Annotated in this window: 62 protein-coding genes and 1 pseudogene (1 of these 63 cut by a window edge); 10 read left to right on the top strand and 53 right to left on the bottom strand. The window is 47.7% G+C overall.

Annotated elements, in window-relative coordinates:
* Positions 1–226: 226 nt before the first annotated feature.
* The 8 genes from ABMB67_RS11435 to ABMB67_RS11470 all read right to left on the bottom strand — a co-directional run bounded on the left by ABMB67_RS11435 (position 227) and on the right by ABMB67_RS11470 (position 5,017).
* Positions 227–466 (bottom strand): hypothetical protein, encoded by a 240-nt coding sequence (locus ABMB67_RS11435; protein ID WP_354572143.1) that lies wholly within the window; start codon positions 464–466, stop codon positions 227–229.
* A gap of 20 nt (positions 467–486) precedes the next feature.
* Positions 487–702 carry a helix-turn-helix transcriptional regulator gene (locus ABMB67_RS11440; protein WP_354572144.1) on the bottom strand — a complete coding sequence of 72 codons (216 nt, stop codon included), beginning with the start codon at positions 700–702 and terminating at the stop codon, positions 487–489.
* Between the two features lie 75 nt (positions 703–777).
* Positions 778–1,284, bottom strand: coding sequence for a hypothetical protein (locus ABMB67_RS11445; RefSeq protein WP_354572145.1), 507 nt, complete (start codon positions 1,282–1,284; stop codon positions 778–780).
* Between the two features lie 362 nt (positions 1,285–1,646).
* The gene (locus ABMB67_RS11450; RefSeq protein WP_354572146.1) at positions 1,647–2,156 is read right to left on the bottom strand and encodes a hypothetical protein; all 510 of its coding nucleotides are present in this window, start codon (positions 2,154–2,156) and stop codon (positions 1,647–1,649) included.
* 74 nt (positions 2,157–2,230) lie between these two features.
* A complete protein-coding gene (locus ABMB67_RS11455) occupies positions 2,231–2,725 on the bottom strand; it encodes a hypothetical protein (protein WP_354572147.1) in 495 nt (164 codons plus the stop codon).
* Positions 2,726–2,755: 30 nt separating this feature from the next.
* Entirely contained in the window at positions 2,756–3,223 is a 468-nt protein-coding gene (locus ABMB67_RS11460; RefSeq protein ID WP_354572148.1) for a hypothetical protein, read from the bottom strand.
* Positions 3,224–3,801: 578 nt separating this feature from the next.
* Positions 3,802–3,996 carry a holin gene (locus ABMB67_RS11465; protein WP_354572149.1) on the bottom strand — a complete coding sequence of 65 codons (195 nt, stop codon included), beginning with the start codon at positions 3,994–3,996 and terminating at the stop codon, positions 3,802–3,804.
* 421 nt (positions 3,997–4,417) lie between these two features.
* On the bottom strand, positions 4,418–5,017 hold the full coding sequence (locus tag ABMB67_RS11470) for a hypothetical protein (RefSeq protein WP_354572150.1): 600 nt from the start codon (positions 5,015–5,017) through the stop codon (positions 4,418–4,420).
* Between the two features lie 187 nt (positions 5,018–5,204).
* On the opposite strand from ABMB67_RS11470, the gene ABMB67_RS11475 reads away from it, so the two are divergent.
* Positions 5,205–5,426 (top strand): helix-turn-helix domain-containing protein, encoded by a 222-nt coding sequence (locus tag ABMB67_RS11475; protein ID WP_354572151.1) that lies wholly within the window; start codon positions 5,205–5,207, stop codon positions 5,424–5,426.
* A gap of 19 nt (positions 5,427–5,445) precedes the next feature.
* Here the strand turns inward: ABMB67_RS11475 and ABMB67_RS11480 are convergent, their stop codons facing one another.
* The 5 genes from ABMB67_RS11480 to ABMB67_RS11500 all read right to left on the bottom strand — a co-directional run bounded on the left by ABMB67_RS11480 (position 5,446) and on the right by ABMB67_RS11500 (position 8,797).
* A complete protein-coding gene (locus tag ABMB67_RS11480) occupies positions 5,446–6,420 on the bottom strand; it encodes a tyrosine-type recombinase/integrase (RefSeq protein ID WP_354572152.1) in 975 nt (324 codons plus the stop codon).
* Positions 6,421–6,601: 181 nt separating this feature from the next.
* A complete protein-coding gene (locus ABMB67_RS11485; protein WP_354572153.1) occupies positions 6,602–6,901 on the bottom strand; it encodes a TM2 domain-containing protein in 300 nt (99 codons plus the stop codon).
* A gap of 20 nt (positions 6,902–6,921) precedes the next feature.
* Entirely contained in the window at positions 6,922–7,911 is a 990-nt protein-coding gene (locus tag ABMB67_RS11490; RefSeq protein WP_354572244.1) for a tyrosine-type recombinase/integrase, read from the bottom strand.
* 242 nt (positions 7,912–8,153) lie between these two features.
* Entirely contained in the window at positions 8,154–8,507 is a 354-nt protein-coding gene (locus tag ABMB67_RS11495) for a HesB/IscA family protein (protein ID WP_251222862.1), read from the bottom strand.
* 83 nt (positions 8,508–8,590) lie between these two features.
* Positions 8,591–8,797 (bottom strand): aspartyl-phosphate phosphatase Spo0E family protein, encoded by a 207-nt coding sequence (locus ABMB67_RS11500; protein WP_285890324.1) that lies wholly within the window; start codon positions 8,795–8,797, stop codon positions 8,591–8,593.
* 321 nt (positions 8,798–9,118) lie between these two features.
* On the opposite strand from ABMB67_RS11500, the gene mqnE reads away from it, so the two are divergent.
* Positions 9,119–10,216: an aminofutalosine synthase MqnE gene (mqnE, locus tag ABMB67_RS11505; RefSeq protein ID WP_354572154.1), complete on the top strand. Its 1,098-nt coding sequence runs from the start codon at positions 9,119–9,121 to the stop codon at positions 10,214–10,216.
* Positions 10,217–10,356: 140 nt separating this feature from the next.
* Here mqnE and dapF read toward each other — a convergent pair whose 3' ends face one another.
* The 3 genes from dapF to ABMB67_RS11520 are packed head-to-tail and all read right to left on the bottom strand — an operon-like array spanning position 10,357 to position 11,711.
* On the bottom strand, positions 10,357–11,187 hold the full coding sequence (gene dapF, locus ABMB67_RS11510; protein ID WP_354572245.1) for a diaminopimelate epimerase: 831 nt from the start codon (positions 11,185–11,187) through the stop codon (positions 10,357–10,359).
* A gap of 15 nt (positions 11,188–11,202) precedes the next feature.
* Positions 11,203–11,451, bottom strand: coding sequence for a hypothetical protein (locus ABMB67_RS11515; protein ID WP_251222860.1), 249 nt, complete (start codon positions 11,449–11,451; stop codon positions 11,203–11,205).
* Between the two features lie 23 nt (positions 11,452–11,474).
* Positions 11,475–11,711: a YuzB family protein gene (locus tag ABMB67_RS11520; protein WP_251193167.1), complete on the bottom strand. Its 237-nt coding sequence runs from the start codon at positions 11,709–11,711 to the stop codon at positions 11,475–11,477.
* A gap of 161 nt (positions 11,712–11,872) precedes the next feature.
* Between ABMB67_RS11520 and ABMB67_RS11525 the strand changes: the two are divergent.
* Both ABMB67_RS11525 and ABMB67_RS11530 read left to right on the top strand, forming a co-directional pair.
* Positions 11,873–12,034 (top strand): annotated as a pseudogene (locus ABMB67_RS11525) (TetR/AcrR family transcriptional regulator); the annotation flags it as partial.
* A 411-nt stretch (positions 12,035–12,445) separates the two neighbouring features.
* Positions 12,446–13,516, top strand: coding sequence for an NAD(P)/FAD-dependent oxidoreductase (locus ABMB67_RS11530; RefSeq protein ID WP_349775611.1), 1,071 nt, complete (start codon positions 12,446–12,448; stop codon positions 13,514–13,516).
* 42 nt (positions 13,517–13,558) lie between these two features.
* Here the strand turns inward: ABMB67_RS11530 and ABMB67_RS11535 are convergent, their stop codons facing one another.
* Positions 13,559–13,879, bottom strand: a complete 321-nt coding sequence (locus tag ABMB67_RS11535) for a YuzD family protein (RefSeq protein ID WP_251222858.1) — start codon at positions 13,877–13,879, stop codon at positions 13,559–13,561.
* A 356-nt stretch (positions 13,880–14,235) separates the two neighbouring features.
* Between ABMB67_RS11535 and ABMB67_RS11540 the strand changes: the two genes are divergently transcribed.
* Positions 14,236–14,478, top strand: coding sequence for a NifU family protein (locus ABMB67_RS11540; RefSeq protein ID WP_251222857.1), 243 nt, complete (start codon positions 14,236–14,238; stop codon positions 14,476–14,478).
* A gap of 173 nt (positions 14,479–14,651) precedes the next feature.
* Here the strand turns inward: ABMB67_RS11540 and ABMB67_RS11545 are convergent, their stop codons facing one another.
* From ABMB67_RS11545 to ABMB67_RS11625, 17 genes are all read right to left on the bottom strand, one after another.
* Positions 14,652–14,882 carry a transcriptional regulator SplA domain-containing protein gene (locus ABMB67_RS11545; RefSeq protein WP_354572155.1) on the bottom strand — a complete coding sequence of 77 codons (231 nt, stop codon included), beginning with the start codon at positions 14,880–14,882 and terminating at the stop codon, positions 14,652–14,654.
* A gap of 48 nt (positions 14,883–14,930) precedes the next feature.
* A complete protein-coding gene (thrB, locus tag ABMB67_RS11550) occupies positions 14,931–15,863 on the bottom strand; it encodes a homoserine kinase (protein ID WP_251222855.1) in 933 nt (310 codons plus the stop codon).
* Positions 15,860–16,924 (bottom strand): threonine synthase, encoded by a 1,065-nt coding sequence (thrC, locus tag ABMB67_RS11555; protein WP_251222854.1) that lies wholly within the window; start codon positions 16,922–16,924, stop codon positions 15,860–15,862. The genes thrB and thrC overlap by 4 nt, the downstream gene beginning before the upstream one ends.
* A 1-nt stretch (position 16,925) precedes the next feature.
* Entirely contained in the window at positions 16,926–18,221 is a 1,296-nt protein-coding gene (locus ABMB67_RS11560; protein WP_354572156.1) for a homoserine dehydrogenase, read from the bottom strand.
* A 315-nt stretch (positions 18,222–18,536) separates the two neighbouring features.
* Positions 18,537–19,571 (bottom strand): spore coat putative kinase YutH, encoded by a 1,035-nt coding sequence (gene yutH / locus ABMB67_RS11565; protein WP_251193175.1) that lies wholly within the window; start codon positions 19,569–19,571, stop codon positions 18,537–18,539.
* Positions 19,572–19,671: 100 nt separating this feature from the next.
* Positions 19,672–20,430, bottom strand: a complete 759-nt coding sequence (srtB, locus tag ABMB67_RS11570) for a class B sortase (protein WP_354572157.1) — start codon at positions 20,428–20,430, stop codon at positions 19,672–19,674.
* 9 nt (positions 20,431–20,439) lie between these two features.
* Positions 20,440–21,210, bottom strand: a complete 771-nt coding sequence (locus ABMB67_RS11575; protein WP_354572158.1) for an ABC transporter ATP-binding protein — start codon at positions 21,208–21,210, stop codon at positions 20,440–20,442.
* Positions 21,200–22,183 (bottom strand): FecCD family ABC transporter permease, encoded by a 984-nt coding sequence (locus ABMB67_RS11580; RefSeq protein ID WP_251222850.1) that lies wholly within the window; start codon positions 22,181–22,183, stop codon positions 21,200–21,202. The genes ABMB67_RS11575 and ABMB67_RS11580 overlap by 11 nt, the downstream gene beginning before the upstream one ends.
* Positions 22,184–22,210: 27 nt before the next feature.
* Positions 22,211–23,119, bottom strand: coding sequence for a heme ABC transporter substrate-binding protein IsdE (isdE, locus tag ABMB67_RS11585; protein ID WP_354572159.1), 909 nt, complete (start codon positions 23,117–23,119; stop codon positions 22,211–22,213).
* Positions 23,120–23,149: 30 nt separating this feature from the next.
* On the bottom strand, positions 23,150–24,016 hold the full coding sequence (locus ABMB67_RS11590; protein WP_354572160.1) for a stalk domain-containing protein: 867 nt from the start codon (positions 24,014–24,016) through the stop codon (positions 23,150–23,152).
* A gap of 72 nt (positions 24,017–24,088) precedes the next feature.
* Positions 24,089–28,552, bottom strand: a complete 4,464-nt coding sequence (locus ABMB67_RS11595) for an NEAT domain-containing protein (RefSeq protein WP_354572161.1) — start codon at positions 28,550–28,552, stop codon at positions 24,089–24,091.
* A 14-nt stretch (positions 28,553–28,566) separates the two neighbouring features.
* Positions 28,567–29,292 (bottom strand): heme uptake protein IsdC, encoded by a 726-nt coding sequence (isdC, locus tag ABMB67_RS11600; protein WP_354572162.1) that lies wholly within the window; start codon positions 29,290–29,292, stop codon positions 28,567–28,569.
* A 77-nt stretch (positions 29,293–29,369) separates the two neighbouring features.
* On the bottom strand, positions 29,370–30,293 hold the full coding sequence (hemH, locus tag ABMB67_RS11605; protein ID WP_354572163.1) for a ferrochelatase: 924 nt from the start codon (positions 30,291–30,293) through the stop codon (positions 29,370–29,372).
* 18 nt (positions 30,294–30,311) lie between these two features.
* Entirely contained in the window at positions 30,312–30,644 is a 333-nt protein-coding gene (locus ABMB67_RS11610) for an antibiotic biosynthesis monooxygenase (RefSeq protein ID WP_251222844.1), read from the bottom strand.
* Positions 30,645–30,666: 22 nt separating this feature from the next.
* On the bottom strand, positions 30,667–31,461 hold the full coding sequence (locus ABMB67_RS11615; RefSeq protein WP_354572164.1) for an ABC transporter ATP-binding protein: 795 nt from the start codon (positions 31,459–31,461) through the stop codon (positions 30,667–30,669).
* Positions 31,446–32,504: a FecCD family ABC transporter permease gene (locus tag ABMB67_RS11620; RefSeq protein ID WP_354572165.1), complete on the bottom strand. Its 1,059-nt coding sequence runs from the start codon at positions 32,502–32,504 to the stop codon at positions 31,446–31,448. Before ABMB67_RS11620 ends, ABMB67_RS11615 begins: the two co-directional genes overlap by 16 nt.
* A gap of 36 nt (positions 32,505–32,540) precedes the next feature.
* Positions 32,541–33,512, bottom strand: a complete 972-nt coding sequence (locus ABMB67_RS11625; RefSeq protein ID WP_354572166.1) for an ABC transporter substrate-binding protein — start codon at positions 33,510–33,512, stop codon at positions 32,541–32,543.
* A gap of 274 nt (positions 33,513–33,786) precedes the next feature.
* On the opposite strand from ABMB67_RS11625, the gene ABMB67_RS11630 reads away from it, so the two are divergent.
* Positions 33,787–34,284 carry a phosphatidylglycerophosphatase A family protein gene (locus ABMB67_RS11630; protein WP_251222840.1) on the top strand — a complete coding sequence of 166 codons (498 nt, stop codon included), beginning with the start codon at positions 33,787–33,789 and terminating at the stop codon, positions 34,282–34,284.
* Between the two features lie 119 nt (positions 34,285–34,403).
* Here ABMB67_RS11630 and ABMB67_RS11635 read toward each other — a convergent pair whose 3' ends face one another.
* From ABMB67_RS11635 to ABMB67_RS11645, 3 genes are all read right to left on the bottom strand, one after another.
* The gene (locus ABMB67_RS11635) at positions 34,404–35,171 is read right to left on the bottom strand and encodes a TIGR01457 family HAD-type hydrolase (RefSeq protein ID WP_251222839.1); all 768 of its coding nucleotides are present in this window, start codon (positions 35,169–35,171) and stop codon (positions 34,404–34,406) included.
* Between the two features lie 130 nt (positions 35,172–35,301).
* Entirely contained in the window at positions 35,302–35,940 is a 639-nt protein-coding gene (locus ABMB67_RS11640) for a helix-turn-helix transcriptional regulator (RefSeq protein ID WP_349775610.1), read from the bottom strand.
* Positions 35,941–36,040: 100 nt separating this feature from the next.
* Positions 36,041–36,487: a DUF86 domain-containing protein gene (locus tag ABMB67_RS11645; RefSeq protein ID WP_349775607.1), complete on the bottom strand. Its 447-nt coding sequence runs from the start codon at positions 36,485–36,487 to the stop codon at positions 36,041–36,043.
* A gap of 182 nt (positions 36,488–36,669) precedes the next feature.
* On the opposite strand from ABMB67_RS11645, the gene glpX reads away from it, so the two are divergent.
* Positions 36,670–37,641, top strand: coding sequence for a class II fructose-bisphosphatase (gene glpX, locus ABMB67_RS11650; protein WP_251222836.1), 972 nt, complete (start codon positions 36,670–36,672; stop codon positions 37,639–37,641).
* Positions 37,642–37,665: 24 nt separating this feature from the next.
* The gene (locus ABMB67_RS11655) at positions 37,666–37,932 is read left to right on the top strand and encodes a DUF3055 domain-containing protein (RefSeq protein ID WP_251222835.1); all 267 of its coding nucleotides are present in this window, start codon (positions 37,666–37,668) and stop codon (positions 37,930–37,932) included.
* 93 nt (positions 37,933–38,025) lie between these two features.
* On the opposite strand, the gene ABMB67_RS11660 is transcribed toward ABMB67_RS11655, so the two are convergent.
* Complete coding sequence (locus ABMB67_RS11660) at positions 38,026–38,304, bottom strand: YutD family protein (protein WP_251193186.1); 279 nt, start codon at positions 38,302–38,304, stop codon at positions 38,026–38,028.
* A gap of 134 nt (positions 38,305–38,438) precedes the next feature.
* Here ABMB67_RS11660 and ABMB67_RS11665 point away from each other — a divergent pair, with 134 nt between their 5' ends.
* The gene (locus ABMB67_RS11665; RefSeq protein ID WP_354572167.1) at positions 38,439–39,080 is read left to right on the top strand and encodes a YhcN/YlaJ family sporulation lipoprotein; all 642 of its coding nucleotides are present in this window, start codon (positions 38,439–38,441) and stop codon (positions 39,078–39,080) included.
* Positions 39,081–39,145: 65 nt separating this feature from the next.
* On the opposite strand, the gene lipA is transcribed toward ABMB67_RS11665, so the two are convergent.
* Positions 39,146–40,072: a lipoyl synthase gene (lipA, locus tag ABMB67_RS11670; RefSeq protein ID WP_251222833.1), complete on the bottom strand. Its 927-nt coding sequence runs from the start codon at positions 40,070–40,072 to the stop codon at positions 39,146–39,148.
* A 188-nt stretch (positions 40,073–40,260) separates the two neighbouring features.
* Here lipA and ABMB67_RS11675 point away from each other — a divergent pair, with 188 nt between their 5' ends.
* Entirely contained in the window at positions 40,261–41,262 is a 1,002-nt protein-coding gene (locus tag ABMB67_RS11675) for a M23 family metallopeptidase (protein WP_354572168.1), read from the top strand.
* 255 nt (positions 41,263–41,517) lie between these two features.
* Here the strand turns inward: ABMB67_RS11675 and ABMB67_RS11680 are convergent, their stop codons facing one another.
* The 14 genes from ABMB67_RS11680 to ABMB67_RS11745 all read right to left on the bottom strand — a co-directional run.
* Entirely contained in the window at positions 41,518–41,628 is a 111-nt protein-coding gene (locus tag ABMB67_RS11680) for a methionine/alanine import family NSS transporter small subunit (RefSeq protein ID WP_251222831.1), read from the bottom strand.
* Positions 41,628–43,163 (bottom strand): sodium-dependent transporter, encoded by a 1,536-nt coding sequence (locus tag ABMB67_RS11685; protein WP_354572169.1) that lies wholly within the window; start codon positions 43,161–43,163, stop codon positions 41,628–41,630. The genes ABMB67_RS11680 and ABMB67_RS11685 overlap by 1 nt, the downstream gene beginning before the upstream one ends.
* A 707-nt stretch (positions 43,164–43,870) precedes the next feature.
* Positions 43,871–45,478 carry a Na+/H+ antiporter NhaC family protein gene (locus ABMB67_RS11690; protein WP_354572170.1) on the bottom strand — a complete coding sequence of 536 codons (1,608 nt, stop codon included), beginning with the start codon at positions 45,476–45,478 and terminating at the stop codon, positions 43,871–43,873.
* Between the two features lie 290 nt (positions 45,479–45,768).
* A complete protein-coding gene (gene yunB, locus ABMB67_RS11695) occupies positions 45,769–46,542 on the bottom strand; it encodes a sporulation protein YunB (RefSeq protein WP_251193193.1) in 774 nt (257 codons plus the stop codon).
* 70 nt (positions 46,543–46,612) lie between these two features.
* Positions 46,613–47,104 (bottom strand): dihydrofolate reductase, encoded by a 492-nt coding sequence (locus ABMB67_RS11700; RefSeq protein ID WP_354572171.1) that lies wholly within the window; start codon positions 47,102–47,104, stop codon positions 46,613–46,615.
* A gap of 66 nt (positions 47,105–47,170) precedes the next feature.
* Positions 47,171–48,238 carry an ABC transporter ATP-binding protein gene (locus ABMB67_RS11705; protein ID WP_251222827.1) on the bottom strand — a complete coding sequence of 356 codons (1,068 nt, stop codon included), beginning with the start codon at positions 48,236–48,238 and terminating at the stop codon, positions 47,171–47,173.
* Entirely contained in the window at positions 48,235–49,965 is a 1,731-nt protein-coding gene (locus tag ABMB67_RS11710; protein ID WP_251222826.1) for an ABC transporter permease, read from the bottom strand. The genes ABMB67_RS11705 and ABMB67_RS11710 overlap by 4 nt, the downstream gene beginning before the upstream one ends.
* Before the next feature lie 17 nt (positions 49,966–49,982).
* Complete coding sequence (locus ABMB67_RS11715) at positions 49,983–51,035, bottom strand: ABC transporter substrate-binding protein (protein WP_251193197.1); 1,053 nt, start codon at positions 51,033–51,035, stop codon at positions 49,983–49,985.
* Positions 51,032–51,835 carry a 5'/3'-nucleotidase SurE gene (gene surE / locus ABMB67_RS11720; protein WP_251193198.1) on the bottom strand — a complete coding sequence of 268 codons (804 nt, stop codon included), beginning with the start codon at positions 51,833–51,835 and terminating at the stop codon, positions 51,032–51,034. The genes ABMB67_RS11715 and surE overlap by 4 nt, the downstream gene beginning before the upstream one ends.
* A complete protein-coding gene (locus tag ABMB67_RS11725) occupies positions 51,832–52,629 on the bottom strand; it encodes a sugar phosphate isomerase/epimerase family protein (protein ID WP_251193199.1) in 798 nt (265 codons plus the stop codon). Before ABMB67_RS11725 ends, surE begins: the two co-directional genes overlap by 4 nt.
* Entirely contained in the window at positions 52,626–53,456 is an 831-nt protein-coding gene (locus tag ABMB67_RS11730) for a PHP domain-containing protein (RefSeq protein WP_251222825.1), read from the bottom strand. The genes ABMB67_RS11725 and ABMB67_RS11730 overlap by 4 nt, the downstream gene beginning before the upstream one ends.
* A 343-nt stretch (positions 53,457–53,799) precedes the next feature.
* Entirely contained in the window at positions 53,800–54,744 is a 945-nt protein-coding gene (locus ABMB67_RS11735) for a thymidylate synthase (RefSeq protein ID WP_251222824.1), read from the bottom strand.
* Between the two features lie 244 nt (positions 54,745–54,988).
* Positions 54,989–55,282: a YunC family protein gene (locus tag ABMB67_RS11740; protein ID WP_390188846.1), complete on the bottom strand. Its 294-nt coding sequence runs from the start codon at positions 55,280–55,282 to the stop codon at positions 54,989–54,991.
* A gap of 82 nt (positions 55,283–55,364) precedes the next feature.
* A protein-coding gene (locus tag ABMB67_RS11745; RefSeq protein WP_354572173.1) for a bifunctional metallophosphatase/5'-nucleotidase crosses the window boundary here: on the bottom strand, positions 55,365–56,134 show its 3' portion. 601 nt of this gene lie beyond the right edge of the window; the window shows 770 of its 1,371 coding nt (coding positions 602–1,371); its start codon lies off the right edge, out of view; it ends in the stop codon at positions 55,365–55,367.

Raw genomic sequence — 56,134 nt, forward strand, 5'->3', positions numbered from 1 at the left:
CATCGGATACAATAACTCGAATCTTTTTGTTCTCCGACAACAGCGTTCCAATATCGTGTCTTTAAAGCCTCGTATCCCGGAAGTACGCAGTTTTCATAGTACGAACAGCGTGAGAAAGTATCGCCGGAACCGAAAAAAGGACACTGCCTATCGAGGAGGCACCGCCCGTTCCCTGCGTATGTGGCGCAGGAAGCCGCTACTTGCTTTTGTATGTCCGTTTTAAGACTCAATCGACCTCTCCTCTAGGCGCGCCCCAATACAAAGTATCGAGCGTATCGCTGACAAATTGACGGACTTCATCGCGGGAAACCCCGTAATTCTTCTTAGGCGCAAACTCTTTGCAGGCGAGGATAGTCATTCTCGTTTTCAATTTCTCGCGTTTGTCCTCCGTCATGGTGTGATACGTTTTTAAATTGACATTAGCCGCGACGTAATCGTGCAGCTTAGTGAAAAAACCATCGTACATATCCTTCTCATAGCCTCCTTTTAGGTGGTTTCGCGAAACTTCATATAAAATGGAGTGAAATCCGACGGCAATTCGATCTCAATGCGGACGAGCTTTGCGCGTAGGGCATCGGAAATACCTCGTTGCTTCTTCTCGATCATGCATATTGTGGACGCGGTAACTCCGATCCTCTTCGCAAATGCCGCCTGTGTCTCGCCGAGAAAATATCGAATCGCCTTTGCTTTATTTGCATCCATTATTATGACCTCCTCTTTATTCACTTTCAGCCCTAAAAATAAGGACCCTCTCACCTATACACTTTTTGTCGCCACTTAAAATTCACCTTGCCTGTTTGTCTTCTTCCTATTGCCGATACCGTATATTGCGCCGTTTGTTGTTATATGGTCAATAAACGCCTCCTCGGACAATACCTCAAACCTTTCCGTGACCCTTAGCATAGAATCCTCGTCTAACCAGTACGGGTACTCGAGCCACCAAACATAATCGTCGGCCCGTCGGCGTTTCTTTTTCTTCGGGGGAGGATTCAACAATGCTTTTCGTTCGCGTTGTTGACTTCTTTGTAACGTTTTAACCCCCGTCTTACATTCCTTTGAACACGTTTTTTTCGTATTCCTCACGCTTTCATCGCGCCACCAATAACCGCAATAATCACACCGTTTTACGCGCTTATCCGATGCGTCATGGATCTCGCCTTTCAATAACGATGTTATTACAGTCGTTGCTTCTTCCCGTGAAAGCCCCTCGACATATTGAGCGGCGAATTCAAGCGCCCCGGAGCCTACCTTATATTGATCGAATATTGTGGAGCTTTTTATCAATCGCGCACCTCCGTTCTGTTTTTCAGGCGTGTCCACGGCGGGCTGGCGCGGTGGTGGACTATGCTTTTATCTTCTTCTTCGAATTATCTTCTGCGCGAGAATGTACTTATCAATTACTACTTTTCCGCGTTATCTTTTACTCACGTATTCTATCGCGAAGATATATACTATAAGGCAAGTGAGTGTAAACGAACGCAGGCTAAGGGAACGAAGTGACTGCCATTGTACACTCGTCTAACCCCGCTATCTTTTGTTGGTATGTTTCCGATTGGTATGTTACGTTTGGTATGTTTACTAATACGTTAGATGTACCCACGCATTGATACGTTAGACGTAGTTACCGATACATACGTTAGACGTACTTACCGCCAATCTAACGAAGAATAATCCGGGACAACCGGCTCACCATCGACATTTACCACGTACCCTTCTTCGGTTATCCCCGGACAGAATGACGGGAAATACCACTTGTAACGTTTCGTTCCCTCCCAATGATCGCGCGCCTCAAGGAGTAAGCCGTTGAGAACGAGAATATCGACAAGAATCCGTATTCTGCGGTGGTCGATAAGAAGGTCCTCCGTTATCTTATCGTAGCTGGGAAAGGCCGCCCCAAAACGTTCATTTAACTCCCCGTCTCTTCGCTCATAGTTCCCGTCAATGTACGAGAGTAAGTAGAAGTACAACGCGATCAGATCACGATCCTGTGGGCGACGTTGCTGTCGGCCGTGTAACTCGGCCAATTCACGAATTATTCGCGGAAATACCTTTCGCATGAGATCGAGATTGTACATTTCGTAATTATGGCCGTCGAGTAGAGCACGCTTATCATTCGGATATGATTTCGTATACCGCGCATCAATAGTCTCGGTCATCGGTCCCCCCCCGTTCTGAATATTTCGAATAATAAGCCGACAAACATACGGTGCCTGCCGGCAGATTTTTCATTTTAGCAAATGCCGAAGATGTAGAAGCCCTCGCCAATGTGTTCCGGTTCTTTAATAGGCTTATCAATCTCTATAAAATAATTAATTCCATATTTTTCGAGAGCAGCTTCAGCAAATTTAACAAATCCGACGGTTTTTTCTACTATTTTTAATGTAGCTTTTTCGCCTACTCCGACAATATCCCGAAACAAGTCATCGCTTAATCCAGTAACTTCACTTATAAATTCCGGGCTCAACCCCATACTGAATATAGCCCCATCAGCTGTAATATCAGCCATATACTGTAAAAATTCAGACTCATGTAGCACCACATACTCCCAATTGAATAAATACTCACCATAATACTCTATCTCGTCAACGCTGACTCCCCAATGTTTTGCTACTACTTCCATTTTCGCTTTTAACATATTACCACTCTCCATTTTCGTTTTAGTTTGACTAACTTGTCCGGTTAAACTTGCGATTTCAATGTCGAAATTTCCTGGTTCAAATCCCATTTAATATCACTCTCACTTAACGCATATTTGTTAATGAACACTTGACTGATCTAGGAAGGGTTCTAAGGCTTCCATATGGTCGAGAACAGATAAACGCGTCATATCCGCTATATGTGCCATAGTCCCTAGATATTTTCGCGCCTCAACAAAATCATCTTCCTTCACTGCACTCATCGCGCCAAATATTACTTCATAGGAAGTTTGTGACCTTTCGTTAGGTGTTTTTGTGTGTAAATTATCGATTTCCTGGAAAACTTCGTATAGACTCGTTGAAGCACCTTCTTGGTTACCTTCAATTACATACATACAAATTCCACTAACCCCTCTAGTCATGCATGAATAGATGTGCGCTATTTCTAATGCTTGCGATGCAAGGAATAACGCTTGCTCATTACTTGGATAATGAGATTGAACTACCAACCAGTTATTTATCGACGAGGCCAGTACCTGATCCGCTGTTTTAACCGCATTACCAATTTGACTCGTTAACTGTTCCATATTAAATCGCTCCCTTTTCGTTATTTGTTATTTTCGTACAAACCTCCGGCGGGCCCTTGCCATCATCGGAATGATTTTTCTCTCCTACTTATATATAGGACTGTTACACTGAATTCTTGGTACACATTTCGCTAAAGTCAATTGAACTTTTTCCACTTACTCTATATGACGAATGAGAATCGCCAAGTGGGGAATTTTGCCCTTACTTTATTATTCAAATTCAAAGCTAACGTGGGGCACTTTTTAGATGATTTTTTTTTGCACGTGGCTTATCGACCTCCTTACTTAATTATCCGAATTAAATTTAGATGTGACACACTTTTCGGGGACTTTTTTTTGTTTTCATAATATCTTACGGACTCAAATAACAATTCGGACATTTTACCGAAAAAAAATCGTCTTACCTACCTCCTTACTTCACTATGCGTAATAAAACTTCATTTCGCACAAATTACTTCGGTTTATTTTCGTACCTACTAATATATGGGGTTTAATAAGTCTCGAGTTGGGACTACATTTCACCGATTTTTTTCTCTTACTATTAAGTTACGCTTGTAGTGAATAAGCATGGGACACTTTTATCTCCTCAAATTATCTTGTTTATTCCCGATTTCAAACAGACCTGTCGCGGCTAACCCCGCGAACCCACCGGCCCACAACCGCATCGCCACGTCTAAGTCCGTAAATGGCGCGGCCAGTATCCCGATGATTAATCCGATTAGCACCGCCACCGCCGGCACGTAATTTTTCGGATAGCTTACTTTATATGACAACCTAGAATGACCGAATGGGGATTTTTCGTTAAGTTTTTGCTCTTACTATTAAGTTAGATGCCGCACGTGCTTTATTGGGACACATTTTCCGAAAAATCTGCCGGTAGTCCAAAAAAATATATAAAAACTTTTGTTTCCTTATTGACGAACATACGTTCTTATTATATAATTCAAAGTGTAAAGAAGAACACGCTTAATAAACCGCGTTTATCCCGGTTTTAAAAAATGATATTGTGTGCGGGACAGACCGCCAAATCCGTCCCACAATTCCGGAATCAAGTTGCCGCTTGACTCCATCGCGTCGCAGCCAAATCCCGTATTCGACCGCCAAATCGTTTACGGTACGACGCTAGTCCACGTTTGCAGCCGCAGACGTACCTATATCCAACCTTGCCGGGGTCGTCTCCTCCCGCGATTGCCGTTAGGAACCTGTTGCAGCAAGTTCCCTCGCGATCATCGGAGCCATAGCGATGAGATTTTCACAGTGCAGGTTTTTATCGGAATCCTCTACATAATAGTCGCGGATATACTCGTACAAAGTGATGGCCTGCAAACGTTTATGATATGCGGAAAGCTCTTCGATGCCAAATGACTCCGTATCGTCAATCTCTGCGAGGTAGACGTGATCGTGATCTCCGACATCATAGACGTTACTCTCTGCGTCGTACGTGTACTGTGCGAGAAATAGTGTACGCCCGCTTAGATAGTAGACACGCTCGTTAACAGCGTCCAACCATCCGCGGAATATCCACGTCCCATCTGGATCTAGTACATAACGGACAGCCACCGTCTCAAGTGACGTATGAGGAACCGATAAACCTAGCTCGGATAAGATTTCCGCGTCAACGGAGCAGCCGCCCATGATTGCGTCAGGAGATATGAAGCCGGTATCTACGAAGAAGCATTCGAAGTCCTCCGCGAGAATGTGACGTTGCTCTCCGGTTTCAACGAGAGTGACGACGTAATAAGACGAGAATGTAGCGTTAACAAGACGATAGCCGACGAATACTTTACGATTCATATTAACGATCCCCTTTCGATTTAAGTTCGCAGAGCAGTAGTAGCTCGGCCTCCAAAATGATAAAATAATTTAGAAGTGTGTATTTGTTGACTTGTCAATATGTCAACATCCTGACCTGTTGGTTATAATACTACACCTTGATTATCAGTATGTCAACATCCTGACATAAATTTTTTGGAGGTTTTTTATGATTATTTGTGTACTGGATAAAATTATGGAGCAGAGAGGTTATTCTAACAAAGATGTTGTAGAGATTACCGGGGTTAGTCGAAACACTATAAAGGGATTTCAGTCAAATGCCTCTAAAAGAATCGACTATGAAACACTTGATAAATTATGTAATGGCCTCGGATTGACCCCAGGGGATTTATTAAAATTCTATCCTGACGAAGATTACCCCCGCCAATAACGACGGGGACTCTTTTTGTTTATAAATAATCACGGAGTCTATTCGATACTTCTTCAGTATTCATATGTAAATATCGCGTTGTAACATCTAGTCCACTATGACCGAGCGCTTTCGAAATTAGTACAACATCTGCTCCCTTATCTAATAACCGCCGAGCGAAACCTCTCCTTATCGCGTGAGGACTTATATTTTCTAGGTTGTAATCGCGAGAGTATTTATATAATCTCCTTTTAATTCCATTATTTTTCCCACTGGCAATCTTGTCCCCATATTGCGTTATAAACAAATAGTCATTGCTAACATTATATTCTTCTCTAACTAACTGATTTTGACGAATTAGAACGTCAAATAGCTTTTTCAATGTATCATCAAAGGGTAAAACAATTGGCTTATGATTTTTTATGATTTCTCCTTGTAGCTTTATCACCCCTTCCTTTAAATAGACGTCAGATTCCTTCATTTCTCCTAGTGTTCCAATTCTAATTCCTGTTTGAAACATCAACAGTATTGCCGCAGCATCCCGAAGTTGAATAAATCGACTTAAATCTAAGTACGACAATAATTCCATTATATCTTTCTCATTCGCTCCCTCTTTTAATGACGAATCAACTTTTATCTTGATGTGGGCCCAAAATCGGCTCTTCACCCATCCATTATCAAGACATCTACTTAAAAACGCTTTCAAGCATTTCAACCGAGTTAGCTTTGTCTGATTGTTTACGTTCATACTGGCTAACCATTCGTAAATATGCTCGGCCGTAACGTCTTGTAACATTTCAACACTAGTAACATCTGCAAAGTGGTTTACTTGAAGTTGATAGTCTTCAATCGTTCGCGTTCTCATTCCAACAGCCTTCATCTGATTCAAGACAATACCAAGCGCCTCCTCAATTGTGTGGCTTTCATCCTTTTTAAGATTCGAGTTACGCAAAAACTCTTTGATTAAATCGGACAAATCCTCGTCTACTTCTAATGCAACTTTCCTTCTAGTCATAAAATGGATACCTCCTCGGAAAATAACGAACAATAAAAATCTAACACACACCTTCTATCTTTAAAACACGAAAATATATTTATTTATCATCGTCAAACTTTCGTATTTAACCGTTAGTTTCCGTCTTTTAACCGCAAAAAAAGCGCCCTCACCGATTAGTTTCCGGCAAGGGCGCGTGTACTTACGCAGTCTTCGTCACCTTTGCGATCATTCTTCGTTCCAGATTCTCCGTTTTCTGCGCGAGACGACGGCCAATCAGAAAGACGTCAATCAACGCCCATACACCGAGGCCGCCGAGCGTCAACGTCATGCCGATTGCATAGCCGATGTCTCCGAGATAATAACGGTGGCCGCCGATCCCTCCGAGAAACAGCCACAATACGTACATGACGACTTTATCCTTTTTATGACGGTCAACCTCCGACTGAACCATTGCCAATTGTTCCGCGGTAAGATCCTTTTTTAACGTTAAGTTATTCATTTGCGCACGCTCCTCGATTATTAATTTTTATTTCCTCGCATTTTTGTAATAGGTGAAAAATCATCGTGGCTCCGTCTAATTTCCCTGACGTCCATTTGAATATATCTGCGCATTGTTCGAATATCTGACCACCCGCCCATTTTTTGTAATGTGAACGGGTCGCATCCATTAAGAATCATGTTTTTCGCCCACGTATGCCGATAGACGTGCGCTGTCACCTTCTTACCTTTCACACCGGCGTTTTCCGCGTAATATTTCAGCCGTTTGTTGAAGTGGTTCGCGCCTAAGGGCTCGCCGTAGCTCGATAAGAATACGCGGTTCGTTTTAAAGTGCGCCTTATTTTCCGCGGTGAGATGAAGCAGCAGTTTCATCACATGACTGGAAATCGGCACAAGACGTGGCCTCCGATTTTTGTTTCGTTCTCCTTCCAACGTGATAAATCGAGTTTTAAAATCGATGTCCTCTACGCGTAAGTTCAACAATTCGTTGATGCGCAACCCCGAATCGAGTAGTAGGTTCATCGCAACAAAGTCCCGGAATCCCACGTAGTCCCGTTGATTCGGCTGTCTTAGGATCGCTTTTACCTCATCCTCGTCGAGACAATTCGTCAGATCGACGTCTTGTCGGATGAGCTTTATACGATCCATCGGGTTCACTTCGATCAATTCCTCGCGTTCCAGATAGTTAAAGGCAGCGCGTAAGCAGCGAAGATTAATGTTTATCGTAGTATCGGACAGACCGATTTCCTGCTTGTCACTGTCGATAAACTTGTGTCCGTCATATTTCCGCTTGTCATACTTCATGTAGTTGACGTAGTTTCTAACAATGTCGGTGCTAACCTCGTCAACCGTCTCGACCTCGTAATTACTCGTTAACCAACTGACGAAGTATCTCCACATCTTCGCGTAATCCTTTAACGTTCGCGGACGCAGCCCTTCCGCTTTCTTTCCGGAAATAATTAAATCAATCGCCTGCTCAAACGTCAGTTTTGGAATCGACTGGCTTTCCATCGACGTCTTTCGTTTTCGTTTTTTGAGCAATACAAAAAGACCTCCTTAACGATAAATTTCGCTAAGAAGGCCGCGTGATTAGTAACCCTAATCCGCCTATTTCCGGGTTGTTTTTATTCAGCCGGAGGATTGCGGATTGCTCGTATTTTGTTGTAATCGTATGAACCAATCGGTCAGTTATCGGAATAGATACCCGCAAAATATCACGGAGCCGAAAACGTTGATATAACGGGCGTTTACGCCTAACATTCTTCCGGTGTTCCGGCGTGAGCCGCTGTGCGGAAAGATGAGCCGCAGCCGCATGAAGCAATCGCGTTAGGGTTATCAATCGTAAAGCCCCCGCCCATCATATTTTGTTTATAATCAATCACGATATCTTTAATAATCGGTGCGCTTTCCTTATCAATCAGCACAGTCAGACCGTTTATATCCAGCTTCGTATCATCATCGTTCTGTTCTGTGTCAAAGCCCATTCCATAGGAAAGGCCGGAACATCCGCCACCTTTGACACCGACGCGCAGCATCAAGCCTTGTTCTTCTTCCGCTTCCATCATATCCTTAATTTGGCTGACAGCCGCATCTGTTAACGTAATCATGACATCATCCCTCCTGTTATCATTCTTACGTCTAAGTATACTCCTTCGTGCATCCAAGCTCAAGGATGCTGCTTTTTTCCACCTTACAGCCTTTCATAAACCGGCTGAGACCATATATAGGGCTGGGGTTGATTTAATTTCAGCATTTTATTGTGAGCACGATCTAATTCCTGACTATATCGTAATACGAGAGGATGAGACATGCCATATTGCTTGGCTGCACTAACCATTTTACCTCGTAGTTCTTCGATTCTTTTCCTGCAAACTTCCTCGGTTAAAGCATGGTTCATCCAAATCACCTCTCCGTCCAATAGTCAAAATTATCAGAAAGATCAATCAACCACTGCAAATAATTTCAAATGATTTACTTAAGTTTACAAAATAACCATATAGAACGCAACTAACAAACGCAAAAAACAGCCGGTTTTAAAGGTTTTTTTATATTTTCACTTCTTTTTTTACAGTGACTGGCATTTCCAAGTATACTCCCTTTCTTTTTCTTGCTTTATTCTGATAGTATAATAGGAGGGTCACACGAAAGAAAAATCATTCAGTTTCAACAAATGGGGGAGAAACGACTCTCTGTAATGACGAAACGGAGGAGCAAACAGATGGAAACAATTTTAACCGATACGAGACTTGCTGCCATTGCTGCAAAAGTTGCCGATGGAGAACGTCTGACGATCGAGGATGGCTTATATCTTTACGAGACGCCTGACCTATTAGGAGTTGCCCAGCTGGCAAACAAGGTCAACCTTAAAAAAAATGGCAATCACGTTTATTTCATTCAGAATATGTATATTAACCCGACAAATGTCTGTGAAGCGAACTGCGGCTTCTGCGGCTTTAAACGCAAGCCGGGCGAAGAGGGCGCTTACACGATGGATGAGGCGGCCCTTCTCGACTATGTGGAGAAAAGATGGAATGACAATATTCGTGAATTTCACATTGTCGGCGGACATAACACAGAAGTCCCGTTTGATTATTATTTAGATACGATCCGCACGTTAAAAAAACACTACCCGCAAGTGACAGTGAAAGCGTACACCGGGGCGGAAATCGAGTTTTTCTCACGCCTTTCCGGTCTGTCGATGAAGGAAGTTCTGCAGGAGCTGATCAAAGCCGGACTTGATACACTGCCTGGCGGCGGGGCGGAAATTTTGACGGAGCGTTATCGCGCGAAAATGAGCCCGGACAAAGCGTCAACCGATCAATGGCTGGAAGCCCATGAAATCGCCCACGGTCTTGGATTGAAAACGCATGCGACGATGCTTTACGGGTCGATCGAATCGAAGGAAGAGCGCCTGATTCATATGGATCGTTTGCGTCAGCTGCAGGACCGGACGAACGGATTTATGGTCTTTATTCCGCTTGCCATGCAGCCAAGAAAAGTCGAGGCGGGAATTAAGCGGCGGACGTCAGCCTATGATGATATGAGAACACTTGCCATCAGCCGTCTGATGCTTGATAACTTTGATCATATTAAAGCCTATTGGATTAATATTGGCGTTCAGCTGACACAAATGGCCTTAGCTTTCGGCTCAAGCGACATTCACGGAACCTTGATTGAAGAACGGATTTCCCATTCAGTCGGCGCTCTCACCTCTCAGGGGATTACCCGGGATGAGCTGATTCACCTGATTAAAAGTGCCGGCAAAATCCCGGTCGAACGCGACACATTCTATAACGTCGTAAAAGTTTATCAATAAAACCATACTAAAATAGCCGCACAAACCAAGGCCATGGTTCGTGTGGCTATATTTTTTATCGTACTTTTTCAATCCGTAATAAGACGATTATGAAGCCTTCAATGACGGGAAAAAGGTAAAATAACCTTTCTGCCAGCCTTTTATCTGTAATAAACCCCTTCGCAAATCACTTCGGCTCCACCTGTCATCAGGACGTGACCGTCTTCGCGCCAGTGAATGATTAAATCACCGCCAAGCAGATGAACGGTCACATCTTCCCCTTTGTTGGAAAAGCCGTTTAATACGGAAGCGACAACTGCGGCGCATGCGCCTGTGCCGCATGCTTGTGTAATCCCCGAGCCCCTTTCCCAGACACGAAAGTGCAGCTCAGTCGGCGACACAACCTCAACAAATTCGACATTGACCCATTCCGGAAACCTGGGGTCCTTCTCCATTTTTGGCCCGACCGTCTCAACGGGCGCTTCGGTAATATCGGGAACAAACATTACAGCATGAGGATTTCCCATCGAAACAGCTGTTACGTCCAATGTCGCTCCATCCAAAGCAAAAGGCTCGGCGACGACTTGATCTGAAGCTGTTCCGAGCATTGGGATCGCTTCCCTCACTAAAATAGGCGCTCCCATATCGACAGTGACGCGCTCGACCTGTGCACCGTTCAGTTCCACAGTCGCTTCAACGAAGCCCGCTAACGTTTCAATTGGGAAGGTTTTCTCCTGCACATAGCCGTGCTCATAGGCAAATTTTGCGACACAGCGCAGGCCGTTGCCACAGTTTTTCGCTTCAGAGCCGTCATTATTGAAGATCCGCATTTTAACAGGAGCCTGCTCGGATGGGCACACTAAAATTAATCCGTCGGACCCGATCCCCTTGTGCTGATCGGCTACTTGAATGGCCAGATCTGCCAGGTCTTCTTCCTTTAATTGCTCTTTAAACATATCGACATAAATATAGCTGTTTCCCAAACCATGCATTTTCGTGAACTGCACTTACGCTTCATCCTTCCGTAACGGCTTATTTGTCCAGAAGTAATCCTGATCTGCTTCAAGGATTGTTAATCTGCCGCGGCAGCAAGGAAGGTTAACAGAGGTTTTAATTCCTTCCAGCGCCTGATTCAATTCGGATTTTTTCATATTGAGCAAGACATTCTCTTGTCCACAAAATGGACAGGACTGAAAATAAATATCGTCAAATTGTCGTTCATAAGGCCACGTGTGGCTAAATGGGATGACATCCATTTCGCTGGAACCTCCCTTCTTCCTTAAAACATCGGATTTTCTTCCAAAAATGTATATATATTTTCCAGCAATTCTTCGTTTGTTTCGCCAGATACATACTCTCCATTAACGAGAGCAAATGGTTCAAAGGCACAATTTCCGCAATTGCTTAAACAGCCGTACTCAATAATATCCAAATTAGGATCTTTTTCAAGTTCTTCCATTACTTTTTGTGTGCCGCTGGCTAAATTACTTAAACAAAATTCGATAATTGGTCTCATTGTTTCACCTCGTTACTCTCCTCCTTTATGCTACCCGCGTGTCCGGGAGAAGTCAATCTTCGCGTTCGCCCAAAAAAAATTCACAAAATTGTTGTGGTTTTAGACATTCCTCGTTATAATCGGAACTGACCAAGGTCATTTTTATGAAGGAGCTACTTTTTATGACCGAACGAGCGAAAAAAGAACAGACAAAAAAAAGGATTGAAACGGCTGCGTTGGCACTATTTCAGGAGAAGGGCTATTCTCGCACGACTGTGCAGGAGATTACCAATGCCGCCAAAGTAGCGAAAGGGACGTTCTTTAACTACTTTCCGACAAAGGATTCCATTATGCAGTCACTGGCTACCGAACGGCTTCAATCGGTAATCCCTTATGTGAGACAGCCTCACCTGAGGAACAGACCTTTATCTGTTCGCTTACGCTCCTATTTACAGTATATTTTGGATGATTACGATCAGTATCCTGCGTTAACAATTGAAATGTGGAATCATGTCCTTAAAGAAGAGTCCTTACTCTTTTCCCATTGGGAGGAACTTCTTCAATCGGCAAAAGCGCAAGGCGAAATTGCGCTATCTGTCCCCATCGACACGTGGAGCCATATCATTCACAGTTTGATTTCTCACGGCATTCATACCTTCGCAACAGAACCATCTAAGAAACGGCTGCTTGCAAATGTGATGACTTTGGTCGAAGCCAGTTTAGATGCAATCATTGAAAAAAGGAGTCATTCATTTATGAAAAAACTTTTGATTTTAGGCGGTGGTTATGGAGGAATGCGTATTTTGCAGCGCTTGCTCCCTAACGAGTTACCTGAGGATGTGGAAGTGACCCTTGTCGATCGCTTACCTTATCACTGTTTGAAAACGGAATACTATGCCCTGGCAGCAGGTACAGCCGCTGATCATCATTTGCGCGTTGAATTTCCTGAAGACCCGAGATTAAACGTTAAATACGGGACGATCACAAATATTGATCTCGCCGGCAAAACAGTCGAGCTGGATCATGAAGAGGAATTGTCTTATGATACGCTCGTTATTGGCTTAGGCTGTGAAGACAAATATCATAATGTCCCCGGCGCGAAGGAATACACACATAGTATCCAGACGATGGGAGCGACAAGAAAAACATATGAAACGCTCAATAATGTCCGTCCGAATGGAGTCGTCTCGATTGTCGGCGCAGGATTAAGCGGCGTCGAGCTGGCAAGTGAACTGCGCGAGAGCCGCCCTGACCTCACCATTAAGCTCTTTGACCGCGGCGAAATTATTTTATCGATGTTTCCGCGCAAGCTGAGCACCTATGTTCAAAATTGGTTCATTGACCACGGGGTTGATGTTATTAATAAATCAAATATTACGAAAGTTGAAGAAGGTGCTCTTTATAACCATGATGAGCGGATTGCCTGTGATGCGATTATTTGGACGGCGGGCGTTCAACCTGTAGAAGTGGTTCGCAACCTTGACGTGGAAAAGGACAGTCAGGGACGGATCAAGCTGACTCCGCAGCATTTTCTGCCTACTGATGAAAATGTGTTCGTTGTCGGGGATTGCGCCAGCCTTCCACATGCGCCAAGCGCCCAGCTTGCTGAGGGTCAGGCGGAGCAAATCGTAACAATCCTTAAAAAGCAGTGGAAAGGTGAGCCACTGCCGGAAGAGCTGCCTAAAATCAAACTAAAAGGCGTGCTCGGATCACTCGGAAAGAAGCACGGCTTCGGCTTAATGGGGGAACGCACCCTGCTCGGCCGCGTCCCGCGCGTATTAAAAAGCGGCGTCCTCTGGATGTACAAATATCACTCCGGCTCGTAAAGAGATGAAAGAAGGAAAGAGTTAATCCCAAAAGGCCTTGGATTAACTCTTTTTCCATTTCTCAATTTCCGCGAAAACGGCCTTTAAATTCGGATTGCCCTCAGCGACAATTTGCTCGTTCAATGCCACAAGCGGATAAAAGTACTCCTCATCCTGAATCGCTTCCGCCATTTTTTTCTGCCAATCGGTCGTCGCCGACGTTTCAATATCGACATAAACAGCTGTCAACGGAATATCGGGGAACTTGCGTGAAATCGCCGCTTCAAGCCATTCAAATGTTTCCTTTGCACTTGGCAAATGAACGCAGCTGGCGCACTTCTCCTCCGCGCCAAATACCGTCAGCGTTAATGCTTGTTTATCCATATTTCTCCTCTTTTCATTCAATTAGTCATAGAGCTCATTCTTTTTTAGCATAGCCCTTTGCTTTTCATTACGCAACGATGGTGGAAAAAAGATTGTAGCTACATGCATATTCGCAGTGTCATCCACCGCTCCTGAAATATAACTCCACAGCGTTAGTGTTTTGTTCGTTACTTTAGGTAAACACATTAATTATGCCCAGCGCCTTTTCTTAAAAGCATCCTGTTATCTTTTAAGAAAACCGCACAGTGGCTTTTTTCTGTCATATCATATAATGATTAACAGCGAAAAATAAAGCAGAAAGATGGATTTTTTTTCTCAACACCCTTATAATAAACAATAGAAAGGAGTTGTTTAATATGTCAGCAACAAGTACTGAAATGTATGATCAAGTCAGTGAAGTATTAGATAAGCTTCGTCCTTTCTTACTACGTGATGGCGGGGATGTTGAGCTCGTTGAAGTAGAAGATGGGATCGTCCGTGTAAGGCTTCTTGGTGCATGCGGCTCTTGCCCAAGTTCCACAATTACGTTAAAAGCAGGTATTGAGCGCGCTCTTCTTGAAGAAGTACCTGGCGTCACTGAGATTGAACAAGTTTTTTAAAACTGAAAAAAACGTCCGGCTGCAAAGCGGACGTTTCTTTTTTTTGTTCGGGGAGGCAATGGCTTCGCGCGCTGCCCGTCTGCTAGGAGAAACCCACTCCTAGCAGACTCAAAAAAACTCGCAGCGGCTTCGCCCATTGCTTTAGAGAAGGGACCCGATCGGGGGTCCCTTCTCTAAAAAATAAACTGGTCGTAAATTGTTTCTGCTTCTTCATAAGAGGTGAAAAGCGCGTCATCTTCTTCCATAATATGGTAATCGTCGAACAAAAATAAGGCAAGCCGTCCTGTACCATCCGGATCTCTCGCTACCGTCGCCTGCTGAATTGTCGAAGCAGTCGGCGTTTGCGGATCACGGTAAATAATGTAGACGCTCTGCCCTTCTTCAAGCTCGTATAAATCAATCATGGGCGGGCCTCCTTTTTCATTGGTTTGCCCACCCATGCTTTTCTTTATTCAGCGAATTGTCGTTTCTTCCTCAACATTCTTTTGTACGGTAATCCCCCGGCTCGCCGGCTTCAGCAATTCAACCTGAAAATCCGGAAACCGACGTTGCAGAACGTCCTGAATTCCTTGCCCTCGCTGGTAAGGCGCGATGCAGAGCATCGTCGGGCCGGCTCCGCTTAATGCCGCGCCATAAGCCTCTGTTTCCTTGACCGCAACTGTCATCACTTCTTCGAGATGGGGGACAAGCTCCTTTCGGTAAGGGTGATGAAAAACGTCCTCCGTCATCATCGCTCCCGCTTTTTCCCAGTCCCCTTGAAGCAAGGCGGCAACGAGCACGTTAGCTACGGAGCTTCCACGCACCGCCTGTTGATAGGATAGCGTATCTGGAAGAACGCCCCTTGCTTTTTTTGTTTTCAGCTCTTCGCTTGGGACAAGCAGGATCAGATCGAGCTCCGGAACCCCGCCAAACAGCACTTCTGTCTGTTCTTCCGTATGTGTTCCAATCACCAGTCCACCATACACGGAGGCGGCTACATTGTCTGGATGCCCTTCCCAAAGTGAGGCAAAGCGTACTTTCTCATCAGCCGTTAATGGCTCGCCCATCAGCTGGTTCGCCAGTTCAATTCCGGCGACAATCGCCGCCGCGCTGCTGCCCAGTCCCCGTGCCAGCGGAATATCGCTTTCCATCACTACTTCGCATGGGGGAAGCTCTTTACCAAGCTTAGCCGCCACATGCAGCGCCACTTGACAGATCAAATTATCCGTACCAGCTGGTACATCCTTGAGCTCTTCCGAAACTGATTGAAACTGCCACTGATCCGCCGGCTTGACGTTCAGTGTTAAATAACGGTTAACAGCAAGGCCAACGGAATCAAAGCCTGGCCCTAGATTGGCTGAGCTGCCGGGAACCTTAATCATAAACGGTTCGCCGCTGGAACTCATGACCGGACCCCTCCTTTAATATGAGCGAGGAAGGCCTCCTTATCATTAGGAAGGACAGCCGGCTTGACATCTACCGTCCCCATCGCTGTATTCGGGTCCTTCAGCCCATTGCCTGTTAAGACGCAGACAACCTTTGAGCCTTTTTTAATTTCGCCCGATTCAATCTGCTTCTTCAAACCGGCAATCGAAGCGGCGGAAGCCGGCTCGGCGAACACGCCCTCACGTTTAGCCAGCAGCTGATATGCTTCGAGAATTTCTTCATCTGTGACATAATCAATTTTTCCATTCGATTCTTCAGCAGCCGCTACGGCCTGCTTCCAGCTCGCAGGATTCCCGATACGAATTGCCGTTGCAATCGTTTCAGGTTCTTCGATCACCTCATCACGGACGATCGCCGCTGCTCCTTCTGCTTCAAAACCGCGCATTTGTGGAAGGCCGGTGCCTTTTTTCTCGTTGTACTCTTTAAACCCTTTCCAGTAGGCTGTAATATTACCTGCATTCCCAACAGGAATCGCCAGCACATCGGGAGCTTGGCCCAACGCATCGCAGATTTCAAACGCTGCTGTCTTCTGCCCTTCAATCCGGTACGGATTGACAGAGTTAACAAGTGTAATCGGCTCCTGCTTACTGATCTCACGGACGATATCAAGCGCATTATCAAAATTCCCTTTTACCTCCAGCACTTCTGCCCCGTACATCACGGCCTGAGCGAGCTTACCGAGAGCGATTTTCCCTTCCGGAATGACGACGATGCAGCGCAGGCCGGCTCTTGCGCCGTAAGCGGCCGCAGCGGCGGATGTGTTCCCTGTTGAGGCGCAAATAATCGCCTTGCTACCCTCTTCCTTCGCTTTTGCAACAGCCATTACCATGCCGCGGTCTTTAAAGGAGCCAGTCGGGTTCGCGCCTTCATACTTCACATAAACGTCCACACCCCACTCCTTCGATAAATGCTCAAGCGGAACAAGCGGTGTGTTTCCTTCACGCAGTGTCAAAAGAGGCGTCTCCTCCGTAACTGGCAACAATTCCTTATATTCCTGTATTAACCCTTTCCAACTACTCATCTTAATGTCCTCCTTCGACACGGTAACAGCTTTCAATCGACTCAATGACATCCAGCTCGGATAATTTTTTGTAAAGTGCTTCATAGTTTTGCTTGCTTGTATGGTGGGTAATGACGATCACTTCCGCTACCTCTTCCCCTTCAATCGGGAGCTGCAGCAGCTTTTCAAAGCTTACTTCATGGCTGGCAAACAGGCTCGTAACCGCCTGGAAGGTGCCGGCCTGATCAAGCACCCGGAGACGCAGGAAATATTTCGACTCGATCTCATTATCCTGCTTTAGCACGCGCTCATGCAGCGGACCCTGTACCGTTCTCCCGCTCACGCCGAGGCGCATATTTTTCATGACGGTCACAAGGTCGGACACAACAGCCGTAGCTGTCGGCAATGAACCGGCACCCGGGCCGTAGAACATCGTTTCGCCGACAGCCTCGCCGTACACATAAACCGCATTGTACTCATTATGGACAGCAGCAAGCGGATGCGTCTTCGGCAACAGTGTTGGTTCGACGCTGACTTCCACGCGGCCATCATCCCGCTTCGCCAAACCGATCAGCTTCATCGTATAGCCGAGCTGATCACAATATTCAAGGTCCGACTTGGTGACAGAAGAAATGCCGCGCACCGACACATCATCCAAACCGACAGGCATCGAAAAGCCTAATGTCGCCAAAATCGCCATTTTGCGGGCCGCATCGAGCCCTTCGACATCCGCAGTCGGATCGCTTTCAGCAAATCCAAGCTCCTGAGCCTGCTTAAGCACGTCCTCGTATGAGCTGCCTTCCTGGATCATTTTTGTCAAAATATAATTCGTTGTTCCATTGACGATCCCCATCATCTTCGTAATTCGGTCAGCAGCCAGACCTTCGCACAGGCTGCGGATGATCGGAATACCTCCCGCTACACTTGCTTCATAATAAAGATCACAACCGTTTTCCGCGGCTACTTTCAACAATTCAGAGCCATAGAGGGCCATTAAATCCTTGTTTGCTGTGACGACATGCTTCCCGTTTTTCAATGCTGTCAATAAATGCTCTCTCGTGGATTCAACTCCACCCATTACTTCAATAATAATATCAATTTCCGGATCTGTTAATACGTCATTTATATCATCGGTTATGAACGCTCCATCAAAATCAACGGGGCGATGCTTCTGTTTATCACGAACTAATACTTTGGTTACCGTGACAGGACAGCCAACTTGATGACGCAATTCCTCCTGGTGACGGCTAATGATTGATACAACTCCCGTACCTACTGTCCCTAGACCTAGTAAACCAACTCGAACCTCCGCTGACATGCTCCCCACTCCTTTTCCACCATGTATACCTAAAATGAACATGTGTTTATCTATAAAGGACATTATAGACCTGTTCTCCTCATAGCACAAGAGGATTTTTCTGTTTTTTTCATTATACACAAATCCCTATAAAAAAACGCACGCAACGGGCGAAGCGGCTCTCTTGTTTTCAAAGACAGGGGCGCAGCTGTGCAGAAGGAAAGCCGTCCCGTTTTCCTGCGCTTTCCTCCACTAAAAAACGCCCAGCGTCTTTTGTAAGAAGCACTGCGCGTTATCCGTTTTGTTGCTTTTGACTCCAGCTTCCATTGGGACAGTTCATTGGGCGAGCCATTCGATGACCGGCAGCTGTCCACCGGCTTTTGCCGGCAAGATGAACGCCGCGAATTCTTTAAGGAATTTCTCGTTTTCCCCTTCCGTATCAAGCAATTGAAAGAGATGCTGCCCCGCACTGATCTGCTCTTCGCGAATCTGACTGCTATAATAGTCTTCGACAGCTTCAAAATAATGCAATGGAAAAACGAGGCGCGCATATAGAAGCCGCCACGAATACGAACTTAATGTCTCATATTGCTCATAGGTCGTCAGGAAGCTCTCAATTTGATTCCACGAGAAAGAACGCTGGTCACGCCGCTGATCCCGAATCCATTCAGCGAGATCACGGCACGGGTGATCATACACAAACTCGGTCGGCCGTTTGACAATCGCTCCATGTTCTGAAAGGACGAGCCATGTATGGTCGGTGTAGCGCCGATGGCAAATCGTCGGCCGTTCTTGTTCTTTGCTCGGATCGTCGAGCATCGCATCGACAACAAATTGAATTGCATTTTCTGTCAGTCCCATATAATAAGGAAAAGAAAATAAAAAAGCTTCATCCACATACGATTGAGGTCCTTGATACAGAAGCTGCTGATACCAGCCCTCTAATTGATCAAGCCTCGTTTCCCACAGCTTATGCCATTGACCGAAAAACTCGTACTGCCGTGCTTCGTAGGGCATCTGCCGGCCGTAATAGTGAATCGCGGCCAAATGCGCTCCTTGATCGGCCTCGCTGCGCACCCTCATCTGACTTTCCTCCAGCAACGGCGGCAACGCACACAGATAAACGAGCTGGCCATCAATCAGACCCGCTCTCTGTCCCCGCAACGTCGGCAACGGAGTAAGGATCGTCGTATCTCCGATTGATTTCATATAATCAGTAAAAGCAATCATTTCTTCTTCTCTGAGCATCGACTCTTCTTTCGGCAATAAAATATAGGATTGTCCGCCGGCCTCAAAGGCATCGTACATGCCGACATGAAACCTTTCTTCACAGTAGAGTCCGTATACGTCATACACATTCCGCTCAAACATTGGCTCTCCTCCTTACCGCTCCAAAAGCCCATTTCCCTTTTTTAGTCTATGTACCTAAAAGGGAGAATGTGTATAATCGTTCTTATTTCTGACATAAGGTTTAATCAGCCCGTACTTTGCCGTGAATGACAAGACGCCCGTCCGCCGGATCGGCGACATAATCGCATGTGGACAAGGTGACGATTTTATCGTCAGCAGTTATGTCAACTTCAGCTTGATGCAAAGAGCGCGCCTGGATCTCTTCGATGAAAGACAGGAACGCTTCATCGCTGTGAAAATCAGTCTCTAAATAATAAAAATCGGTCGTCGTCCGGTACACAGCGAAGATCTCGATCTGATAGCTGTCTGTCAGCGTCTCAATCGTAAACATTTTATGTCGTTTCAGAAAGTCAGGCTCGACAAACTTTTGCAAGCCGGCAAACATCGAGCCATCGCGCATATGATGGCCGTAAATAATCGTATGGCGCTCCTGCAATGGCGCTGCGTTGCGATAATCAACGAAAATGCTTCCTGCCCGCTGCTTCTCCCCTTTATAGTCCAATGACAAATACGTTTCATTGTCGGCTGCCTGAAGAAGGGGATAGTCGACCGGTGTCCCGTCAATCTGAATCCAGCCGATGATATCTTCATTCAAGCGCCGCAGCTTTTCAAAACGCGGCTCCTCAACCTGCTTTTGTTCAGATAGAGCAGCCGCTGGGAGTACCGGCGCCGGTTCATAAAGCTGTCGCGCTTCTTCCAGCGTTCCCTCGTTCTGCTTCCCCTCCACATAAACATCCGTTACGTGAAACAGAGAAAATCCGCTTACCGTTACACAAAGACTGATACCAATACGTTGATATATCCCGGCCAGCTTCTTCATACGCTCCCCCTAAATTCCTTTCGGCACGACAAACAGACCCATTTCTTCGTCTTCTTTAATCAATACGTCAACTCCATAAACCGCTTTAAACATCTCAGCCGTCAGCATCTCCTCCGGCGTTCCTTCAAGGATGATCTCCCCTGCTTTCATCACGATTAAGCGGTCGCTGTAGCGAATCGCCTGATTAACGTCATGCAGCACCATGACAATCGTCAGTCCGTAGCGCTCGTTTAAGCTTTTGACAAGCTCCAAAATTTCAAATTGAAAGTACATATCTAAATAGGTGGTCGGTTCATCGAGAAACAGGATCGGTGTTTTCTGGGCGAGCGCCATCGCAATCCAGACGCGTTGCCGCTCCCCTCCCGACAGCTGCGTAATCGTTTTTTCCCGTTTTTCCGTCAGGTTCGTACATGCCAGCGCCCAGTCAATCGCTGCGTCGTCCTCGTCATGCTGCGGCGTCAAAAAACGTCGGTGCGCCAAACGGCCAAAACTCGTCAGCTTCTCGACCGTCATGTCAACCGGGGCATCATTCTGCTGGTGAACGACGGCCAATTTTTTTGCCAGCTCCTTCGGTTTGTATTGGTTCAGCGTTTTGCCGTCTAACAGAATTTGCCCGCCCTGAGGCAAATAGCTTTTTGAAAGAACGCCAAGCAACGTCGACTTTCCGCTTCCGTTCGGGCCGATAATCGTCGTCACCTTTCCCTGTTCAATTTCGCAGCTGACATTCGTTAACTGCGCTGTTTTCTCATCATATGAAAATGTAATCTCTTTAGCTTCCATGGATGCGATCACTCTTTCTTAGCATAAAGATTAAAAACGGTCCGCCGATGACAGCCATAATGATTGAGGCGGGAATTTCATTCGGCGCAATGACGAGCCGCCCGAGTGTATCGGCTGTCAGGACGAGCAGCGCCCCGGCCAACGCTGAAAAAGGAATCAGTACTTTATGGTCTGTGCCGACAATTTGCCGGGCAATATGTGGCACGAGCAAGCCAACAAAAGCAATCACTCCGGCAACGGCTGTCGCGACCGCCGCCAGCAGCACGGCGACTGCTGAAATAATCAGCCGCAGCCTACTTAATTGAAAGCCAAGATTTCGCGCCGTTTTATCCTGTAACGCTAGCACATTGCACCACGTCGTCAAAAAGAGAGAAAGGATCAAACCGAGCGAGCCGTAGATCAGAACGAGGTCAACCTCACTCCATGTTTTCATCGCCAGGCTGGAGACTGTCGCATGAGTGACGCTCGAATAGCCGACGAAGTAGATAAAAGACTGGTTTAAGCCGGTAAACACCGCGTTTACCGCGACCCCGACAAGAATCATCCGCAGCGGGCTCAGCCCTGATTTCCAGGAAAAAGCGTACACTAAAAAGCAGGCCAGCGCCCCGCCGATAAAAGCGAACAATGGCGCATAAAAAAACGTCATCGGATAAGCGGTGACAATTAACAGGAACACAAACCTGCTTCCCGCCGCAACGCCGATAATTCCCGCTTCGGCCAGCGGGTTCCGCATGACTGCCTGCAGCAGAACGCCGGAAACGGCGAGTGCTGCCCCTGTGAATAAAGAAATAATAATCCGCGGAAAACGCAAATCCTTAATAATGAGCACCGTCTCATTCGGTTCAGAAATGAACCCTTTAATCAGTTCCGTAATCGTAACTTGCAGGCTGCCCGTCGTCGCTGAAAAAAGGCTAACGACAACGAGCAGGCAGCTGACAGAGACAAAGCTCCAAATGATTTTCTGTTTTTGCAAAGCTCTTCACCTATTTTCTCTAAAAAATCATCGCTGAGACGGATAGAGCATTTCGATCAGTTCATCGAGCGCTTCGGCAGCAGCCAGATTGGCAGTCGTGCCAAACAGCTCTTCTTCAAGATCATAGACCCGGCCATTTTTCACCGCATCAAAATGCTTCCAAATATCATTTTGTTTAAATTCCTGATCAAACATCTCGACGACTTCCTCTGGCATGCCGTGAGCCGCACGCAAAATAACATCAGGATTCGACTGCTGCAAATATTCGGTGTTTGAGGCGACATATTCCACGCTCTCTCCAGTCACAACATTGATTCCGCCGCTCAGTTTAACGAGATCACCGATGTATGAGTGCTCCGTTGCGACTAAATAACTGCCGGGAATACCGAGCAAAATCAAGACGGTCGGCGGCTCATTTTGCGCGGTCTGCTCCTGAATGTCTGCGACTTTTCCCTCCAGCCTCGTGACGATCTCCGCAGCCTGAGCCTCGCGTTCATAAGCCTCTCCCAGCCCGGTTATCGAATGGAGCATTTCCTGAAGGCTGTCCAGTTCAACAAATTTGGCCTCAATGCCGACCTCCTCGAACACCGGTCGCAAATCGTACTCCAATGTCGAAACCGACAACACTTCCGTCGGATTCAGCGCCCGGATCATTTCCAAATCAGGCGTTTTGACATTGCCAACCTCCAGCACCCCGTCATAGCGTGGCGGCAGTTCCTTATAGCTTGTTGGCACGCCAACCAAATCAAGCTCCAGTTCGTCCATAATTTCCGTGATCGCCACTGTCGTCGATATGATTCGTGGTTCCTGCTCTCCTTCTGTGATCTCCTTTTCCGCTTCACCATCCGCATGCTCTGTCCCACTTCCTTGAGCCGAGCATGCGGCAAGGGCAACGAGCAGGAGACAGAGAAGAAAAGCCGAAATCGTTTTATTCACCGCGAATCCCCCAATCTGATTTGTTCAAAATTAGTTTCGAATCGTGACCCGTTGCTGAGTCTGATTCCACTCAACTGTCGCTCCTAATTGCTCGGAAATAAAACGAAGTGGAACAAAAGTAGTTCCTTGCTTGATTTCCGGCGCTGCTTCAATTGTGTGCCGGGCCCCGTTCACTTGAATCACCTGACTTCCTTCATGAAGAACAAGCGTTTTTCCATCAACGGTGACCGTTACACTTCGTTCACTGCCATTCCACATCACGTCCGCGCCTAAATGCTCGCTAATAAACCGTAATGGAACGAGTGTCCGGTTGCTCTTGACATAGGGTGCTGCGAGCAGCTGATGCTGGGCACCGTTTGAGGTCACTGCTTTTGAGTTAATATGAAGGACGATGACATCTCCGTTCGGTTGAGCGGAAGGGGGAGGTGATGAAGGTGTTGCCGGTCGGATGGATGTCTTGTCAAGCTGAATGCGGATATCGTAATCAGCATCATACAAAAATCCAGGCAAATTCATGTACACACTGACCCAGGCCTCAATGGGCGCCGCAAAACTGGTCACCTCGAATTCCACAGCCCTTGTATTGGCTGCCTCGTTTTGTGAAATGACGTTGGCATCTGTCAGCACGCCATTTTGGTTTACTTTAAAGCCGGTAATCGATTTGCTGTCCGTTAACGTAAACGACACATATGCTTTTCCGTCGCGCACAGTCAACGTGCCCGGTTTTTCAACGTAATCATTCATCATTGATTGCTCATTCTCGCCAGCCTTTACTACAAGAAAGTCAATCGAGTACGTCCCCTCTTCCAGCTCGCTGACCGCCTGTGCACTTACCGATAATGACAAAACAAACAAGCTGAAAACTGTCACAATCATTGCAAATAGCATCTTATTCATTCTCATTCTCCTTTCCCAAGCGGATGAACGGCCTCAAAGGTCAACTCCCTTGAGGCAATTCAATCCTTTTTTTTATGAAACTGGCTCTACACTGTCACGATCCAGCTCAAGCTGTACCGTGTATTCATTGTCATAATTAAATCCTGGGATTCCGGTGACGATCACATGGGTAAAGACATTAATCTTCTCGTCAAGGTCCGCGACTGGAAACGCGACGACGCGTGTGTCGGCTTGCGAATCGCTTGTCACGACTCTCGCATCAACGTAAGCGCCATCTTGCTCGACTTTGAATTCTCTCGTCCAGCTGCTGTTCGTTAATGTCAGATGCAGTTCATACTTGCCATCTTCCACAAACAGCGTTGCCGGCTTTTCCGTATAGTCGTCCATGACGGAAACCTCATTTGTCCCATCCTTGTAAAACGTAAATCCGATCTCATACTCCCCGTCGGCGAAGTCTGATTCCACTGGTTCCCCTGGTTGTTCAGGTTCAGCCGGCTCTTCGGACTCTCCAGGCTGCTCCGGGTCAGACGGCGTGCTGTCATCTTCAAGCTGCAACGCTTTAACGATCACGGTAACCGCTTCTGCCCGCGTCGCCTGGCCCTTTGGCGCAAAGCGATTATTCGGGTAGCCTTGAATGATTTGATGACTCACTGCTGTCGCCACCGCCTCTTTAGCCCACGAGGCAATTTGCCCAGCATCAACAAAGTTCAGCGCCGCTTGTTCAGCATTCACGTTCAGCGCGCGGGCGATCATGACCGCCATTTGCTCGCGCGTAATTCTGTCATTTGGTCCAAAACGGGCTTCACTATATCCGGTCACAATTCCGGCTCCTGCCGCAACCGCAACCGCTTCTCTCGCCCAATGCTGAGCCGTATCCGGGAAAATAACCTCGGTATCAGCAGTCAGATCAAACGCTTCGACAAGAATTTTCGCAAATTCAGCTCTCGTAACCGTATTGTTCGGTCTAAACTCACCATTTCCATAGCCTTGAACGGCTCCCGCTTCGACTAAAGTCCGAATCGCTTCCTCGGCCCAGTGTCCGCGAATATCCGCAAGCTCGACAGATTGTCCTGGCTGCTGAGGTGGTTGAGGTTGTTCTGTTTCTTCCCCTTGCTCCTCATCAACCTGCTTTTCTGTCGCTAAAACGGCGAATTTCGTAAAGTGATCAACGTCGCCGCTTACGATGCCTTTTTGGCGATCAATGCGGACGTTGTCAAGCTTGATCCATTCATCTGCTCTTTCGTTCAGCCAGTAAATGGCAAGATCAGCTTTGTCAAAATCAACTTCCTTTTTGTCATATGGAATCGCAATTGTCACTTCCTTGCTAAAGTTTCCACTACGATCCTTTGTAATCTCCAAAACATCACTCACAAATTTCATCTGAGCCGGCAGTGGAAGATTACTTCGTCTTGTTACTTTTTCAACGGAGATGACCAGGTCGCGCCCAAAGGCATCTTTAGGAATCCTAATTTCAGCCCCGTTAAACTTGATCGTGCCACCTTTATCTGCCTTGATTTCTGTTTTAGACGTATCCGACTCTTTTGGAAGCGGATTAGACGTTACCGGCTTTTGGGTAAAGCCGCGTTTCATGCTGCTTTCATCAAAACGGAATTGAACGTCATACTTCCCGCTGTAATTAAGTGCTGGTACATCAACTTCGGTATATACGTCAACATCCTTCGATAAATCATAAACCTCAAATCGGACATCTCTCGTATCAGCCGAATTATTTCGCGACACAACCGACGCGCTGCCACCATTCTTCGTTACGCGGAAAACTGGAATCCAACTGCTGTTTTTCAACGTGATCGTAATATACTGACGGCCATTTTGTTCTGTCAGCTTTGCCGGACGAACGGTGTAGTCCTGCATGATCGACGTTTCATTCGTGCCGTCCTTCAGCACACGGTAATTGATCGTATACTCGGCATCTGACTGATCACTACCGCCACCGCCGCCGGAACTAGGTGCAGCTTCAGTTGTGACCGTTGTTGCCGATGACCACGCAGATTGATGTCCTGCCTCCACAGCACGAACTTGATACGAATAGCTGCTGCTATAGCTGAGATTCTCTGAATACGTTTCTGCTGTAATATTGTCGATTACAGTTTCAGTCCCGCCTTCAATCCGCTTCAGCTCATATGTAGCACCAGCCACTGCATCCCATTGAAGCGTGACGCGATTACCTGAAGCATCACCGGCTAGCCCTGCCGGAACATTGACTTTCTTGCCAAGCTTGACCGCGCTTAAATTCGTTTGGACATAAACGTGGCCGCCGTCTACACGCGCTTCTCGATATTCCCATATCGAACCTTTCTGGTGGAAGGCTCCGACTTCCTCAGGCTCCAGTCCGGTTGGTTTAGGCAGGATTAACGTCACTTCTCTCGTGCCTAACCCGCCAACCGTAATTTCAAGCAACACTTCATTTGAGTCCTGCTCCAATCTTGTAACAGACAATGAATCGCTTCCAGCAGGGACGATAATACTAAATGATGTTTCTGCATAAGTCGTGTCAAATCTTGTGTCCGTTATAGTTCGATCAAAGGAAGCTGAACCATCGGCTCCCAGTGCAAGCGAGATACGTGGAACGATACCTGCTTGATCAAAAGCAATCCGGAAAGGCTGCGTATTTTCATAAACAGCTCCGCCTCCCATTGGGACGCGCATCGACACCTTTGCGTCAATCACCTCTGAGAGACTAGCAATCTCAAATTCCTCAACTTGATAATCATTGTCGCTAAAATCCACCCATGTTCCATCCGTCTGCTGCAGCTCCAATTCCGTTACATGCTCGGTTTCGGCCAAAACAAAGGACACATAATAGTTGCCTTCTTCCACAAGCAAAGTTGCCGGCTTCGCAAAGCGGCTATCCATGGATGAAGGTGTGTCGTTGTCATCGCGAATCGCCGTGTAGTTGATGTCATAGGTTCCGTCTGCTAGCTTAACCGTGCTTGGATCAAAAGCAATCCGGAAAGGCTGCGTATTTTCATAGACTGTCTCTCCCATTGGTACGCGCATCGACACTTTCGCGTCAATCACATCAGCGAGACTAGCAATCTCAAATTCCTCAATTTCATAGTCATTTGTACTAAACTCTACCCATTGTCCATCAGGGCCTTGTAGCTCCAGCTCAGTTATATACTCCGTATCTGCCAACGCAAAGGAAACATAATAGTTGCCGTTCTCTACTAAAAGAGTCGCCGGCTTTGTAAAGCGGCCATCCATGGATGATGGATCGTCATTATCAGCGCGAATCGCTGAATATGCAACTGTGTAAGCTCCATCTTCTAATTGTGGGAGTTCTGGCTCTTCTGGTTCTGGTTCTCCTTCTCCTGGATCAGTCGGTTCTCCCGGTGTGCCCGGTTCTCCTCCGTCTCCCGGCTCTGTCGGACCTGATGGCGGATCAAGACTGTCAGGATGTAATTGAATCTGCACCTCATATTCATGATCATAACCTGGTAACCCTGGAACACCCGTCACAACTACGTGAGTGAAAGCATTTATCTTCTCATTAAGATCGGCTACCGGGAAACCGACAATTCTTTTATTGTTAGCCGTATCGTTTTCAATAACCTCAGCATCAACATAGTCGCCGTCCTGCTCGACCTTAAACTCTTTAATCCACTCGCTGTTCGTTAATGTTAGATGAAGCTCATACTCTCCATCATCAACAAGCAACATCGCCGGCTTCTCGGTGTAGCCGTCCATTACCGATGCTTCATTCGTTCCATCCTTCAAGAACGTAAAGTCGATTGTATATTCCCCATCAGCGATAGCTGGGTCAACTGGTTCTTCAGGGTCCGCTGGGGTACCGGGGTCTCCCTCTCCCGGATCACTCGGCTCTCCTGGAGTACCTGGGTCTCCCTCTCCTGGGTCACTCGGCTCACCAGGTGTACTAGGGTCTCCCTCTCCTGGGTCACTCGGCTCACCAGGTGTACTAGGGTCTCCCTCTCCTGGATCACTCGGCTCTCCTGGAGTACCTGGGTCTCCCTCTCCTGGGTCACTCGGCTCTCCTGGGGTGCCCGGGCTTCCTTCTCCCGGATCACTCGGGTCTACCAGCGGACCAAGACTATCAGGATGTAATTGAATCTGCACCTCATATTCATGATCATAACCTGGTATCTCTGGAACCCCCGTCACAACGACATGAGTGAAAGCATTTATCTTCTCATCCAGATCGGCTACCGGAAAACCAACGACCCGCGTATCGGCATCCGTATCATTTTCAATAACCTCAGCATCAACATAGTCGCCGTCCTGTTCGACCTTAAACTCTTTAATCCACTCGCTGTTCGTTAATGTCAGATGAAGCTCATACTCTCCATCATCAACAAGCAACGTCGCCGGCTTCTCGGTGTAGCCATCCATTACCGATGTTTCATCTGTTCCATCCTTCAAGAACGTAAAGCCGATTGTATATTCCCCATCAGCAAGCGTAGATGAGTCTTCTGCCAATGCGATGGAAGGCAGGATCGTTGACAATACGATCAGTAACATGGAAAAGACGGTTACCCATTTTTTGATTTGTCTCTTCACCTTTCATTCTCCTCTCATAATGACACGGCTCGTTTTCTGGCGAGCATCCAGACTAGAGCGGCAGCCGAGACAATTAGCATGACGACAAATGTGGCGATTGGTGCATTGTCGGCCGTTTTCGGATTTTCAATGACCGTTCCACTTGCCGCTTCTTCTGTCTCTACTTGACTGGCAGCTTGATTTCCTTGCTGCTCAGAAGATGGGTTCTGCCCTCCACCTGAAGCTGTGGAAGCCGCTCCCGAATCCGCTTGCGTGCTGCCTGAGCTTTCATTCTGACCGCTGCTGTCTGCCACATTTACTGCGGTAATGCTGTTTTCATCAAAAGCAAATCGGATTGTGTAGACATGATCGTAATCCATCTCTTCAATATCGACGTGAATCGTGGAGACGATTGGCGATGATATGTCATTCGCCCGGAATTGAATCGTTCTTGTGTCTGCCGAGGCATTGCTAGAGATGACACTTGGAGCCGCTCCATTGACAGTCACACTTTTAATCCAGTTGCTCTTCGTCAATGTGATTTGCGCATTAATGTTGCCATTTTCCACGACTAACGTTGCCGGCTTTTGAAAATAATCATTCGCCATCGACGCTGAGTCATTATCCGCTTTTAACACGGTATATTGAGCCGTATATGTGCCATCCGCCAATGCCGCTGAAGCAGAGGAAGGCGCAGGCACAAGAAATAGGATCATCACTACAATCATTAATCTGGCGATAAACATTTGTCTCTGTTTCATGAATGTTCCTCCTCAACCAAAACTGATAACAATAATCATTATCAATGTGTGTGTAAAATTTTTTGCCCATGCAAGGGTTAAAAGACGTGCTGCACCGTAAGCTGCTCTTCCACAATGGTCGCCAAGGCGAGCATAAAATCGGTTGAATCATTTAAAAATTCCGCCCGCACAAAGGTCATTCCGAATCGCTCGGCATGCGCTTTCAGCGGACCGCCAATGTCATGCAAAACCTCGACATGAGCCGTGACAGCCAGCAGGTCGCAAACAACGATCCCTTTCCGCCCTGCATTTCCGGCTTGTTCGACCACCTCCTTCACAGACGGACCGAGCCATTCCTGTCCTGGTCTCGCTCCACGGTAAGCCAGCTTCCAATCCGGCAATTGAAGCTGTTCTGCAATTCGCTCAGCCAATGCCGTAAATTGCTGGCAATAGTCAACGTTTTTCTCTGTTGACCCAGGTCTGCTATGCGTTGTGAAAATCACCTCCTCCTTTTGTCTCGCGGCTTCAGGCAACCAAGTTAAAGCTGACTTCACTCGATTGGCCAATGCTGCCACAAATAATGGTTGAGTCGACCAGTTCTCAATATCAATCACATTAATATCGGCGCCGGTCTGCTCAACACAGCGGCGTACCTGCTGCTGGTACATCTCCGCACCCGATTTCGAATAGAGCGGCGTTAACGGCAATGTCACGATGGAATTGACGCCACGCTCAATCAAACGGCTGACGGCATCGTCGATAAATGGCGGGGCATGCTTAAAACCCGCTTCCACGACCACATCCTGCCGTCCCTTTAATTGAAAAAGCCGTTCGAGTGCTTGTGCCTGCTGGATCGTAAAAGGTCCTAACGGATCGGCCGTCTCCAGTGCCCGGTATTGGGCATCAATCTGCTCAAGCTGTCGGGCCGGTGCCTGGCGACCATTTAAAATATGATTGACATAATCGCCGACATGCCCGAGACTTTCCGGTGAACCGTAGGACATCAGAAGAATTCCAATCATCATTGTGCTCCTTTCTTTTTACATTGCATTGTGGTTTTGATCGACCGCTTCACGTCCGCCGATGACATCATAAAAGGCAATTTGAGAATCGAGAATATAATCAGAGCGCACGCCGTCATGCGTTTTGCGAAACATCTCACTCGATGTCCAGCTGTGATGGGCCTGCTGCGATTCCCATTTTGACCAGATCAGCAAAATATCGTATTCTTCCTCTTTTTTGCCGCGCTTCTTTAAAAGATTCATATCAAGAAAGCCCGGCACCTTTTCGATTTGTCCCATATGAGCCATCTTTGCGGCAACGCGGTCACTGAATCCTTTTTTTACTTTAAGAGTGTTTTCAATTACGAACATGTTTTTTTCTCTCCTTTTTAGATTAAGATTGAGTAGCTTGAACAACACCGTACGGTTCACAGACCGGATACTCGCCGGCTGAATAGACACGCGCTTCAATGGAAAACACGTCCCGGAAAAAATCTGGATGATACACGTCGAGCGGTTTCCCTTGCCTCACCACCTTTCCATTTTTCATCGCGATGAGCTGATCGCTGTAGCGGGCGGCTTGGTTTAAATCATGCAGCACCATGATGATCGTCAGTCCCAACGAACGATTGAGCTCCTGAACCAGCTCCATCACCTCAAGCTGGTGGGCGATGTCCAAATAGCTCGTCGGTTCATCCAATAAAAGAATTTGCGGTGTTTGCGCGATCGTCATCGCAATCCAGGCGCGCTGTCGCTCCCCGCCGGACAAGGAGGAAAGCGGACGGTGCTGAAGCGCGGTCAGCCTGGTAGCCTCCAACGCCCAATCAATATAGGTGTTATGACTTTGATGATAATCCTCATACCATTTCAAATGCGGCTGACGGCCGAATTTCACTAAATCGCGCACCGTCATTTCCGAGCGATGATCATAAATTTGCGGCAGCATCGTCAGTTTTTTGGCAATATTCTTACTAGAAAGCGTATGGAGCTCCTTCCCCTCCAGGTAAACCGCGCCATGTGCCGGTTTGAGCAGCCGGGTTAGCAAACGAAGGACCGTTGATTTCCCTGAACCGTTCGGACCGATAATGCTGACCACTTCCCGTTTTTTAAAACGCAGCGACAGCTCTTTTATGTAATACGAATCAGAAAACCCGAAGCTTAGCTGATCCGCTGTTAAGACATCCTCCATCCTTTCATTCCTCCTCTCAGCAAATACAAGAAGAACGGAGCGCCCAACGCCGCAAGCAAAATGCCGACCGGCAGTTCAATCGGATCGAACCAGCTTCGCGCCGCCGTGTCAGCCAATACGACGAGACAGGCTCCACCGAGCGCCGAGGTCGGCAGCAGGAAGCGATAATCATTGCCGACAATCATTCGCATCATATGGGGGACGACTAAGCCGACAAACCCGATTAAGCCGGCGACACTCACTCCCGCCCCCGCCAGAAAAGTCGCCAGCAAAATAAGAAACAGCCTGCTTCTTTCCACCTGGGATCCTAAAAGCTTCGCCACTTCATCGCCAAGCAGAAGCAGATTGGCATGCTTGACAGCGAAAATCGACAGGGCCATGCCGATCAGCGCATACGGCAAAATGATCGCGACATGGGACCAGCCTCTCCCGCTTAATCCGCCGACAAGCCAGGGAAGCACCGCTTGAACATTGTCGCTGTAAAGAATCATCACCGCAGACATCAACGCCCCAAGCAGCGAGTTGATCGCCACACCGGCAAGAATCATTCTTAACGGAGAGACGCCATTTTCCCAGGCGATGAAATAAATGAGAAACGTCGCGGCCAGCGCCCCGAGAAAGGCACCGAACGGCAACAGGGAAAGATAGTGCGGCAGGACGAGCATCATCGTCACCGCCATTAAGCCGGCTCCGGCGGAAACCCCGATAATTCCCGGATCGGCGAGTGGATTTCTCATCACTCCTTGCAGCAGCGCGCCGGCGATCGCCAGGCAGGCGCCGACAAGCAGGCCTGTTACAATACGTGGCAGACGCAAATCCCAGACAATTTGCCGCTGCAGTGAATCGGCAGGTGAGAACAGCGCGGTCCATACCTCGGACACTCGTATCGTGACCGAACCGGTCATTAAGCTGTACAGAACGGCAATGACACAAAGAGCAGTGACGATGACCACCGTCGTCCAGCGCCGCTTTGTCCGCTGATCCCCTCGGTCCGCTTTTCCTACAGAATCATCGAACTCCATTATTTCCTTCGCTTCCTTCATGTCTGACCCCCGCTGTTTCCAGTATTGTTCGTCATGCTATCTCCCCTTTTCCGCGACCGCAGTTACGCTTTCATGGATAAACTGAAGCGCCTCACCGATACGCGGACCGGGATTGGAGCTGAAGAGCTCCGGCGGGAGGATGACGAGGCGCCCTTGCTCCACAGCCTGTAAATGCTGCCATGAAGAATTACTTTTTACTTCCGCTTCAAACTGTTCCTTAACAGCCTCTTCATCGCCGTGGGCAATAAAGTAAACAATGTCCGGGTCTGCTTCAAGGACACGCTCCATGCTGAGCTGCGCATATTGAGGATAGTGCTCAATTTGCGGCAGCCCCTCGGCAATATTGAGCCCGCCGGCAAGGGCGAGCAAATCTCCCGAGAGCGAAGAAGGCAAGGCTGCCATCATCGTATCCGCGCTGCCAAAAATAATGAGAGCCTTTACTTCCTCAGCAAGTGGTGTCAATTCAAGCTGGTCGACATCAAGCGAAGCAAGCAGTTCTCCGGCCTGTTCCTCCTTGCCGAGAATCCGGCCATACAGCTCGACCGCCTGTAAAACATCGTCATAGCTGTTGCCGCTCGTCAGGACGACCGGAATTCCGAGCGAAGCAAACATATCAACATCCTTCCGGTTGAGTTCAGCATGACCGATCACCAGATCCGGCTGAAGACTGACAACTTTTTCAAAATCAATATCATGGGCGGTCCCTACCTCTTCCGCACCTTGTAATGCCTCCGAAACTTGCTGATTCTGCACGGTCGGTCTGCCGACGACTTCCCCGCCGAGCGCCTGGACAATTTCAGCATCTGCTTGAACAAGAGAAACGAGACGCCGCGGCGTCTGCTCAAGCCCGACTTCCCGTCCGGCGAAATCCGTCACAGTCACGCCTGCCCCGCCATCTCCCGTCACTGGTAAAGTCGCCGTTTCCCCGCTTGTCGTACAAGCTGCAAGCGGGATAAATAGTAGAAAAAAGAGAGAAACCCTCAGTCTACGCATCACTATGTCTCTCACTAACAACTCCTCCAATTGAAAACAATTATCATTATCATCATTTGTGTAAAATTATAAACAAAATCAAAATATTGTCAATATAAATGATAAAGATTTTCATTGTCACTTAGGAATTTTTTTCTTCCTAAAGAAATTTCGCCTTGATTAGCCCTTCCCAATTGCCCCTTTTTCCAGTAAGTATAAAGAAACAGCGTTGCGGCTATTTTCCATCAGAAGTATAATATCACCAGTTGTCCCGTAAACTGTAACTATCTATCATGCTGGAGGGAATGAAATGAGCAAACCTAACATGGATGAAGTAGAAAAAAAAGCACGCTCCTGGATGCAGGAGCGTGGCGTGACATTAGAGGATATCGCGGAGCTTGTTTATTTTTTACAGGTCAAATACCATCCTGATCTTCAGCTCGCTGATTGTTTAGAAAATGTCGATCGCGTTGTAAGTAAACGCGAGGTGCAAAATGCGATTATTACCGGGATTCAGCTCGATGTCCTGGCCGAAAAAGGAATGCTGGAACAGCCGTTGCAGGGGATTATTGATCGAGACGAAGGTCTATATGGCGTCGATGAAATTATCGCTTTATCAATCGTCAATGTGTACGGCTCAATCGGCTTCACCAATTATGGCTATATCGATAAACAAAAGCCCGGCATTCTGGAACGGCTGAATGATAAATCAAGCGGTGAGTGTCACACCTTTCTTGACGATATTGTCGGAGCGATTGCCGCCGCTGCCTCAAGCCGGCTCGCCCATCGCGCAGAAAACGCTGAATAACAAAAAACTCAGTCAAACCGGGGTCGGGCGAGAAAAGAGCGGTAAACGGGCAGAAGCCGCTAGGGCAAAGGGTGAACAGCAAGCTTTCATCTTTTGCCCCTGGCCCCGCCAAAAGCTGCTTACATCACCATCCATTCGGCGAGGGAGCCGATGGCGCTTGTCGGTTTCTCTTTCACCTGGGCGATCTCTTCTTTCGTTGACACCCCGGTGTAAACGAGCAGCGTATCCATTCCAGCCCGAATGCCGGCGAGAATGTCGGTGTGATAATTATCACCGACCATCACCGTCTCAGCCTTGCTTGTGCCTAGTACGTCTAAAGCCTGCTCGATGATGATCGCCTCCGGTTTGCCGATAAAAACCGGCTTCACTCCTGTTGACAGAGCGACGACGGATACAAGTGAACCATTCCCCGGTACGAGTCCGCGTTCCGTCGGTAAGGCGACATCACCATTTGTCGCAATAAAGGACGCCCCTGCGCGGACATGCAGGGCGGCCTTTGCTAATTTTTCGTATGTAATGTTGCGGTCAAGGCCGATCACGACATAGTCAGGCTCCTCTTCCACGAGAAGATGCCCTTCCTCCATCAAAGCAGAGCGCAAGCCCTCTTCGCCAATCATATAGATTCTCGCCTCTCGCTTCAGCTCGGAAAGATAGCTCGCTGTTGCCATGCTCGTCGTAAACACATGCTCCGTCGTTGCCGGAACGTCCATTGTCCGCAGAAGCTCGGCTACCTGCTCAGGACGCTTTGTTGAATTGTTCGTAACAAATAAATAAGGCAGCTGCTTTTTCTCCAATTCCTTCACAAAGGAGACCGCTTCCGGAATCGCCTCCCTGCCGCGGTAAATCGTGCCGTCGAGATCAATTAAATAGCCTTTATAGTGTTTCATGCCCTTCTCCCCTTTAACAGAAATAGAGCCTGGGGCAAAAGGTTGGTATTCATCATACCCTTTTCCCAGGCTCATGAAGCAACAGGTCAGACGCTTCAATCGTTTCTTCCCTTTGCAACGCCTGCCGCTTTTATGAGCGTTCCTTCAGCTTATACGTGCAGCAGCTCGTCTTGCCCTTGGCAATGCATGTTTTTTGTTCAACATGCTCCGTTCCAAGCAGTTTCTGAAACAATTGATGTTCACATTTGCAGGCAACCGGGTATTCCTTCGCTACTTTGGCGATCGGACAGTTGTATTCCTTGAACTCATAAGAGCCATCCTCCAGCTCCTGATAATCAACCATATAGCCATTTTCAGTCTGAATGCGTGCTAACGCGGCCACCCGTTCCGCAAACGAACCGGATATTTCCGGCCCATATTGCTGTTCAAGCCGATTTCGTCGTTGCTCAAACAATTGATCAACAACTTCCAGTCCGCTTATCTTTTCAAGATCCTGCAAAATGCCAAGTGAAAGCTCTCCGTAATTTCGCGGAAAGCATTCATCTCCTGCTTTTGTCAACGAATATTTATTAGTTGGTCTGCCCATCGCCTGTCGTTCAATGCGGGCCTGGATCAAACCATCCTTTTCCAGTCCTTGCAGATGTCTTCGCACCGCCATTTCAGTTACACCTAACTCAGCGGCTAAATCTGCTACGGTTTGTTCTTGGTTTCGTTTTAACATCGTTAAGATGATTTGACGTGAGCTCGTCTCTTTCCCCAAGACAACCACCACCTTTATTATTTACAGTCTTAGAAGACCAATCCTTCCTTTATCCAAAGCAAAAGGGGCTCAGCCTCTATTGTAGGCGATGATCACTCGATTGTAAAATCTACAACTCTGTCTGCTTATCAGGTAAAAACGCAGATACAGGGCCGAGCTCCTCCACTAAATAGCGCCGAACATCTTTTGGGAAAGCATGAAGGGCTGCCTCGCTTTTCGTCATCACCTCGATTACTTCGGCAATATTGACAGAAACATACTCCTGCACAAGCTGTTTTCGCAGCTGGATCAGCTCTTTTAAGGAGGCTGCCTGCTCCGCTCCAATCACCTTTTCATCCTCCAGAATATCAATGATGTCCGTATACCCTCCCGGATCTCTCATAATAAAACCGTCGATCATGCTGTTGCCAACGTCGATAATTGCTTCAATCAGGACTGAAGCGACCCGTTCGAGCGCTAACCGTTCCAGCTCATTTTGCGGCTCCATGGGCGGCACGAAGCGTTCAGATATCGTTTCCATATAGGCGAGGGTCCGTTCAATCTTTTCGCGATCCACAAAATACACTCCCGTTTCCACCTTTCAATAGTATGTCATAATCAAAGGTCATCGTTTAAAAAGTGTGACCTTAATTGTGCGAGAATGGTTTCTTCTCGGCTTGGCTTTTGCTATGATAAAGGATGTACCTTAGTTCATTTTACAGAGTACAGCGATAGTATACAACATTGGGGGACATTCAAATGGATCGAGAACTTGCATTGGAAATCGTCCGCGTCACGGAAGCAGCGGCGCTTGCTTCTTCGCAGTGGATGGGACGCGGTAAAAAAAATGAAGCAGATGATGCTGCTACAACAGCAATGAGAACCATGTTTGACTCTGTTAACTGCAAAGGGACAGTTGTCATTGGAGAAGGAGAATTAGATGAAGCTCCAATGCTTTACATAGGAGAAGAAGTTGGAAGCGGCCATGGCCCTGAAGTCGATATTGCCGTCGACCCGCTCGAAGGCACGAACATCGTCGCCAAAGGTCATCCAAATGCGATGGCCGTAATCGCCGTCGCCGATAAAGATACCCTGCTTCACGCACCTGATATGTACATGGAAAAGATCGCCGTCGGTCCGGAAGCGGCTGGATTAATCAGACTCGATGACCCGATTGAAAAAACAATCGACATCGTCGCGAAGATGACGCGTAAGCGCGTCCAGGATGTTACGGTCATTATTCAGGAACGGGAACGCCACCAGCAATTGATTGAGCGCGTCAGAGAAAAGGGAGCCCGCGTGAAATTGTTTGGAGACGGTGATGTCGGCGCGGCGATCGCGACAGCCTTGCCGCAAACCGGAGTTGACCTTTTCGTCGGTACGGGCGGGGCGCCGGAGGGTGTGATTTCAGCCGCGGCGATCAAGGCGCTCGGCGGCGATATGCAGGCCCGCCTTGTTCCGATGAATGATGAGGAGCTTGCCCGCTGTAAAAAGATGGGTCTCGAAGATCCGTTAAAAGTGCTAACACTGAACGATATGGTACGCGGCGATGACGCGATTTTTGCGGCGACCGGTGTCTCTTCCGGCGAGCTTGTCGAGGGGGTCCGTTTTCTTGGTGGCGACCTGGCGGAAACCGATTCGATTGTGATGCGGGCCAAGACGAGAACCGTCCGCTACATTAAAACCCACCATCACCTTAACCATAAGCCTCATCTTTCCATGAACAAATAAGCACCGCGAAAGGAGCTGCGCCGTATGTCTGAACGTTTTTATTTGTATGACGAGACCGAAGATACGAAAACAAGATTTGTCAGCTTTATGGGCGATCATCAACGTTTTGATTTAGCGATTATTTCTTCGTCACGCTATTATGGCAAGCAATTGGTGCTTGACGTCCAATCCAACCGTTTTGCGATCATCGGACAGGATGATTTAGACGAAGAAGGCTACTTGGAGCATGCTTATCGCCTGTCCGCGGAAGAAGCTGAAGAGCTGCGCGACTTTCTCAGAGAAGTCGTCTAAAAAGGCCGCAACTTTTACAGACCCGTGGCGGTTCCGCTCATTGCTTAAAGAGGACATCTCAAAGGGAATTACAGCCTTTGAGATGTCCTCTTTCTATTTTTCCTTGATTCGTTTAAGAACGAAATACGCGCAGCCGAAGTTGCAATACTCGTACAAATAATCAGGCAGCGTGCTTATTTTTGTATCATAGGTGGACTTCTTATGCCTGTCCTCAAAGAAGCCGCGCAGCCTCAGCTGATTATAGCCCCAGTCGCCTACGATATAATCATATTTATTAAGCACCTCGCTAAAGCGGGCTTTAAACGCCTCTTCATCCCAGCCATTTTTCACATCTTCCATCACTTCATATTGCATCCCGTGAATGCGAACCATTGGGCTCACCTCGTTCTTTTAGTTGCCCTTATTATAACACATGTTTCGCTTCCCAACAGCTTCTCCTTCTCCATCATTTACTAGCTGTAAAACGATTCACTTTTGGTCAATCTGAAGGTAAAGGAGGTGGGAAGATGATAAAAAAATCACTGTTACTAGGTGGACTGGCCGGTTTGATGCTCGTAACAGGCTGCCAAACCGATCAACAAGGGCAGACAGGGCAGATGATCCAGTCCAACCGGCAGGCCAACGGTCCGTTTGCTTTGCATCAAAACCAGCATCAGACACCAAACGAGACGCAGTATGGCTATACTCGCTTTCAACGCCAGCAGGTACAATCGCGTAACTCCGCGCAGCAGGCCGTGCCGATGTTTGATCGCAATCAACTGGCCGATGCTGTTACACGTATCGTTCTGACAAATCAAGCTGTTGACGAAGCAGCGACCCTTGTCACCGATAAATATGTTCTTGTCACTTATAATCTCGAGGATGATGTTCATCGTGAATATGTAGCTGATCAAGTGAAGCGGAGCGCGGTATCTATAGTACCACGCTATTATGAAGTCTTTATTTCAGACAATCATGAACACTTCCAGGAGATTGAACGTTTTCAAAATCGAACTTCAGCGCTGCCGGACGCCGACACGTTACGCGAAACAATTGAAGAAATGAAGCAATCGCCGCAGGGAGCCTATGATGAACAAGATGACGAAAATCTCGAAATAATGGAGCAAAAGCAGCAACGTCTCCTAAATCATGACAACCGCTCGCGCTAATAGAATGAAGAGAGGCTGGCAAAAGGTAAAAAAACAACCTTTTGTTCCAGCCTCTAAAAATGACGTTATCGACTTGTCACGTCTTCTTTTTGCGCAGCCTTGACCGCTTCCGCACGAACCTGCGCTTCATTTACCTGCTCATCCGCATGGTAAGAAGAACGCACTAAAGGTCCGGCTTCACAATGGCTGAAGCCCTTGCTTAAGGCGATTTCCTTTAACTCGGCAAATTCATCCGGATGATAATACTTTTGCACCTTCAAATGTTTCTTTGTCGGCTGAAGGTACTGACCGATTGTCATAATATCTACATCAACCGCTCTTAGATCGTCCATCGTTTCAATAATTTCTTCCTTCGTTTCACCAAGCCCGATCATTAAGCTTGACTTAGTCGGAATGTCAGGATGCATTTCTTTCGCACGGCGCAGAAACTCTAAAGAGCGCTCATATGTCGCCCGTGCTCTCACTCGTGGAGTCAGCCGTTTTACCGTCTCAATATTATGGTTCATGATATTAGGACGGGCATCCATCAGCGTTTTTAAATTGTCATAGCCCCCAAGCATATCAGATGGGAGTACTTCAATCGTACAGAAAGGATTTCGTCTTCTGATCGCCCGGACTGTTTCCGCAAAAACCCCGGCCCCGCCATCCTTTAAATCATCTCTGGCTACAGCCGTGATGACGACATGCTTCAAGCCCATCGTTTCAACAGAATCGGCAACGCGTTCCGGTTCCTGCAAATCAAGCTCATTCGGCAAGCCGGTTTTCACAGCGCAAAAGCGGCAGGCTCTCGTACACACATCTCCTAAAATCATGAAGGTCGCTGTTTTGCGGACAGCCCAGCATTCATGAATGTTTGGACAACGCGCTTCTTCACAGACTGTATGTAAATTTTTCTCTCTCATCATTTTTTTCAAGCCTGTATAGGATTCATTTGTATTTAGTTTAATTTTAAGCCAATCCGGCTTGCGAAGATGTTCTTCTTTTTTTGCCATTTCGTTCACTCCATCCAGCATTGCTTGTATTCTTTCTCTACTTTATCATGATTCAAACAAAATGACCAAACAGCCGCTTCAATTTCCAATGATTCACACCAATCTTTTTGGCGCCTTTACCTCACACTACAAGGTGACAGAAAAAATCTGATCGTTATACTTATTCCAGGAAAGGAGCAGACAGCAGCATGAAGCAGTTAGCCCTATTATCCCTTATTGTCTCTTGTCTCATGCTTTCTTCTCCTGTTTCAGCCGAGACGAAAGGTGAATTAACAGCTGAGCAAAAATACGAGAAAAGAATGGAGCTTTATCAGAAAGCAGAAGCGCTGACGAGCATTCCCTGGCACTATTTGGCCGCGGTCGATACGTTTGAGCGCGGCTTGCGCCGGACATTGAAAAACCGGCCGCGTGAAGAAGGGGTCATATCGATTTTCTATACAGAGGAAGAATGGGCCGGACCGCTTAACCCGGATCCGGCTGATACGAACCCGCTTTCCATCCAGCTGTTCGGCGGAGTCGGACTTGATGGGGACGGCGATGGCCTGGCGGAACGGACAAATGATGAAGATGTTCTTTATACACTCGCCCATTTTCTTGAGCGATACGGCTTCGCGGAGCAGGATTTCCGCATTGCCTTATGGGAAAAATATCAGCGTGAGCAATCGGTCAACATCATTGATGGCCACTCAAAAGTGTATAAGCATTTTGAAACTCTTGACCTTGATGATCATGCTTTTCCGATGCCGATCCGTTCCACTTACAGCTACCGTAACACATGGGGAGATAAGCGGGGCTGGGGAGGTAGACGGATTCACGAGGGAACCGACATTTTTGCCGGCTACAATGTGCCAATTCGGGCGACGGCTTATGGCCGAGTTGAAATTTTAGGCTGGAATAAATACGGAGGCTGGCGCATCGGAATCCGTGACTTAGATAATATTTATCATTACTTCGCTCATTTAAGCGGTTTTGAAAAAGGGGTCGAGGTCGGCAGCATCGTCTCTCCCGGCGATGTGATTGGCTATTGCGGAAGCTCCGGCTATGGAAAGCCCGGAACTCAAGGGAAATTCCCGCCGCATCTCCATTACGGCATGTACCGCGATAACGGCTATACCGAATGGTCGTTTGACCCGTACCCTTATTTAAAGGCATGGGAAAGACAGGATTACCGAAAATTAAAAAGAGGATGACTCGCTCGTCGAGTCATCCCAGACCGTAGACATAACGCTGCTTGGTCAAGCGTATTTTCTATCTGACTATCCGAACAAATGAAAAGAGGGGAATCCGCCGCTCCTGAAATAGTCTTCGCTTTCCGCAGCAGCGGATTCGAAGCTCTGGATCGTGACAAATCCTTTATACCCAAAAAGCCTGTCGATCGTCTCGCTTTGCGAGACTTTGTCGACAGGCTGGGCAAAAGGTGAAAATCAACCTTTCGCCTAAGGCTTTTATTGTTTTTTCTCTTTCGCTACTTTGACGGCGTTGGCAATGCTTAGACCCATTCCGCCCCATATGACAACCATCCCGATAATCATCATCACGATTGCACTTCCGCTCATTATTGATCCACCCCTTTTTCAGATTGCTCTGCCGGAAGCTCAAGAGCTGATTTTTTCCATTTAAACGCCGCTAAAATAAAGCCGACAATAATCGCTCCGAGCGCAACGCCCCAGCCGGAAACAAGCAGGAATGAAGTCGGGTAATCTTCATAATTCGATGTCAGGTTGATAACCGTGTTTTGAATAAACATATACCCTAATACAATCGGGGTAATGACACCAAGACATACTTTCCACCACGCACCTGTGCGGAAATCGGAAACGCCATTGGCATGATTTTGTAATGTCGGCAAGCCTTTCACAAACCATGCTACGGCAATTACAGAGACAAGACCGGCTAGGGCAACACCGAACTGATTAATAAAGTAGTCCGCCGCATCTAAGAAGAACAGACCTCCCTGTGTCGCATACAGTAAAGAAATTAAAGCAGAAAGACCGCCACCGAAAGCGACCGCTTTCGCCCGGGAAATCTGGAACTTATCCTGAAGACCGGAAATAAACGTTTCAACGATTGAAATGAGCGAGGATAAGCCCGCCAAGACGAGTGACCCGAAGAAGAGAACACCGAAGAACCCGTTAAACCCCGGGAACGTATTAATGATCTCCGGAAAGACGACAAACGCAAGTCCGATACCAGCATCCGCCACATCAGCAACTGTTGTACCAGAGGCGCTTGCCATAAAGCCGAGCGCGGCAAAAACCCCGATCCCTGCTAATAGCTCAAAGCTTGAATTACTGAAGCCCGTAATAAAGGCATTGTTGTTAATATCGGCTTTCTTCGGCAAATAACTTGAATAAGTAATCATAATCGCAAACGCAATTGACAAACTAAAGAAAATTTGGCCATAAGCAGCCACCCAGACTCCCGGCGACATAATTTCCGCCCAGTCCGGTCTGAAGAATGCGTTTAGGCCGTCAAGGGCCCCTTCAAGCGTGACCGCACGAATAACAATTAATAAGAACATTACAACGAGCAACGGAATGAAAATTCGGTTCGCGACTTCAATCCCGCGCTTAACCCCTTTAAATAACACACCGAGGGTAATAATCCAGACGACAATGAGAGGAATAAGTACTCCCGGAACAAGCGAGCCGAAATCCCCAGGCGCTCCTCCCGAAACGATATCAACGCGCTGTAAATATTCGCCCATCAGGAAGCCGCCCGTGTCCTCTCCCCAGCTTTGATTAAACGCGAAAAACGTATACGAGATCGCCCAAGCAATAATAACCGCATAATACGTTGCGATGACAAAGGAAATCGCGACCTGCCACCAGCCGATCCATTCAGCTTTTTTAGTAAAACGCGCATACGACAACGGAGCGGAGCCACGATATTTATGGCCGAGCGTAAATTCCATAATTAAGAGCGGAATACCGGCAGTAAGAAGTGCAAATAAATACGGTAAGAAAAAAGCCCCCCCTCCATTCTCATACGCTACATATGGGAACCGCCAAATGTTACCTAGTCCGACAGCCGATCCAATCGCGGCTAAAATGAACCCGGCACGTGTTCCCCACTGCTCTCTTGCATTCATTGTTCATTCTCCTTTCACATTTTTTTCGTCTTTCTTTCCATAAATATTCAAAAAATTACAACATTAGTATAAGTGCTTGAATACTTTTTGTCAAAATTATTTGAAAATTATTTGCTTTCTTTAACACTTTGCTACTTTGCTGTAAAGAAGCGCATTAACAGTAGATATCCCCTAACTCCCTTCGACAATATTCAGACAATTCGTTATTCCATTATAATAATTCATGCGAAATTTGTCAAAATTTTTTTCAGGAAAAAGATAAGATATAAACCTATCAGCCTGTCGACTGGCTGATTGCAGGTAAAGAAAGTTGCGATGATAAGTTGCTTTGAATCCGCTCCCGGGATGGGGGCACGCTTTCCGCAGGCGGGCGTGGAACTAACCGGCTCCGCCGGTGGATTTCCACCAGCCCTTCCCTCCTGCAGGAGTCGGCCTCCCATCCCATCCGCTTTGAGCTGGCGTATCGCTGGTTATTAAAGGCTTGGATTCGAGGATAGCTAGCCCCTTCCCTTTTCCACATTCGGAAAGAACTATGCTCACCCATTCCGTATCTCCAACAGACGATAAACGAATTCACGTAAAATGCCTTTGAGCGTTCCTTCGCAAAGGCATTTTGTCTACGGTCTGAACATTTTTTCTTTCTTCTACAAAATAAAAGGAATCTGGAGGAAAAGCGCCTTCTCCCCAGATTCCTTCAGCCTTTCAAATTAGCCTTTAGCCACCCCTTGTGACATTTTACGCAGGATGACGATACTAATGATAAGGAGCAATGCTGCTGTTGCCGTACAAAGCCATACGCTGCCTGTCAGGCCGAGCACGAAATAAGCCAATAACGAGATCGCAGCGGCAATGAGCGCATAAGGCAGCTGGGTCATCACATGGTCGATATGATGGCTTCCAGCTCCGGTCGACGACAAAATGGTCGTATCCGATATCGGCGAACAATGATCACCGAAAATCGCTCCCGCCAATACCGCCGCCAGCATCGGCAGCATCATGGTAATGTCGATGACGGCCGCCATTTCGCCGGCAATCGGCAATAACAGACTAAACGTTCCCCACGATGTGCCAGTTGAAAAAGCAGCGAACCCTGCTATCAAAAATAACAAAAGCGGTAAAAATACCGGTGAGATCGTTCCATCGACAATTGAAGCCAAATATTGTCCCGTCCCTAAATCATCAATAATCGAAATAATCGTCCAGGCGAAGAAAAGAATGTAAATCGCCGGGAGCATCGATTGGATACCGAGCAGCAAGGCCTTTGTCAGGCTTGTCCCTCCACTCGGCTTTCTCATATTTAAAAGCAATGCAATAAGCAGCCCGACAATACCGCCATAGACAAGCGAAGCGGCCACATCTGTATTTTCAAATACAGCCAGTATCGTCAAAGCTCCCTCTGTTGCCTGGACGCCTGTCATCACCATGAAGAAAACCGTCGCCGCGACGAGGCCGACGATCGGCCAGATCAAATCACCAACCGTCCCCTTCTCGTTTGCTGTAATTTCATCCTGTGCTCCCGGTATCGGGCCGGCTGTCGGATCGACCAGTTCCCCCGTTTTCAACGCCCGTTCCTCATGGGTCCGCATCGAACCAATATTTAAATTAAACCAGGCAACGGCAATCACCAGGCATATCGCGATCCACGCATAAATATTCATCGGAATCATGATAAGAAAAGCCTGGAGCGCCTCATACTCCGTCACCCCATGAGTTGCCAGAATCCCGGCGATAATTGTAATAATATAAGCTCCCCAGCTCGAAATTGGCGCAATGACACACATCGGCGCAGCGGTCGAATCGACGAGGTAAGCCAGCTTGGCCCTGGAAATTCGATGCCGATCCGTCAATGGGCGACTCACATTTCCAACGGTCAAGCTGTTAAAATAGTCATCAATAAAAATTAAAATGCCTAAAAAGACCGTCAATACTTGCGCGCCCATTCTTGTCTTTACATGCTTCATCGCCCATTCCCCAAAGGCTCTGCTTCCTCCGGACCGTGTAACCAGCGCCGCCATCATGCCGAGCAGCAGCAAAAACAAAATAATAAAAAACTCCCATGTGTTCAGTTCAAAGCCGCTTTGGAAAACAGCCTGGGTAATCCCGACGATCGTCAGCGGCTCCACCTCGCCATAATCAAAAATAATCCCCATCACAATCGCATAAATGTTCGTGAGCGCTTGCATCGGATTAAATTGGTGCAGCATTAACGCACCGACCACAATTCCCATTCCTAAAGAGAGTAGCACTCGCCTGGTCAGAATGACCATAACAAGAGCCAGAACGGGCGGCACGAGGGACCATACCGTTACTTCCATCTCACATCTACCTCCACTTCTTTTTTCCACAAAAAAAGCAGCAATGGTCACCCACTCCTGCTGTTTAACATGCAAGTGTAATTTTCCATTACATCAGCTTTCTTTCCAACGATAAAAGGACATCAAATGCTGTCTCCTCTCCGGCAACGACATCCAGTACGTCTGCCTTCCCTGCCGGAGAATCTTCTATTCTTATCATGGTTAGCAAACCGCAAGAATATACGATGTCAGTCACATATCATATACAACCAATTTAACATATTAACATATTGCCCCAAAGGTTGACAAGACTATTGACCGCTGCCCGATGTCGGTGTATCAGACGGAATAATCATTCCACCTTCTGAATACACATCCGGCACTTTCCCTGACGTTGTCATGACGCCAATCGGAATCGTTGTTTTCACCGCTTCGGTATTTGTCGCAAAAGGAATGACAATCTTTGCATCAACGATCATATCAAACGCAAGGGTAATTTTCGTATTGTTAATACCGATATTTTCCACCTGCAAGTTCAAATCCGTTTTTACGTCACCAATAGCTGAAAACCGCACTGGAACTTGTGGCCCTAACTGAGCAAGCAATGCATTATTTGTCGCCTGCCCCAATGGAATGCTATAAATAATCCCACCTTCGGCTGAACTTAAAAGATCGTCCTTACTCTCCCCCTCATCAAATGAAATATCAAAGGCTTCTCCGCGCTCAATTGCCTTCAAGTGCCGTTGCACCCTGCCTGTCGCCTCTGACACAACACGATTATAAATTTGAGTATTCGGCTGGACACTTGTCACCATTCCATCAGCATCGTACTGAATAATAAATAACTCTTCCTGATTCAGATCGGTGCTGATCTTTTTATTGACAGCGTCATTAATCGCTTTTGTCGCAATCACCCGCGCTTCCGTCGTCGCTATATGTACAAGCGTTGGTCGAATTCCTTTTTCAATAACCCACAACCCTAGTACAGTTAAAAGAACAAAAATAATAAATGAAAGCAGTAATACATAGCGAAACGGGAGCGGACCTTTTCTAGATTGGGGTCTGCTTCTTTTGGGTGCTCTCATGCTAAAAAACCCCCTTTGCTGACAAGTATATGCACGAAGCAAAGAGAGTTTGATAAGATTCTTTTTCAGTTTACCGCTTACTCATCCGCTCATAAACAAGAAAATCATGGTCGTAGCGATTTTTTTCATCACGCTGTCCGGCAACCGAGGAGATCAGACGCCACTCCTGTTCATCAATCGGAGGAAAAAATGTATCGGCCGCAAAAGTCTCATGAATAAGCGTGACATACAGCCGGTCAACATCATGCCAAAAAAGCTGGAAGAGCTCACTTCCGCCAATCACAAAAAACTCCTCTCCCTCCCGGCTGAGCGCCATCACCTGCTCACGTTCATGAACGACTTCGCACCCTTCCGCCACAAAGCCGCGGTCACGCGTCATCACTACATTCCGGCGCTTTGGCAATGGCCGGCCAATCGATTGGTACGTTTTCCTCCCCATAACAATCGGGTGGCCGGTCGTTACTCGCTTAAAGTATTGCAAATCAGCCGGTAAATGCCACGGCAGCTGATTTTCTTTTCCGATCGCCCGGTTCTGATCCATCGCAACAATATAAGACAGCATCGTTACCACTCCTTCATTTTCACATATCGTATCATATTGGCTGGAAAATGAGTAGAAGTCCCTCGCTTAAACGAGGCTGACATGCTTCTCCAATGAGACGGCCTGGTTCAGCTTAACAACGACCTCATCACCGGGCGAATAGCGCTGCAACTGGTCGGTATGAACCGTGATCAGTTCACCATTCAGCTCGACTGAATAATGAAATTCTTTGCCTTGAAACATCACATTCCGAACAATGCCTGTTATCCCGGAGCCTGTCTTATCAAGCGCAAATTGCTCCGGCCGTACCGGAAAGTACCCCTGCTTCCGAATCTGCGGAGAAATCGTACTTGACTGCCAGATGACCGCCTCGTCACCGAACGGCTTGAATTGATCGCCATACCAGCTTCCTTTAATCAAATTCGCTTTTCCGACAAAAGTCGCCACAAACGGAGTAGCGGGCTGGGTATAGATTTGTTCCGGTGTACCAACCTGTTCAATCCGCCCCGCGCGCATCACAACAATTTCGTCGGCCATCGCCAAGGCTTCGGCCTGGTCATGAGTCACATAGACGATTGACGTTTTCACTAGCCGGTGAATCGTTTGAATCTCCTGACGCAAATCCATGCGCAGCTCGGCATCAAGGCTGCTCAACGGCTCATCCATCAACAGCAGGGCCGGCTGCGGCGCCAAAGCACGAGCGATCGCCACCCGCTGCTTCTGCCCGCCTGACAGCTCATTAGGCATCCGCTCTCCATACTCCTGCAAGCCGACAATCTCGAGCATTTCCTCGACTCGTTCCTTCGCCCGCTTCTTCAAATGCGCGGGAGTGAACCGGTGATGCTTTAAAGGAAACTGAATCTGCTCTTTAACCTTTAAATGCGGCCAAAGCGCAAAGGATTGAAAGACCATCCCGATGTTGCGTTTTTCCGGCGGAGTCACCCGTGCTGGATGGGCGACCTGCTGGCCGTTCATTCTTATTTCCCCCGTCGTCGGCGCTTCAAATCCGGCCAGCAGACGCAGCAGCGTCGTTTTCCCGCAGCCGGACGGACCTAAGATCGCAATAAATTTCCCCTCTTCAATCGCCAAGTCAATTGGTGCCAAGGCGGAGACGTCACCAAATTTTTTCGATACATTTGCCAAAACTGTACTCATGCTTTTCTCACCCTTTTTTCATAAAGCTTTTGCATTCCCGCGAGCAAGCCGGTTACGACCAGCATCATCACGACAATCAAGCTTGAAAACGCTGTTGAATGAGTCGTATAGCCCGCCTGCTCAAAATTGAAGATCATCAGCCCAATCGTTTCAGAGCCGCTCGACCATAAAAGAGCGGACACGGTCAGTTCAGTCAGCGTCGTCAGCACAACCAGAAAGGCTCCGCTCAACAATCCCGGCAGCAGAAGCGGAAGCATGATCGAACGCCATTTGACAAGCGTCCCCGCCCCGGCCATATGAGCGGCTTCCTCCATCGCCGGCGCAATTTGCGACATCGCCGTCATACTGCCGCGCACCTGAAGAATCATAAAACGCGTCACGTAAGCTATAAACAAAATCCAGATGCTGCCGTAAATTCCTGGATTCCAGCCCGGAATTGGCTGCATCCATGCCAGAATCATCGCTAAAGCAAGGACCATGCCGGGTAACGCATACGGTAAGCCGACCGCCAATTCGATAATTTTGCTGACGACATTTCTTTTTCGCAACCGGTAATAAGCAATCGCCGTTCCAATCACTAAACAAATCACGCCTGTGCTAACGGCAAGCTTCACACTGTTCAGCAACGCACCGCGCACTTTTTCATGCTCAAACAGGACAAACTGATAATGCTGCAAGGTTAGATTTTCGAATGAAAACGGCAGTCCGTACGCGCGGATAAGCGATGAACCGAACATTGAAAAAAGCGGAACGATACTAATCAACAGGAGAAAGCCCCACAGCAGCAACTCCACTACCGGTCGCCAGGCCCCCAACGAAAAGCGGGGCTTATCGTCAATTTCACTGTTCTCCCCTGTTTTCGCTTTGCGCAGCAGCAGCCATTGACCGGCCGTCGCTACTAGGGCGATGATTCCCAACAGAACCGAAAACGTCGCCGCCCGGGAAAAGGCGCTCGGGCCGAAGCCGGCGATTTCCTGATAAATCGCTGTGCTCAAGACGGTAATATTCGCCGGAATACCGAGAAATGCCGGGATGCCGAAGTTGTCCAAATTGGCGAGAAAGGCAAGCAGTCCGCCGCTGGCCACACCGGGCAGCGCAAGCGGAAACGTCACTTTGCGAAAAACGGTCCAGCTGTTTCCTCCGGATGAACGCACCGCCCATTCCAGCTCGCGGGGAATCCGTTTTAACACGCTCATCGTCAATAGGAAAACAAGGGGATAATGCGACAATCCGAGAACAAGAATGATGCCTGTATGGCTGTACAGATTCAACGGCTCAAGCTGTCCGGGCAATAACGCCAGCAGGCGCGCCGCCAGGCTGTTGCTGCTTAAGAACTGCGTCCAGGAAAGGGTGATGATGTACGAAGGAATGATAAACGGGAGCAGGACAAGGACGTGCAGCCACTTTTTCGCGCGAATGTCGCTGTAGGCGACAAGCCAGGCGGAAGCGACTCCCATCACTAGCGCGATGATCGTTGATCCCGCGACGACCAGGCCGGTATTCGATACTATTTTCCACGTTCTCGCTTCCTGAAAGATCGTTGAATAGTTGGCAAAGGCGCTTCCATCCGTCACAAAGCTCAGAGCGACCAGACGGAACACCGGCCAGACAAACAGGAAGAAAATAAGACTAAGACAGACAATCAACCAAATGGTTTTGCGGATATCCAAAGGAAAAAAGAAGGAAGATCGAACAGACCATCTTCCTTGCACATGTTGTTCAGCCATAGTACACCTCTCTCGTCTTACTCGCCGAATATGTCGATAAACGCTTGCTTGTCTGCTTCACGTGTTTCAAGCAGTTCACGAATATCATGGGAAATGACGTTCATCTCACTAATCGGCTTCAATCCTTCCGGAGCGTCCACTCCTTCACGGATCGGCGTATAGCCAAGTTCAGCAGCGACAAGTTGTCCTTCTTCTGACAGAACGAAATCGACAAAGGCTTTCGCCGCCTCTTCATTTTCAGTGTTGCTCATAATGCCAATCGGTTCTGTAATAACCGGCACACCTTCTTCCGGATAAACAAGATCAACCGGAGACCCTTCCGCCTTGGCGCGGGCAACCATGAAGTCAACGACGACGCCATATGATTTTTCGCCGCTGGCGACAGCTTGCAGGACGGCGCCGTTTCCTTGCACGACCGTCATTTCATTTTCGTGAAGTCCTTCAAAAAACGACCAGCCGAATTGATCCTGCCGGCTCAACACGCCAACATTATAGGCTGCTGCTCCTGAATAAAGCGGACTTGGCATAATCGCCTGCCCTTTTGCTTCCTCTTCCGTCAGCACGCTCCATGAAGCCGGCAGCTCGCCGTCATTGGCTGTGTTCGCCGCCAGCACCGTCGCCATTACCTTTGTCCCCGCATACATTCCATCGGGATCAAGCAAATCAGCCGGAATAAACTCGGCTTCCGGTGATTGATACGCTAAAAGCAGATCCTGCTCCTTCAATGTTTCAAATGTGACGGCATCAGCGACAAGAAGGACATCCGCCTGAATATCTCCCGCCTGACTTTCTGCGGCGATTTTACTCATCACCTCTTCCGTTCCTGAGCGAAAGACGTTTACTTCGACTTCAGGATAGGCCTCATTAAATGCTGCGACAAGCGCTGTGGCATCGCTGTCCGGCTGAGACGTATAAAACTCCAATGTCCCTGAGATGGCGCCCTCTGCCTCAGTGGCAGCCTGCGTTTCTTCAGTAGATAGGTCTTCTGTTGTCTCCGGCGTATCCGCCCCTCCACACGCTCCAAGCACTAGGATTGAAAAAGCTGCGACTGAATAAATAAAGCGTTTCATGAGAATGTTTCCTCCTTAGAAAAGTGTAATTTATGATTCGAGAACCATTTTTCAAATCTGCGCACATGCTTTTTTTGACTAACTTTGCCTTCTAATGGGGTAACGGTGACATAGCCTGCTTTTAATTTCGCAAAATCGCCTTCCTCTTCAAATTCAGTAAGCTGACCGATATGATCTTTCAGCCAGTAATACACCTGGCCATACGGGTCATTTAAGCCGACATATTTATAACGGCTGACCGACAAATCCAACGGGACGACCTTAATGCCGGAGCAGGCGTGTTTTTCCAAATATGGAAGGTTAACATTAACGAAGACGCCCGGCGGAATCCGGTTGGAAAGCAAAGGTTCGATCACCTCGTAGAGCAGCCGTTTCGGCATTTGAAAGCTCGTATCTTTTGTTTGCAGCCTGTCGAGCGAAACGGCGATCGCCGGAATTTGCAACAGGGAAGCTTCCGCCGCCGCAGCCATCGTGCCGGAATAATAGACGTCCCTGCCCAGGTTCGGGCCGATATTAATCCCGGATATGACCAAATCCGGCTTTTCCTTTACCAGCACTTCCACTCCGAGTTTGACACAATCGGCCGGTGTTCCGTTTACGGCCCAGGCTTTCACCCCTGCTCCAAAAAGGGTGACCGTCGTCGCTTTCAGCGGCTGACGCAATGTTATCGAATGGCTGATCGCGCTTCGTTCCTGATCTGGACATACGACATAAATATCGCCGAAATGCTGGAGCACTTCAACCAAAGCCTCTACTCCCGGCGCAAAAATACCATCATCATTTGTGACAAGAAATTTCAACTTTTCATCTCCTTTGCAGTCGGTTGTGCACATGCGTTCAAATAACGCAAATGCTTTTGTAGAAGAATCGCTTCCGTGCTCGTATCATAGCCTTCCAAAACGACGGGATATGTCCCGCTCTGGAGATGTCCGATAAAGCGTTCGAGCAACAGTTCCCCTTCCCCGAGGGCGACATGATAGTTCGCTTTTGTTGAATCGCTAAGATGAATTTTATTAATTCGCGACATCTCGGCGAACGTAGCGAGTATATCCTTCCCGGGTGCAATATGCGCCGCATCAAACGTCGTTTGTACAGCGGATGACCGGCCATCAACTAAACGATTGATTTGCAGCGGGCTCGTGACAAACTCCTTTTTGATTTCCTCCATTAATTCCAGCGAAAGCGTGACGCCATATGTTTTGGCGGCCTCTTCTAAATAATCGAGGCTTTTCTGAAGCGCCTCCTCATGCCACGCTGTCCATTCCTCCGTCAACGTTCTTCTCCCTGGATGGACGGTGACATTCGTCGCTTCGATCGAAGCGGCAAGCGCGAACGAGCGGACAATTTCCTCAACTGACTGGCGCCGGATTCCTTCATTTAACGAACAAATATTTAAATCCCAGCTTGCCGCATGAAAGGTGATCTCCAGGTCAAACCGCCTGGCAACGCGGCGAATATCTCTGACCCGCATCTGACTGAACCAGACTTGCTCGGCCCACAGCTCAAGCCCGCGCAGGTTATGGTTGTAAACGACCGCGCCAATTTCCTCAATGTCCTTTCCCCATAGTAGCGTCGATGAGGCCAACAGCTTCAACGTACTCCCTCCTTTGTTTTCACCTTTTCAAGCCAGGTCATCAGCTCTTCCTTTTGACAGGCAACCGACCCAGGAGGAAATGGGCTTCTGGAGCTATATCCGTGAAAATCACTGCCGCAGCTTTTGAACAGCCTGTAGTGATCGGCCATGTCATTCCAATAGACGGTCGCTGCCTCATCATGCTGCGAATAATAAACTTCGATGCCATCAAGCCCCTGCTCCACCAGCGCCGCCAGCGACCATTCCCACCGATAAATTCCAGGGTGGGCTAAAAAAGCTTTTCCCCCGGCTTCATGAATAAGCGCGATCGCTTCGGCCGCCGTCAACCCTTCCCGCTCGATAAAGGCAGGAGCCCCTTTGGTCAGCAAAGCTTGATAAGCTTGTCCAGACTCGTTGAAATAACCGCGCGCCACTAACTCATCGGCGATATGAGTACGAACGATAACATCGTTTCCGGCTCTTTCCCGGCAATTCTCCCAATCAATCCGGTAGCCAAGCTTCTGTAATACTTGAACAATCGCTTTGCTCCACTTCATTCTCTCGCCCTGTCTCCACGATACATAATCAGCCATTCTCTGATGTGCGGGATCAAAGGCATATCCTAAAATATGAAGCTCTCCCTGTTCTCCATCCGTATTGCATTCAATTCCTGAAATCAAACGAAGCCCAAGTGCTTCTGCTGTTTCTTTAGCCGTGAAATAAGCGGATACCGCGTCATGATCTGTAATAGAAAGCACGGAAACTCCAAGGGAGGCAGCCTCTTCAACAAGCTGTGCCGGAGAAAGCTCTCCATCTGAATGCGTGCTGTGCATATGCAAATCGATCATCTTCTGTCGCCTCACTTTCTTTTACATCCCCTACAGTACAGGAAAAATTTCAATCTACTATAAAGCTCCCTTGTGAGATTTGTAAAAAAATTATAAAGTTGATTTTTTTAAACCATTTGTAAAGAAGAACAGAGAAAACAAAAAATCCATTTACAGCAACCCGGAAATAAATTAATCGAATTTTCCGTCATTAATATTTTGTAAAGTCTTTACACTTTTTTAAAATTCAGAACAACAACGCCTCTTCACAAACAGAAAAAGGACTTGTCCCAAAAGGTTCGTTTTCACCTTTTGAAACAAGTCCCGCTCCAGCTTGGATGGAGTCAGCCTTTGTCTTTTTTCTTTATACTGCGACATGCGCTTTAATCGGCGGATGCGGATCATAGCCAATCAGTTCGAGATCGTCCCATTCCACATCAAAAATACTTTTCAATTCAGGGTTCAGCTTCAAGGTCGGCAAAGCTCGCGGCTCCCGTTCCAGCATCGTTTGAACCTGCTCAATGTGATTGGAGTAAATATGAACATCCGCCCCGGTGTAAATCAGCTCACCCACTTCAAGATTGCATTCATGAGCGATCAGATGGGTTAACAGCGCATAGGATGCGATATTAAATGGCAGCCCCAGAAACACATCATTTGAACGCATCTGAAACATACAACTGAGCTTCCCGTCATGAACATAAAATTGGAAAGCGTAATGACAAGGAGGAAGCTGCTGATTTTTCAATTCTGACGCGCTCCACGCGTTACATAGCAGCCGTCTGGAATCCGGGTTGCGTTTAATTTCATCAATAATATATTGAATCTGGTCATACACCTGACCATCGGCCCCTTCCCAGCTCCGCCACTGCTTGCCATACACATTACCCAAATCGCCAAATTGCTCAGCAAAGCGGTCATCCTCCAACACGCGCTGCTGATAAATTGCCAGCTGCTGCTTATAGAGCTGTTCAAACTCGGGGTCTTCCTGACTTCTCAAGCCGAAGTTTGTCATATCCGGCCCGGTATACTCTTTTGATTCCACCCATTTTTGAAAGCCCCACTCATCCCAAATATGATTGTTTTGCTCAAGCAAATAACGAAGATTCGTATCGCCTTTCAAAAACCAGATCAGCTCGGTCGCCACTAAGCGAAACGGAACGCGTTTCGTCGTCAGCAATGGAAAGCCGTCCTGAAGATTCATCCTCATTTGATACCCAAACACGCTTATCGTGCCGGTGCCTGTCCGATCCTCTTTGCGCACCCCGTGCTCAAGCACATAGTTGCAAAGCTCTAAATATTGCTTCATCGTATCCCTATCCCTTCTCTTCATCAAATCCATCATTAGCCCTTACTTCACCTTGATCCCTATGTAATCTCGCATCAGCCCTAAAAGGCTTGTCCCCTTTAGTTTACATGATTGAAGTCAGAATAACATCCACCGAACCGCTCAATATATTTAAAAAAGCTGCCTTCAAAGAAGCTGCTGAAAAAGTAAAATTTTCATTTTTTAGCAGCAAAGCGGCTTCATCGCTCTTTGAAGGCAGGCCCGCTTATTTCATTTTTAAGAGAGCGTCCTTGCCGCGCATTCCCGGCGTAATGCCAAGCTCCTCAGCGGCCAGCGTCACCGATTCCAATGGAGCGTCAAGCAGCTGTTCGATTGTTCTCACTCCAACCGCACGGCCCGCCACAATTTTACGCTCTTTCAGCTTTTCATTCAGTAATGCCACATCCAATGCTCCGCACATAATATAGCCTGTATCATTCATGACTGCCATGAAATTCGTCTTCGGCAGCTTTAGGGTCACAGCGATAAAAGTTTGCTCCTCAATTTGAATTGGGTTCATTTCAATCAACTGTCCCACTCCCCATCTGATCATTGTCATTATATAAACAGTATATGACCATGACAGAAAAAGGTGAGCCGATTTAGGCGTTCCCCCACTGTTGACTTAGTTTCCACGCTAAAATATCCCGTAAAAATTCCGGCATAAAATAGCGCTTTGTTGCCGAGTCTGCCACTGCTGGAAGCAAATGCCCGAACGTGTACATATCAAGAGTGGCAATCGAATAAATCTGGTCCGCTCTAAGCTTTTCTCCCAGAATGGTAATGCTGTGCACGGACTCAGCCGTCACGTCGACCTCAATCCCGGTAAAAATCATCTGCCCAAGCACTTTGCCGCGGAAGCCAAATCCTTTCAGCTCCAGCTGGCGTAATTCCTTTGTAAAGGCTCTTTTCACTGTTTCTTCGAGCTGACGGCCCGTTAATTCCACGACACATGGATTAATCGGATGAGGACAAACACGATGAATATCCCCTTTCGTAATCACGCCCGCTTCAAGCGCTTCGAGTAAAACCCCAGCATGCATCATTCCAAGCTCTTGGTCACACCACTCCGTCAGCGCATCACAAAGAAACTGAGTCCCCTTCGTTCTTGCCTGCCAGACAACAGGCAACCTTTCCGGCAAAACAGCAACTTGTTCCGCTAACAGCCGCTCCGTTTCGGCCTTCATATCAGCTAACAGCGTCTTCGTCCGCTCATCCTCCGGGCTCTTGCTGATGTCTACTAACGTCGCTTCGCTTTCTACTACCTGCTGGCTTTCCGTATCGTATTCAATTTGAACTTGGCCGAGATACGCCCCAAACTTGCCGGCCTGGGCGATCAATGTGCCGACGACCCGTTTACCTGCCGGCAGCA

It is taken from the genome of Halalkalibacter oceani (assembly GCF_040544555.1).
GTDB lineage: Bacteria > Bacillota > Bacilli > Bacillales > Bacillaceae_D > Halalkalibacter > Halalkalibacter oceani.

What these genes read in the sequence shown, in the direction of transcription:
- ABMB67_RS11470 (WP_354572150.1), bottom strand. Translation starts at nt 5,017, where the DNA reads ATGAATCGTAAAGTATTCGTCGGCTATCGTCTTGTTAACGCTACATTC.
- ABMB67_RS11685 (WP_354572169.1), bottom strand. Translation starts at nt 43,163, where the DNA reads ATGAATGCAAGAGAGCAGTGGGGAACACGTGCCGGGTTCATTTTAGCC.
- mqnE (WP_354572154.1), top strand. Translation starts at nt 9,119, where the DNA reads ATGGAAACAATTTTAACCGATACGAGACTTGCTGCCATTGCTGCAAAA.
- ABMB67_RS11635 (WP_251222839.1), bottom strand. Translation starts at nt 35,171, where the DNA reads ATGAAACACTATAAAGGCTATTTAATTGATCTCGACGGCACGATTTAC.
- ABMB67_RS11545 (WP_354572155.1), bottom strand. Translation starts at nt 14,882, where the DNA reads ATGATTGATTTATACGAGCTTGAAGAAGGGCAGAGCGTCTACATTATT.
- ABMB67_RS11485 (WP_354572153.1), bottom strand. Translation starts at nt 6,901, where the DNA reads ATGAATAACTTAACGTTAAAAAAGGATCTTACCGCGGAACAATTGGCA.
- ABMB67_RS11715 (WP_251193197.1), bottom strand. Translation starts at nt 51,035, where the DNA reads ATGAAACGCTTTATTTATTCAGTCGCAGCTTTTTCAATCCTAGTGCTT.
- ABMB67_RS11560 (WP_354572156.1), bottom strand. Translation starts at nt 18,221, where the DNA reads ATGTCAGCGGAGGTTCGAGTTGGTTTACTAGGTCTAGGGACAGTAGGT.
- dapF (WP_354572245.1), bottom strand. Translation starts at nt 11,187, where the DNA reads ATGCATGGTTTGGGAAACAGCTATATTTATGTCGATATGTTTAAAGAG.
- ABMB67_RS11575 (WP_354572158.1), bottom strand. Translation starts at nt 21,210, where the DNA reads ATGGAAGCTAAAGAGATTACATTTTCATATGATGAGAAAACAGCGCAG.
- ABMB67_RS11590 (WP_354572160.1), bottom strand. Translation starts at nt 24,016, where the DNA reads ATGAATAAGATGCTATTTGCAATGATTGTGACAGTTTTCAGCTTGTTT.
- ABMB67_RS11690 (WP_354572170.1), bottom strand. Translation starts at nt 45,478, where the DNA reads ATGGAAGTAACGGTATGGTCCCTCGTGCCGCCCGTTCTGGCTCTTGTT.
- ABMB67_RS11495 (WP_251222862.1), bottom strand. Translation starts at nt 8,507, where the DNA reads ATGATTACGTTAACAGATGCGGCTGTCAGCCAAATTAAGGATATGATG.
- yunB (WP_251193193.1), bottom strand. Translation starts at nt 46,542, where the DNA reads ATGAGAGCACCCAAAAGAAGCAGACCCCAATCTAGAAAAGGTCCGCTC.
- hemH (WP_354572163.1), bottom strand. Translation starts at nt 30,293, where the DNA reads ATGATTGGAATTCTTCTGATGTCCTACGGTTCACCGGAAAGTCTCGGG.
- ABMB67_RS11460 (WP_354572148.1), bottom strand. Translation starts at nt 3,223, where the DNA reads ATGGAACAGTTAACGAGTCAAATTGGTAATGCGGTTAAAACAGCGGAT.
- thrC (WP_251222854.1), bottom strand. Translation starts at nt 16,924, where the DNA reads ATGAGTAGTTGGAAAGGGTTAATACAGGAATATAAGGAATTGTTGCCA.
- ABMB67_RS11520 (WP_251193167.1), bottom strand. Translation starts at nt 11,711, where the DNA reads ATGAGACCAATTATCGAATTTTGTTTAAGTAATTTAGCCAGCGGCACA.
- ABMB67_RS11530 (WP_349775611.1), top strand. Translation starts at nt 12,446, where the DNA reads ATGAAAAAACTTTTGATTTTAGGCGGTGGTTATGGAGGAATGCGTATT.
- ABMB67_RS11455 (WP_354572147.1), bottom strand. Translation starts at nt 2,725, where the DNA reads ATGGGATTTGAACCAGGAAATTTCGACATTGAAATCGCAAGTTTAACC.
- ABMB67_RS11490 (WP_354572244.1), bottom strand. Translation starts at nt 7,911, where the DNA reads ATGGAAAGCCAGTCGATTCCAAAACTGACGTTTGAGCAGGCGATTGAT.
- ABMB67_RS11675 (WP_354572168.1), top strand. Translation starts at nt 40,261, where the DNA reads ATGAAGCAGTTAGCCCTATTATCCCTTATTGTCTCTTGTCTCATGCTT.
- ABMB67_RS11480 (WP_354572152.1), bottom strand. Translation starts at nt 6,420, where the DNA reads ATGACTAGAAGGAAAGTTGCATTAGAAGTAGACGAGGATTTGTCCGAT.
- glpX (WP_251222836.1), top strand. Translation starts at nt 36,670, where the DNA reads ATGGATCGAGAACTTGCATTGGAAATCGTCCGCGTCACGGAAGCAGCG.
- ABMB67_RS11665 (WP_354572167.1), top strand. Translation starts at nt 38,439, where the DNA reads ATGATAAAAAAATCACTGTTACTAGGTGGACTGGCCGGTTTGATGCTC.
- ABMB67_RS11535 (WP_251222858.1), bottom strand. Translation starts at nt 13,879, where the DNA reads ATGGATAAACAAGCATTAACGCTGACGGTATTTGGCGCGGAGGAGAAG.
- ABMB67_RS11610 (WP_251222844.1), bottom strand. Translation starts at nt 30,644, where the DNA reads ATGTTCGTAATTGAAAACACTCTTAAAGTAAAAAAAGGATTCAGTGAC.
- ABMB67_RS11740 (WP_390188846.1), bottom strand. Translation starts at nt 55,282, where the DNA reads ATGAACCCAATTCAAATTGAGGAGCAAACTTTTATCGCTGTGACCCTA.
- ABMB67_RS11515 (WP_251222860.1), bottom strand. Translation starts at nt 11,451, where the DNA reads ATGGATGTCATCCCATTTAGCCACACGTGGCCTTATGAACGACAATTT.
- ABMB67_RS11435 (WP_354572143.1), bottom strand. Translation starts at nt 466, where the DNA reads ATGTACGATGGTTTTTTCACTAAGCTGCACGATTACGTCGCGGCTAAT.
- ABMB67_RS11450 (WP_354572146.1), bottom strand. Translation starts at nt 2,156, where the DNA reads ATGACCGAGACTATTGATGCGCGGTATACGAAATCATATCCGAATGAT.
- ABMB67_RS11680 (WP_251222831.1), bottom strand. Translation starts at nt 41,628, where the DNA reads ATGAGCGGAAGTGCAATCGTGATGATGATTATCGGGATGGTTGTCATA.
- ABMB67_RS11735 (WP_251222824.1), bottom strand. Translation starts at nt 54,744, where the DNA reads ATGAAGCAATATTTAGAGCTTTGCAACTATGTGCTTGAGCACGGGGTG.
- ABMB67_RS11655 (WP_251222835.1), top strand. Translation starts at nt 37,666, where the DNA reads ATGTCTGAACGTTTTTATTTGTATGACGAGACCGAAGATACGAAAACA.
- ABMB67_RS11540 (WP_251222857.1), top strand. Translation starts at nt 14,236, where the DNA reads ATGTCAGCAACAAGTACTGAAATGTATGATCAAGTCAGTGAAGTATTA.
- thrB (WP_251222855.1), bottom strand. Translation starts at nt 15,863, where the DNA reads ATGAGTTCCAGCGGCGAACCGTTTATGATTAAGGTTCCCGGCAGCTCA.
- ABMB67_RS11615 (WP_354572164.1), bottom strand. Translation starts at nt 31,461, where the DNA reads ATGGAGGATGTCTTAACAGCGGATCAGCTAAGCTTCGGGTTTTCTGAT.
- ABMB67_RS11705 (WP_251222827.1), bottom strand. Translation starts at nt 48,238, where the DNA reads ATGAGTACAGTTTTGGCAAATGTATCGAAAAAATTTGGTGACGTCTCC.
- ABMB67_RS11730 (WP_251222825.1), bottom strand. Translation starts at nt 53,456, where the DNA reads ATGATCGATTTGCATATGCACAGCACGCATTCAGATGGAGAGCTTTCT.
- ABMB67_RS11500 (WP_285890324.1), bottom strand. Translation starts at nt 8,797, where the DNA reads ATGAACCATGCTTTAACCGAGGAAGTTTGCAGGAAAAGAATCGAAGAA.
- ABMB67_RS11475 (WP_354572151.1), top strand. Translation starts at nt 5,205, where the DNA reads ATGATTATTTGTGTACTGGATAAAATTATGGAGCAGAGAGGTTATTCT.
- ABMB67_RS11620 (WP_354572165.1), bottom strand. Translation starts at nt 32,504, where the DNA reads ATGAAGGAAGCGAAGGAAATAATGGAGTTCGATGATTCTGTAGGAAAA.
- ABMB67_RS11660 (WP_251193186.1), bottom strand. Translation starts at nt 38,304, where the DNA reads ATGGTTCGCATTCACGGGATGCAATATGAAGTGATGGAAGATGTGAAA.
- lipA (WP_251222833.1), bottom strand. Translation starts at nt 40,072, where the DNA reads ATGGCAAAAAAAGAAGAACATCTTCGCAAGCCGGATTGGCTTAAAATT.
- isdC (WP_354572162.1), bottom strand. Translation starts at nt 29,292, where the DNA reads ATGAAACAGAGACAAATGTTTATCGCCAGATTAATGATTGTAGTGATG.
- srtB (WP_354572157.1), bottom strand. Translation starts at nt 20,430, where the DNA reads ATGAAGAAGCTGGCCGGGATATATCAACGTATTGGTATCAGTCTTTGT.
- ABMB67_RS11710 (WP_251222826.1), bottom strand. Translation starts at nt 49,965, where the DNA reads ATGGCTGAACAACATGTGCAAGGAAGATGGTCTGTTCGATCTTCCTTC.
- yutH (WP_251193175.1), bottom strand. Translation starts at nt 19,571, where the DNA reads ATGTTTGAGCGGAATGTGTATGACGTATACGGACTCTACTGTGAAGAA.
- ABMB67_RS11440 (WP_354572144.1), bottom strand. Translation starts at nt 702, where the DNA reads ATGGATGCAAATAAAGCAAAGGCGATTCGATATTTTCTCGGCGAGACA.
- ABMB67_RS11630 (WP_251222840.1), top strand. Translation starts at nt 33,787, where the DNA reads ATGAGCAAACCTAACATGGATGAAGTAGAAAAAAAAGCACGCTCCTGG.
- ABMB67_RS11700 (WP_354572171.1), bottom strand. Translation starts at nt 47,104, where the DNA reads ATGCTGTCTTATATTGTTGCGATGGATCAGAACCGGGCGATCGGAAAA.